At 56.3% G+C, this 54,623-nt stretch carries 65 protein-coding genes (2 of these 65 only partly in view); 9 read left to right on the top strand and 56 right to left on the bottom strand.

The genetic code is table 11. The features are described 5' to 3' along the window. The 4 genes from EV586_RS16610 to EV586_RS16600 form a co-directional block, all read right to left on the bottom strand. A protein-coding gene (locus EV586_RS16610; RefSeq protein WP_165898669.1) for an alpha/beta fold hydrolase crosses the window boundary here: on the bottom strand, positions 1–724 show its 5' portion. 56 nt of this gene lie to the left of the window's left edge; 724 of the gene's 780 nt are visible here — the first part of the coding sequence; it begins with the start codon at positions 722–724; its stop codon lies beyond the left edge, outside the window. An 83-nt stretch (positions 725–807) separates the two neighbouring features. After that, positions 808–2,868, bottom strand: coding sequence for a sensor domain-containing diguanylate cyclase (locus EV586_RS16605; RefSeq protein ID WP_132946233.1), 2,061 nt, complete (start codon positions 2,866–2,868; stop codon positions 808–810). Positions 2,869–3,116: 248 nt separating this feature from the next. Next, positions 3,117–3,293: a hypothetical protein gene (locus EV586_RS21230; RefSeq protein ID WP_165898668.1), complete on the bottom strand. Its 177-nt coding sequence runs from the start codon at positions 3,291–3,293 to the stop codon at positions 3,117–3,119. Positions 3,294–3,383: 90 nt separating this feature from the next. Further along, on the bottom strand, positions 3,384–5,030 hold the full coding sequence (locus EV586_RS16600) for a peptide ABC transporter substrate-binding protein (RefSeq protein ID WP_165898667.1): 1,647 nt from the start codon (positions 5,028–5,030) through the stop codon (positions 3,384–3,386). Positions 5,031–5,314: 284 nt separating this feature from the next. On the opposite strand from EV586_RS16600, the gene EV586_RS16595 reads away from it, so the two are divergent. Next, positions 5,315–5,524: a hypothetical protein gene (locus EV586_RS16595; RefSeq protein ID WP_132946231.1), complete on the top strand. Its 210-nt coding sequence runs from the start codon at positions 5,315–5,317 to the stop codon at positions 5,522–5,524. 49 nt (positions 5,525–5,573) lie between these two features. Here the strand turns inward: EV586_RS16595 and EV586_RS16590 are convergent, their stop codons facing one another. The 5 genes from EV586_RS16590 to EV586_RS16570 form a co-directional block, all read right to left on the bottom strand. After that, a complete protein-coding gene (locus EV586_RS16590; protein ID WP_132946230.1) occupies positions 5,574–7,214 on the bottom strand; it encodes a peptide ABC transporter substrate-binding protein in 1,641 nt (546 codons plus the stop codon). Positions 7,215–7,391: 177 nt separating this feature from the next. Then, entirely contained in the window at positions 7,392–9,521 is a 2,130-nt protein-coding gene (pcrA, locus tag EV586_RS16585; protein WP_132946229.1) for a DNA helicase PcrA, read from the bottom strand. 131 nt (positions 9,522–9,652) lie between these two features. Beyond that, positions 9,653–9,856, bottom strand: a complete 204-nt coding sequence (locus EV586_RS16580; RefSeq protein ID WP_132946228.1) for an alpha/beta-type small acid-soluble spore protein — start codon at positions 9,854–9,856, stop codon at positions 9,653–9,655. 101 nt (positions 9,857–9,957) lie between these two features. Next, a complete protein-coding gene (locus EV586_RS16575) occupies positions 9,958–10,158 on the bottom strand; it encodes an alpha/beta-type small acid-soluble spore protein (protein WP_087457607.1) in 201 nt (66 codons plus the stop codon). Between the two features lie 156 nt (positions 10,159–10,314). Further along, complete coding sequence (locus EV586_RS16570; RefSeq protein ID WP_087457606.1) at positions 10,315–10,515, bottom strand: alpha/beta-type small acid-soluble spore protein; 201 nt, start codon at positions 10,513–10,515, stop codon at positions 10,315–10,317. A 168-nt stretch (positions 10,516–10,683) separates the two neighbouring features. Here EV586_RS16570 and EV586_RS16565 point away from each other — a divergent pair, with 168 nt between their 5' ends. From EV586_RS16565 to EV586_RS16555, 3 genes are all read left to right on the top strand, one after another. Beyond that, entirely contained in the window at positions 10,684–11,541 is an 858-nt protein-coding gene (locus EV586_RS16565) for a phosphotransferase (RefSeq protein WP_165898666.1), read from the top strand. Between the two features lie 416 nt (positions 11,542–11,957). Continuing rightward, a complete protein-coding gene (locus tag EV586_RS16560) occupies positions 11,958–12,473 on the top strand; it encodes an RNA polymerase sigma factor (protein WP_132946226.1) in 516 nt (171 codons plus the stop codon). Further along, positions 12,457–13,167: a YjgB family protein gene (locus EV586_RS16555; RefSeq protein WP_132946225.1), complete on the top strand. Its 711-nt coding sequence runs from the start codon at positions 12,457–12,459 to the stop codon at positions 13,165–13,167. Before EV586_RS16560 ends, EV586_RS16555 begins: the two co-directional genes overlap by 17 nt. Positions 13,168–13,208: 41 nt before the next feature. Here EV586_RS16555 and EV586_RS16550 read toward each other — a convergent pair whose 3' ends face one another. After that, a complete protein-coding gene (locus EV586_RS16550; protein WP_165898665.1) occupies positions 13,209–13,604 on the bottom strand; it encodes a hypothetical protein in 396 nt (131 codons plus the stop codon). A 335-nt stretch (positions 13,605–13,939) separates the two neighbouring features. Continuing rightward, positions 13,940–14,392 carry a tetratricopeptide repeat protein gene (locus EV586_RS16545; RefSeq protein WP_132946223.1) on the bottom strand — a complete coding sequence of 151 codons (453 nt, stop codon included), beginning with the start codon at positions 14,390–14,392 and terminating at the stop codon, positions 13,940–13,942. 463 nt (positions 14,393–14,855) lie between these two features. Between EV586_RS16545 and EV586_RS16540 the strand changes: the two genes are divergently transcribed. After that, a complete protein-coding gene (locus tag EV586_RS16540) occupies positions 14,856–15,143 on the top strand; it encodes a hypothetical protein (protein WP_132946222.1) in 288 nt (95 codons plus the stop codon). A gap of 455 nt (positions 15,144–15,598) precedes the next feature. On the opposite strand, the gene EV586_RS16535 is transcribed toward EV586_RS16540, so the two are convergent. Beyond that, a complete protein-coding gene (locus EV586_RS16535) occupies positions 15,599–15,961 on the bottom strand; it encodes a hypothetical protein (RefSeq protein WP_132946221.1) in 363 nt (120 codons plus the stop codon). Positions 15,962–16,236: 275 nt separating this feature from the next. Beyond that, positions 16,237–16,713: a M23 family metallopeptidase gene (locus EV586_RS16530; RefSeq protein ID WP_165898664.1), complete on the bottom strand. Its 477-nt coding sequence runs from the start codon at positions 16,711–16,713 to the stop codon at positions 16,237–16,239. A 619-nt stretch (positions 16,714–17,332) separates the two neighbouring features. Between EV586_RS16530 and EV586_RS16525 the strand changes: the two genes are divergently transcribed. After that, positions 17,333–18,001: a vWA domain-containing protein gene (locus EV586_RS16525; protein WP_132946219.1), complete on the top strand. Its 669-nt coding sequence runs from the start codon at positions 17,333–17,335 to the stop codon at positions 17,999–18,001. A 170-nt stretch (positions 18,002–18,171) separates the two neighbouring features. Here the strand turns inward: EV586_RS16525 and spo0A are convergent, their stop codons facing one another. Then, entirely contained in the window at positions 18,172–18,936 is a 765-nt protein-coding gene (spo0A, locus tag EV586_RS16520; RefSeq protein WP_132946218.1) for a sporulation transcription factor Spo0A, read from the bottom strand. A 294-nt stretch (positions 18,937–19,230) separates the two neighbouring features. Between spo0A and EV586_RS21225 the strand changes: the two genes are divergently transcribed. Further along, positions 19,231–19,392, top strand: a complete 162-nt coding sequence (locus EV586_RS21225) for a hypothetical protein (RefSeq protein WP_165898663.1) — start codon at positions 19,231–19,233, stop codon at positions 19,390–19,392. A 51-nt stretch (positions 19,393–19,443) separates the two neighbouring features. Here EV586_RS21225 and spoIVB read toward each other — a convergent pair whose 3' ends face one another. From spoIVB to EV586_RS16325, 39 genes are all read right to left on the bottom strand, one after another. Next, positions 19,444–20,757 carry a SpoIVB peptidase gene (gene spoIVB / locus EV586_RS16515; RefSeq protein ID WP_132946217.1) on the bottom strand — a complete coding sequence of 438 codons (1,314 nt, stop codon included), beginning with the start codon at positions 20,755–20,757 and terminating at the stop codon, positions 19,444–19,446. A 151-nt stretch (positions 20,758–20,908) separates the two neighbouring features. Beyond that, positions 20,909–22,636, bottom strand: coding sequence for a DNA repair protein RecN (gene recN, locus EV586_RS16510; protein WP_132946216.1), 1,728 nt, complete (start codon positions 22,634–22,636; stop codon positions 20,909–20,911). Positions 22,637–22,647: 11 nt separating this feature from the next. After that, positions 22,648–23,094, bottom strand: a complete 447-nt coding sequence (ahrC, locus tag EV586_RS16505) for a transcriptional regulator AhrC/ArgR (RefSeq protein WP_132946215.1) — start codon at positions 23,092–23,094, stop codon at positions 22,648–22,650. Positions 23,095–23,118: 24 nt separating this feature from the next. Next, complete coding sequence (locus EV586_RS16500; protein WP_132946214.1) at positions 23,119–23,976, bottom strand: NAD(+)/NADH kinase; 858 nt, start codon at positions 23,974–23,976, stop codon at positions 23,119–23,121. A 117-nt stretch (positions 23,977–24,093) separates the two neighbouring features. Next, positions 24,094–24,927 carry a TlyA family RNA methyltransferase gene (locus EV586_RS16495; protein WP_132946213.1) on the bottom strand — a complete coding sequence of 278 codons (834 nt, stop codon included), beginning with the start codon at positions 24,925–24,927 and terminating at the stop codon, positions 24,094–24,096. Positions 24,928–25,031: 104 nt separating this feature from the next. Continuing rightward, complete coding sequence (gene dxs, locus EV586_RS16490) at positions 25,032–26,927, bottom strand: 1-deoxy-D-xylulose-5-phosphate synthase (protein ID WP_132946212.1); 1,896 nt, start codon at positions 26,925–26,927, stop codon at positions 25,032–25,034. Between the two features lie 82 nt (positions 26,928–27,009). Continuing rightward, entirely contained in the window at positions 27,010–27,801 is a 792-nt protein-coding gene (locus EV586_RS16485) for a DUF421 domain-containing protein (RefSeq protein ID WP_132946211.1), read from the bottom strand. A gap of 100 nt (positions 27,802–27,901) precedes the next feature. Further along, positions 27,902–28,795 carry a polyprenyl synthetase family protein gene (locus EV586_RS16480; protein WP_207893927.1) on the bottom strand — a complete coding sequence of 298 codons (894 nt, stop codon included), beginning with the start codon at positions 28,793–28,795 and terminating at the stop codon, positions 27,902–27,904. A gap of 8 nt (positions 28,796–28,803) precedes the next feature. Continuing rightward, a complete protein-coding gene (xseB, locus tag EV586_RS16475; RefSeq protein WP_132946209.1) occupies positions 28,804–29,049 on the bottom strand; it encodes an exodeoxyribonuclease VII small subunit in 246 nt (81 codons plus the stop codon). Further along, positions 29,042–30,406 (bottom strand): exodeoxyribonuclease VII large subunit, encoded by a 1,365-nt coding sequence (xseA, locus tag EV586_RS16470; protein WP_132946208.1) that lies wholly within the window; start codon positions 30,404–30,406, stop codon positions 29,042–29,044. The genes xseB and xseA overlap by 8 nt, the downstream gene beginning before the upstream one ends. 90 nt (positions 30,407–30,496) lie before the next feature. After that, positions 30,497–31,507, bottom strand: a complete 1,011-nt coding sequence (locus EV586_RS16465; protein ID WP_132946207.1) for an NAD(P)/FAD-dependent oxidoreductase — start codon at positions 31,505–31,507, stop codon at positions 30,497–30,499. Positions 31,508–31,606: 99 nt separating this feature from the next. Then, positions 31,607–32,548 carry a Kae1-like domain-containing protein gene (locus EV586_RS16460; protein ID WP_132946206.1) on the bottom strand — a complete coding sequence of 314 codons (942 nt, stop codon included), beginning with the start codon at positions 32,546–32,548 and terminating at the stop codon, positions 31,607–31,609. Positions 32,549–32,551: 3 nt separating this feature from the next. Beyond that, a complete protein-coding gene (gene nusB, locus EV586_RS16455; protein WP_132946205.1) occupies positions 32,552–32,983 on the bottom strand; it encodes a transcription antitermination factor NusB in 432 nt (143 codons plus the stop codon). A gap of 76 nt (positions 32,984–33,059) precedes the next feature. After that, positions 33,060–33,287 (bottom strand): DUF2273 domain-containing protein, encoded by a 228-nt coding sequence (locus EV586_RS16450; protein WP_132946204.1) that lies wholly within the window; start codon positions 33,285–33,287, stop codon positions 33,060–33,062. Between the two features lie 3 nt (positions 33,288–33,290). Then, a complete protein-coding gene (amaP, locus tag EV586_RS16445; RefSeq protein WP_165898662.1) occupies positions 33,291–33,824 on the bottom strand; it encodes an alkaline shock response membrane anchor protein AmaP in 534 nt (177 codons plus the stop codon). A 65-nt stretch (positions 33,825–33,889) separates the two neighbouring features. After that, positions 33,890–34,312: an Asp23/Gls24 family envelope stress response protein gene (locus EV586_RS16440; RefSeq protein ID WP_132946202.1), complete on the bottom strand. Its 423-nt coding sequence runs from the start codon at positions 34,310–34,312 to the stop codon at positions 33,890–33,892. Positions 34,313–34,372: 60 nt separating this feature from the next. Further along, positions 34,373–35,716 carry an acetyl-CoA carboxylase biotin carboxylase subunit gene (accC, locus tag EV586_RS16435; RefSeq protein WP_132946201.1) on the bottom strand — a complete coding sequence of 448 codons (1,344 nt, stop codon included), beginning with the start codon at positions 35,714–35,716 and terminating at the stop codon, positions 34,373–34,375. Positions 35,717–35,730: 14 nt separating this feature from the next. Next, on the bottom strand, positions 35,731–36,240 hold the full coding sequence (accB, locus tag EV586_RS16430; RefSeq protein WP_132946200.1) for an acetyl-CoA carboxylase biotin carboxyl carrier protein: 510 nt from the start codon (positions 36,238–36,240) through the stop codon (positions 35,731–35,733). 149 nt (positions 36,241–36,389) lie between these two features. Next, on the bottom strand, positions 36,390–36,905 hold the full coding sequence (locus EV586_RS16425) for a SpoIIIAH-like family protein (RefSeq protein WP_132946199.1): 516 nt from the start codon (positions 36,903–36,905) through the stop codon (positions 36,390–36,392). Between the two features lie 44 nt (positions 36,906–36,949). Next, the gene (spoIIIAG, locus tag EV586_RS16420) at positions 36,950–37,546 is read right to left on the bottom strand and encodes a stage III sporulation protein AG (protein ID WP_132946198.1); all 597 of its coding nucleotides are present in this window, start codon (positions 37,544–37,546) and stop codon (positions 36,950–36,952) included. 4 nt (positions 37,547–37,550) lie between these two features. Beyond that, a complete protein-coding gene (gene spoIIIAF / locus EV586_RS16415; RefSeq protein WP_132946197.1) occupies positions 37,551–38,207 on the bottom strand; it encodes a stage III sporulation protein AF in 657 nt (218 codons plus the stop codon). Between the two features lie 7 nt (positions 38,208–38,214). Continuing rightward, the gene (gene spoIIIAE / locus EV586_RS16410; RefSeq protein WP_132946196.1) at positions 38,215–39,468 is read right to left on the bottom strand and encodes a stage III sporulation protein AE; all 1,254 of its coding nucleotides are present in this window, start codon (positions 39,466–39,468) and stop codon (positions 38,215–38,217) included. Positions 39,469–39,486: 18 nt separating this feature from the next. Then, the gene (gene spoIIIAD / locus EV586_RS16405; RefSeq protein WP_132946195.1) at positions 39,487–39,876 is read right to left on the bottom strand and encodes a stage III sporulation protein AD; all 390 of its coding nucleotides are present in this window, start codon (positions 39,874–39,876) and stop codon (positions 39,487–39,489) included. Between the two features lie 31 nt (positions 39,877–39,907). Further along, complete coding sequence (spoIIIAC, locus tag EV586_RS16400; RefSeq protein WP_087457573.1) at positions 39,908–40,111, bottom strand: stage III sporulation protein AC; 204 nt, start codon at positions 40,109–40,111, stop codon at positions 39,908–39,910. A gap of 12 nt (positions 40,112–40,123) precedes the next feature. Then, a complete protein-coding gene (gene spoIIIAB / locus EV586_RS16395) occupies positions 40,124–40,642 on the bottom strand; it encodes a stage III sporulation protein SpoIIIAB (RefSeq protein WP_132946194.1) in 519 nt (172 codons plus the stop codon). Next, the gene (gene spoIIIAA, locus EV586_RS16390; RefSeq protein WP_132946193.1) at positions 40,639–41,658 is read right to left on the bottom strand and encodes a stage III sporulation protein AA; all 1,020 of its coding nucleotides are present in this window, start codon (positions 41,656–41,658) and stop codon (positions 40,639–40,641) included. The genes spoIIIAB and spoIIIAA overlap by 4 nt, the downstream gene beginning before the upstream one ends. Positions 41,659–41,837: 179 nt before the next feature. After that, complete coding sequence (locus tag EV586_RS16385; RefSeq protein WP_165898661.1) at positions 41,838–42,296, bottom strand: YaiI/YqxD family protein; 459 nt, start codon at positions 42,294–42,296, stop codon at positions 41,838–41,840. Further along, the gene (locus EV586_RS16380; protein WP_165898660.1) at positions 42,293–43,060 is read right to left on the bottom strand and encodes an HAD family hydrolase; all 768 of its coding nucleotides are present in this window, start codon (positions 43,058–43,060) and stop codon (positions 42,293–42,295) included. The genes EV586_RS16385 and EV586_RS16380 overlap by 4 nt, the downstream gene beginning before the upstream one ends. Before the next feature lie 106 nt (positions 43,061–43,166). Continuing rightward, the gene (locus EV586_RS16375) at positions 43,167–43,427 is read right to left on the bottom strand and encodes a hypothetical protein (RefSeq protein WP_132946190.1); all 261 of its coding nucleotides are present in this window, start codon (positions 43,425–43,427) and stop codon (positions 43,167–43,169) included. Positions 43,428–43,464: 37 nt separating this feature from the next. Further along, positions 43,465–44,640 (bottom strand): Ger(x)C family spore germination protein, encoded by a 1,176-nt coding sequence (locus tag EV586_RS16370; RefSeq protein ID WP_165898659.1) that lies wholly within the window; start codon positions 44,638–44,640, stop codon positions 43,465–43,467. Next, complete coding sequence (locus EV586_RS16365) at positions 44,627–45,835, bottom strand: GerAB/ArcD/ProY family transporter (RefSeq protein ID WP_165898658.1); 1,209 nt, start codon at positions 45,833–45,835, stop codon at positions 44,627–44,629. The genes EV586_RS16370 and EV586_RS16365 overlap by 14 nt, the downstream gene beginning before the upstream one ends. Beyond that, positions 45,789–47,429 carry a spore germination protein gene (locus EV586_RS16360; protein ID WP_243653067.1) on the bottom strand — a complete coding sequence of 547 codons (1,641 nt, stop codon included), beginning with the start codon at positions 47,427–47,429 and terminating at the stop codon, positions 45,789–45,791. Before EV586_RS16360 ends, EV586_RS16365 begins: the two co-directional genes overlap by 47 nt. A gap of 82 nt (positions 47,430–47,511) precedes the next feature. Continuing rightward, positions 47,512–48,264, bottom strand: coding sequence for an iron-containing redox enzyme family protein (locus tag EV586_RS16355; RefSeq protein ID WP_243653066.1), 753 nt, complete (start codon positions 48,262–48,264; stop codon positions 47,512–47,514). A gap of 41 nt (positions 48,265–48,305) precedes the next feature. Further along, positions 48,306–49,055 (bottom strand): class I SAM-dependent methyltransferase, encoded by a 750-nt coding sequence (locus tag EV586_RS16350; RefSeq protein ID WP_132946186.1) that lies wholly within the window; start codon positions 49,053–49,055, stop codon positions 48,306–48,308. 70 nt (positions 49,056–49,125) lie between these two features. Then, positions 49,126–50,016 carry a permease prefix domain 1-containing protein gene (locus EV586_RS16345; RefSeq protein WP_132946185.1) on the bottom strand — a complete coding sequence of 297 codons (891 nt, stop codon included), beginning with the start codon at positions 50,014–50,016 and terminating at the stop codon, positions 49,126–49,128. 2 nt (positions 50,017–50,018) lie between these two features. Next, entirely contained in the window at positions 50,019–50,354 is a 336-nt protein-coding gene (locus EV586_RS16340) for a PadR family transcriptional regulator (RefSeq protein WP_132946184.1), read from the bottom strand. Between the two features lie 89 nt (positions 50,355–50,443). Continuing rightward, on the bottom strand, positions 50,444–50,938 hold the full coding sequence (locus tag EV586_RS16335) for a methylated-DNA--[protein]-cysteine S-methyltransferase (protein ID WP_132946183.1): 495 nt from the start codon (positions 50,936–50,938) through the stop codon (positions 50,444–50,446). A gap of 7 nt (positions 50,939–50,945) precedes the next feature. Beyond that, on the bottom strand, positions 50,946–51,188 hold the full coding sequence (locus EV586_RS16330; RefSeq protein WP_132946182.1) for a hypothetical protein: 243 nt from the start codon (positions 51,186–51,188) through the stop codon (positions 50,946–50,948). Positions 51,189–51,193: 5 nt separating this feature from the next. Then, a complete protein-coding gene (locus tag EV586_RS16325) occupies positions 51,194–51,565 on the bottom strand; it encodes a helix-turn-helix domain-containing protein (RefSeq protein ID WP_132946181.1) in 372 nt (123 codons plus the stop codon). 215 nt (positions 51,566–51,780) lie between these two features. Between EV586_RS16325 and EV586_RS16320 the strand changes: the two genes are divergently transcribed. Next, complete coding sequence (locus EV586_RS16320) at positions 51,781–52,083, top strand: hypothetical protein (RefSeq protein WP_132946180.1); 303 nt, start codon at positions 51,781–51,783, stop codon at positions 52,081–52,083. Here the strand turns inward: EV586_RS16320 and EV586_RS16315 are convergent. Both EV586_RS16315 and EV586_RS16310 read right to left on the bottom strand, forming a co-directional pair. Continuing rightward, entirely contained in the window at positions 52,080–52,469 is a 390-nt protein-coding gene (locus EV586_RS16315) for a (deoxy)nucleoside triphosphate pyrophosphohydrolase (RefSeq protein ID WP_132946179.1), read from the bottom strand. The genes EV586_RS16320 and EV586_RS16315 overlap by 4 nt on opposite strands. Then, complete coding sequence (locus EV586_RS16310; RefSeq protein ID WP_132946178.1) at positions 52,466–52,855, bottom strand: hypothetical protein; 390 nt, start codon at positions 52,853–52,855, stop codon at positions 52,466–52,468. Before EV586_RS16310 ends, EV586_RS16315 begins: the two co-directional genes overlap by 4 nt. 171 nt (positions 52,856–53,026) lie before the next feature. Here EV586_RS16310 and EV586_RS21665 point away from each other — a divergent pair, with 171 nt between their 5' ends. Further along, complete coding sequence (locus EV586_RS21665) at positions 53,027–53,224, top strand: Rdx family protein (RefSeq protein ID WP_132946177.1); 198 nt, start codon at positions 53,027–53,029, stop codon at positions 53,222–53,224. A gap of 51 nt (positions 53,225–53,275) precedes the next feature. On the opposite strand, the gene EV586_RS16300 is transcribed toward EV586_RS21665, so the two are convergent. Further along, positions 53,276–54,623 carry the 3' portion of a PASTA domain-containing protein gene (locus EV586_RS16300; RefSeq protein WP_132946176.1) on the bottom strand. It continues 146 nt past the right edge of the window, so 1,348 of the gene's 1,494 nt are visible here — the last part of the coding sequence; its start codon lies beyond the right edge, outside the window — the gene reads right to left on this strand; its stop codon occupies positions 53,276–53,278.

The raw sequence follows: 54,623 nt of genomic DNA, 5'->3' as shown, positions 1-54,623 counted from the left end.
GCTCCGGCTGCTCTATCTGCGGCACGTGCGCCGCATGGTCGAGCACCAGCAGCTCCGCAGCGGTCAGCCCGGCGGCCAGCGCTTCGCCGATCGGCAGGGGGATCACGCCGTCGTGCCGCCCCCAGATGACCAGAGCCGGTACTTGCACTTCTCCGAGCCGGGTCCGCAGATCCATCACAGCAGTTGCTGCGGCCAATCGGTCATACAACCGCCTTGCCGCTTGTGCTGCCGCCCGGCTTTGCTCCGTCTGCAGGGCATGGAACAGCTCCGGTTGCCAAAACAGCCGGCGCTCCAGTTCCTCCGGCCGCAGCGCATGCAACTGCGGCATCTCGACGCCCGGCAGCCGAATGCCGGCGCTGCCGGCCAGCACCAGCCCGCGCACCCGCTGCGGAGCGCCAAGCGCCGCTTCTAGCGCGATCCGTCCGCCCAGCGAGTTGCCGACCCAGATCGCGTCTGCCACCCCCAGCACATCCAGCACGCGCAGCACAAACGGCGCCAAATCGCTCAGCTCCCCGACCGTCTCCGGAAGTTCGCCGACGCCGGAGAAACCCGGCACCTCCACCGCGATCATCCGCCCGCTCGCTTTCAATCCCCGCATCTGGTAGGCCCACGCTTTACCCGTGCTGCCCACGCCATGCAAAAACACCATCGTGAGGCCCGCTGCGCCCGGCTGCTCATAGATTCGCACCTCGCGCCCGTCGACCCTGACCCCGTACCGCTTCATCCGCTTCCACATCCCATCCGAAAAACTCGTACCCTCATTGTACCTCTTGGCACACAAAAAGACCCGGGGTTTCCCTCCGGGTCTCAACTCGATTGCTCATAATGCTCCCGTGAGCCGTCAATGCGCTCGAAGATGTGCGCCTCCTCTTCTGGCGATTGCATCTGGATCACCGTGATGTCGCAGGCGACAGTCAGCCCGATCGCCGGATAGGTGTGGGCGGCGAACGCTTCGATAATGCGCGTCTCGACCAGCTCGATTTCGCACAGGCTGAGCCCTTTGACGACGACGAGAAACTCATCATCGAGACAGCGGCAGATCATGTCATCGGTGCGCATCGTCCGCTTCAGCACATACGAAGCATCGACCAGCACCTGATTGCCGATCTCAAATCCATAGCGCTCATTGATCCGCCGCATCCCGCGGATGTCGACCAGCAGGAAGGAGATCGGAAAATGGCTCTCCTGCTCACAAAGCGTGCGCAGTTTGCGGCGCAGATAATGCGTCGTGTGCAGTCCGGTCAAGCTGTCCACAAACAGCCGCTGATCGTATTCGCCTTGATAGGCGGCAATCCGGTTGCGCCCCATCTCTTTCGCTCCCCAATACAGCGCCTGATCCGCTTTTTCCAGCAAGTCGCTGGGCGAGATCGCATCATGCTCGCTGAGGTGGGCGATGCCGCCGGAGATGGTGATATTTTTCACCGTATGACCTTGATAGACAAACTGATGCTGCTCGATCTTCTGACGCACCGCTTCGCCCAGCACTTGCGCTTCCGCCGTGCCCATCCGGCCGATCGCCACAAATTCCTCCCCGCCGTAGCGGGCCAAGAGCAGATCATGCGGCTCGACGACCGTTTGGATCTCACGGGCGACTTGGCGCAGCACTTCATCGCCGACCGTATGGCCGTAGATGTCGTTGTATTTCTTAAAATGATCGATGTCAAAGATCAGCAGACACAGATCGATTCCCCGCTCCTGTGCCGTTTGAAAACGGTGGTTGAGCTGATCGTAGAAATAACGATAATTGTACAGCCCGGTCAGCTTGTTCGTCACCGCCGCTCGCTCCAACTCCTCATACACGTGGTTGCGGTCCAAGATGATCGATACCTGGCTGGCCAGAAAGCGCAGCTGCTCTTGGTGCGCCTTGCGAAAGCCGTGCGAGCTGAGTTTCCACAAGCAGATGATCCCAAAGACGTTCGACTGCCCGACCAGCGGGATCAGCATCATCGACCGCGCTTCCACCCCTGGCAACTGCAAGCCGCTCTTGTGGGCGTTATGAAGAATCTGCACCTGATTGGCGGCAGCTGTCATCTGCAACAGCGGATGGGTCAACTGTGCGACGACCCGACCTGCACCATCAGTCCCGCGGAAACTGCCGTCCGGCTGGAGTTCCAGCAGCAGCCCGCTCGGCGAATCGGTAAACTCTTGGGCCAACTGAAACGTCCGCTTATAGATTACGCGCAGTTCCTTCGAAGAAGCCAGTTCCAAACAGGTCTGATTGATGCGGTTCGCCCATTGCAAGCGGTTAAACGAGCGGATCATATTCGTCAGAATCGCGACCGGCACCATCAGTATCGCCAGCGTGGCAATGCCCGCATACGGCTCCATCACATAGCCCAGAAACGAAAGCGGCAGAACGATCAGATAGACGAGCGATTCCCAGCGCAGCGCTTCCAAACACGTCTGGAGCTTAAAATGCGACGTCTGTACAAAGAGCATCAAATTGATGATCAAATGATTGAAGAAAAAGAACACTGCCGCCACCGTGATCAGTTGGGTCGCCGTGTATCCGGCCGAGAGCTGCCCGCCAAACACCCGCTCGGCGACCAGCGCAAACACCGCATACCCGGCGGCCAGACACAGTACTTTCAGCGCCGGATTGAGCAGCACCGCCATCTTGCGCGTCCCGCGGAGCAGCAACAGGCAGGCGCTCAACTCTCCGATAAAATTAACCCACAGTGTCGTGGCCACATCAAAACTGAGCACCAGATAAAACGTAAACACGAGTTCCAGACTGACCAGCATTGACGGGAGTGTGACGGGAAACAGCACGGTCAACGCGATCAGAGGCACTGCAAGTGCAAGCACCAGCCAGAAATCGGCCGTTGCTGCAATCGAATGTTGGAACAGGATGTACAGGGCCGTCACAACCAACGCCCCTTCACATAACCTGCCTGTCAGCCGCCACCATCTCCTGCTCTTTGCCACAGGTTTCCTCCTCCGTCTCCCAAAACGTGTTTTCCCTTGCCTGTACCACCATGTATATGAAAGATTGCTAGAAGTTTTGCCATATTTGATGTAATTTTTGATATTACTTTTGTTTGATGTCGATCCCAGCCAAAAAAAGACACTCCACAGAGTGTCTTTTGTCGTATTGAAGTCAGCTTATGTCGAGGCTATGCCTGTTGTTTTGCTTCCCATTGTTCAGCCAGTTCCCAACCGACGACCGCGTCCTGCACGCCAGGGCGCATCGTTTTCATAAATTCGATCGCTTCCTCGACAGACGTTGCATCGGTTACGCGGGCTTTTTGGCAGGAACCGTCTTTCATCACCAAGGTCAGTTTGACATGCATTCTCTATCCCTCCCTGTTCCTTTGTAGTATAGCAAAAAAAGAACCCCCCGCATATTGCGGAGGGTTCTTGTGTCATCGCAGGATAAAAGATTACTCTTTGCCTTCGATGTAGGTGTACTTGAGATCGTAGTCCGGACCGAAGTTGCGCGGAGTCCAGTCCTTGATGTACGGACGGGATACACGAGCAACTGCACGGTGAACGATCGGGCCGATCGGCATATCTTCCATGAGGATCTTCTCTGCATCGTAGAGGTAGCCCATACGCTTCTTCGCATCCGGCTCAGCTTGAGCCTTCTTGATGAGGTCGTCATACTTCGGGTTGGAGTAGCCAGCCTCGTTGAAGTCGCCATCGGTGATCCACATGTCGAGGAAGGTCATCGGGTCGTTGTAGTCAGCGCCCCAGAAGGAGAATACGATGTCGAAGTCGCCTTGGTTGGAACGTTGCAGACGCAGTTTGAACGGAACGTTCTCGATCTCTACGTCAACGCCCAGAGCGGTTCTCCATTGTTCCTTGATGAACTCACCGGATTTTTTGGAGGTGTCGCCGTCGTCCATCAGGATTTTGATGGTCGGCATCTTGTCGAGGCCAACTTCTTTCAGGCCTTCAGCAAGCAGTTCTTTTGCTTTTGCAGCAGTTTCTTTACGGTTGATCAGGTCGCCGTTGTCCTTGCGGAACTCGCCGCCATCACCGTTGGAAGTTCCCGGCGGTACGAGACCGGTCGCGCCGATGGAACCGTTGTGATAGATGATGTCAGACCATGCATCGCCGTCGATGGAAGCGGTCAGTGCACGACGGATCTTCGAGTTGGTCAGAGCTTTTACTTTCTTCTCGTTGAACTGCAGGTAACCAACAGTCAGTTCAGCCTGAGTGGAGTATTCAGCAGTATCTTTATAGCGATCCACTTGGTCACGTACCAGGGAGAAGCGGTCGATTTGACCAGCCAGGTACAGGTTTTCCAGAGCGGAGGAGTCTTTTACGATTTGATAGTTAACGGTATCGAGCTTAACGTTAGCTGCATCCCAGTAGGTTTCGTTCTTCTTAAAGACTGCGGATTGCTCATGCACCCACTCAGTCAGTTTGAACGGACCGTTGAACAGAGCTTTGTCAACATCAGCGCCGAACTTGTCGCCTTGTTGTTCAACGAAAGCTTGCTTTTGCGGGAAGAACAGCGGGAACGCCATTTGCTCCAGGAAGAACGGAATCGGGTTCACGAGTTTAACTTCGAGCGTCTTGTCGTCGATAGCTTTCACTGCTACATCGTCAGCAGTGCCTTTGCCGCCGTTATATTCAGCGCCGCCTTTGATCCAGGTCATCATGAACGCGTACTGCGAAGCAGTTTCCGGGTTCAGGGTGCGCTTCCATCCGAATTCAAAGTCTTTCGCGGATACGTTGGAACCGTCAGACCATTTCGCGTTGTCACGGATATTGAAGGTGTAGGTCAGGCCATCCGGAGAAACATCCCATTTCTCAGCTACGCCGCCGGTTACCTTGCCGTCTTTGTCCAGACGGATCAGACCTTCGTTGGTTTGACCGAGAACGGTGAAACCGATGGTGTCAGTTGCCAGAGACGGGTCGAGGGACGGAATCTCAGAAGTCAGGTACAGGTTCAGTTCCTGCGCTTCTTTGCTGCCGGACTTTTCGCCGCCAGATTCTTTTTCATCGCCGCAGCCAACAAGAGCTACAGAGGACAGCATGGTGACTGCCAGGCCAAGACCAACCCACTTTTTCGTGTTCATCTCGTAAAACCCCCATTTCGTAATCTTCCCAGTCATAACAAATCGCTGGGTAATTTTTGTCTAAATACATAGACAATTTTGTTTTCTGTATTTGTTGATAATATAGCATGTTTCGACATGCAAAGCAATAGCTTAAACAATTCTTTAGAGCAGTTAAAATTTGATAGTAAACTTAATCCTCGGGCTGTCTACTTCCCTATAAAATATGTTGCCATCTCGTAAAAAATACCGAATGAAACACCCGTCCCTTAGCAGATGCTATAAGAGAAAGGAGTGTTGCGAACATGGATTGGATCGAGCAACTGCAAGAGCACCTGCAGGCGTCCGCTACGGTACAGCTGAGCATCGACGGCCAGATCTGGACGGTGGAACAGCAGAACGGCAGCTATCGGTTCACCAACCGTCTTGGGCGGCAGGAACACTTCCGTTCGGAAGAGGAGCTGATCAGCGCCCTCCAGTCGTGGTACGAGAATCCGGTTACCGTCGTCTTGTAAGTAAAAGAGTCGCCCTGATTCAGGGCGACTCTTTGAGTGAAGACAGAGCTTACTTTTTGCCTTCTACATAGGTGTCGATGAGATCGTAGTCCGGGCCGTAGGACAGGATGCGGAAGTCCTTCACGTACGGCTTCATGATGAACGCGCGGCCGCGGAAGGTCAGCGGACCGATCGGCATTTCTTTCATCAGGAGCTTTTCTGCATCGTACAGGTAGTTCATGCGCTTCTTCGCGTCGGTTTCCAGCTGAGCTTTCTTGATGAGCTCATCGTATTCCTTGTTCGACCATTTCGGATCGTTGAAGTCACCGTCGGTTACGAACATGTCGAGGAAGGTCATCGGATCGTTGTAGTCTGCGCCCCACAGGGAGATAACCATATCGAAATCGTGGCCGTGGGATTTTTCCAGACGCAGTTTGTACGGAACGTTCTCAACTTCAACATCGACGCCGAGGTTTTGGCGGATCTGCTCTTTTACGAACTCTGCAGCTTTCTTACCGACGTCGCCGTCGTCAGCCAGCAGCTTGACTTTCGGGAACTCGGTCAGGCCGACTTCTTTCAGGCCTTCCTGCAGGGTAGCTTTCGCTTTGGATACGTTCTCTTTGCGCTTGATCAGATCGCCGACATCTTTCGTGAAGTCGCCGCCTTGACCGTTGGAGATGCCCTTCGGAGCGTAGCCGGTCGCGCCGACGGAACCGTTGTGGTAGATAACGTCTGCGTATGCATCGCCGTCAACAGCCCAAGTCAGAGCTTGGCGAACTTTTGTAGAGGTGAACGCTTTAACGCGTTGGTTGTACTGCAAGTATGCGGTGGTCAACTCCGGAACTGCTGCGAATTCAGCGGAGCTCTTGTAGTTGTCAACTTGGTCGCGCACGAGACCGGTGCGGTCGATCATGCCGGATTCATAGAGGTTGACAGCCGCGTTGCTGTCTTTAACTACTTGATAGTTGATTTTATCGAGTTTCACGCGCTTTGCGTTCCAGTAGGTTTCGTTCTTTTCGAGGACAGTAGATTGCTCATGCTCCCATGCGGTCATCTTGAACGGACCGTTGTACAGAGCGGTGTTTGCATCCGAACCGTATTTGTCGCCTTGAGCTTCGACGAACTTTTGGTTTTGCGGATAGAAGGTCGGGAACGCCATTTGCTCGACGAAGAACGGGATCGGGTGATCCAAGGTCACTTCGAGCGTCTTGTCGTCTTTCGCTTTAACTGCTACATCATCAGCAGAGCCTTTGCCTGCGTTGTAAGCAGTGCCGCCTTTGATCCATGCCACCATGAAGGAGTACTGAGCGCCGGTTTCCGGGTTCAGGGTGCGCTTGAAGGAGTATTCGAAGTCCTTCGCGGTTACCTTGTCGCCGTTCGACCACATTGCGTTATCGCGCAGGTGGAAGGTGTAGGTCAGGCCGTCCGGAGAAACTTCCCACTTCTCAGCAACGCCCGCTTCCGGCTTGCCGTCTTTGCCGGTGCGCACGAGACCTTCGTTAACTTGTGCGAACGTGGTGAAGGAGAGCGTGTTGGTCGCCTTCGACAGGTCCATGGTCGGGATTTCATCGGTGAGTACCAGGTTCAGTTCTTGCGGTTCTTTCGAGTTGTTTTCTTTTTCACCGCTGTTGTTATCTTCGCTGCCGCAGCCAACCGCCAGGGTTGCCGCCATGGAAGCAGCGAGACCAATCGTGAGCCATTTCTTTGCCATCGTTCATTTACCCCCTATGTGATCTTCATGTAACACACATGTAATTTCTCTGTAATCTTTCTGACAAATATCTTGCTGAAAACAATATAGCAAGCAAATCAGATTTGCGCAAGTCCTTTTTTTGAAAATTATATAAGAGTCGAGCAAAATAAAAAATGGCTCCCCGCATGGGAAGCCTTAGCCGATTTTCTCCAATCTGGTGAAACGGGGCAATACTTTCTTTTCGCCGATCGACGGGTGGAACATCACCGTCAGCTCCAGCGTCTCCTCTTCCCCGCGCTTGTCGAGAACCATGCCCTGTCCCCACTGCGGGTGCTTCAGCATGTCGCCCGACTTCCAGACGATATCCGATTCGATGTAGCCGACGGTGCGGTCTACGAACTCCTCCGGGATCTCGTCAAGAAAGCGCGACGGGTCGTTGCGCTGCGTATTACCGAACAAGGTGCGCTCGGCGCAGTGCAAAAGGTGCAGCTTCTGCTTGGCGCGCGTGATGCCGACATACGCCAGGTTGCGCTCCTCCTCGATGCCTTTGATGTCGTCCATCGAGCGCATGTGCGGGAAGATCGTCTCTTCGCAGCCGATGATGAAGACAGTGGGAAACTCCAGGCCTTTCGAAGCGTGCATCGTCATCATCAGCACCGCCTCGCCTTCTTCCCCTTTCTCCTTGTCATTGTCGGAGAGCAGGGACACTTCGGCCAGAAAGTCGCCGACCGATCCGCCGCGTCGGCGGTCGAACGACTTGGTGATCGAGAACATCTCTTCGATGTTTTCCAGCCGCATCACGTCTTCCTCTTTCGACGAATGCGCATACATCTGCCGATATCCCGTCTTCTCCAGCACCTCGGCCAGATACTCGGACACCGACAGCCCTTCCTGACAGACGTGCAGGTACTTCATCATGTCGTGGAATTCTTTGCAGCTCTGCGCCGACTTCACCGGCAGCCCGTTCTCCTCCGGGAAGCCCATCGCTTCGAGCAGCGTCAAGTCGCGATCATGCGCGTAATCGAGCAGTTTCTGAATCGTGCCGGGTCCGATCGAGCGCTTCGGGGCGTTGATGATCCGCAGCAGAGAGATCTCATCCTGCGGGTTGGCCAGCGTCTTCAAGTAGGCCATCACGTCTTTGATCTCGCGGCGGTCGTAGAACGTCATGCCGCCCAAGATCTTATACGGGATCGCCGCCTGCAGGAACGCTTCCTCGACGATCCGCGACATCGCGTTCGCCCGGTAGAGCACAGTGCAGTCGCCAAAGGAACCGCCGTTGTCCTTATGGTTCTTGACCTGCTGCACGATATAATGCGCTTCATCCTCTTGGTCGATGGCGGTGTAGATCGAGATCTGCTCGCCCCGCCCTTTCTGCGACCACAAGGCTTTGTCTTTGCGGGACTTGTTGTGACGGATGACGGCGTTGGCCGCATCGAGGATCGTCGACGTGGAGCGGTAGTTCTGCTCCAGCTTGATCACGGTCGCTTCCGGGTAGTCTTTTTCGAAGTTGAGGATGTTCGAGATGTCCGCCCCGCGCCAGGCATAGATCGCCTGATCCCCGTCGCCGACGACGCACAGGTTGCGGTACTTTTCGGCGAGCAGTTTGACCATTTTATACTGCGCGCGGTTGGTGTCCTGATATTCGTCGACATGGACGTAGCGGAACTTGTTCTGGTACTGTTCCAGAACGTCGGGCTGCGTTTCGAACAGCTCGACCGTCTTCATGATCAGATCGTCAAAATCCATCGCGTTAAAATCCTGCAGTTTGCGCTGATAGACCCGGTAGACTTGGCTCGCCGCGATATCCTGCAGTTTCTTGCCTGCCGTTTTGGCAAAATCGTCCGGGGTCAACAGCTCGTTTTTCGCAGCCGAAATGCGCCACTGAATCGAGTTGGGATCGAATTTCTTAATGTCTAAGTTCAAGTCGAGCATCGACTGCTTGACTGCCGCCATCTGATCGTCCGAATCGAGGATCGTAAAATTGTTCTGGTAGCCGATCTTTTCCGCTTCGCGGCGCAAAATGCGCACGCACATCGAGTGGAAGGTACTCATCCAAAGATCTTCCGCCGCGTCGCCGACGAGCTTTTTCACGCGCTCGTTCATTTCCTTGGCAGCTTTGTTGGTAAACGTGATCGCCAGGATGTTAAACGGCGACACCCCGCGCACGCCCAGCAGATACGCGATCCGGCGGGTCAGAACGCTCGTCTTGCCCGATCCGGCGCCGGCCAGGATCAAGAGCGGGCCATCTGTCGCCTCGACCGCCGCTTTTTGCTCGGGGTTGAGACCTTTGACTATTTGAGCCGGCTGTATGGTTTGTGTCGTCATTCCTTGGCAACCTCCCTGTTCAGACTTCTATTTTCTCAACGGGGCGGGCCGACTGTCAAGGAACGAAAAGAGCCTCCTCAAGTGAGGAGGCTCTGCTATCAGCTATTTAGTTTTGCGGGTAAGGTGTCTGCTTAGCGTTGTTGGCCGCTCAGCGCTTGCTCTGCGAAAGCTACCAGACGCTTGGTGATTTCGCCGCCGACCGAACCGTTCAGACGGGACGGAGTTTCACCGCCGAGGTTAACACCGAACTCGGAAGCGATTTCGTACTTCATTTGATCCAGAGCGCGAGCCGCGCCGTTCACCAGGATTTGATTCGAGTTGTTGTTGTTTGCCATTGAAAGGCACCTCCTGTATTTGATGTGCGTTTATTTTGTCCTGTTCCACAAAGCTTATACCATCAAACTCTTACCAGTTTGCCACTTGACCAACCGTGTGATTATTGACGGCCGGACATGGCTTGTTCTGCAAATGCTACGAGGCGTTTCGTGATCTCGCCGCCTACCGACCCGTTCAGACGGGACGGGGTTTCACCACCCAGGTTGACACCAAACTCAGAAGCAATTTCGTACTTCATTTGATCCAGAGCGCGTTCTGCACCTTGTACCAGCTTTTGGTTACGATTGTTGTTGTTTGCCACTGTAGGTCACCTCCTTGATGGGATTGGTCTTATTATGGTTGGTTCGCCCCTGCTCCATACAATCGTTTTTCTGGAATTTCAGAGGAGATGTGGAGAGGAAAGGAGACCCCCCATTCGGGAGGTCTCCTTTCTCATACAGGGAATATTCAGTTGGCATTACTGACGGCCAGCCATCGCCTGTTCTGCAAAAGCAACCAGACGCTTGGTGATCTCGCCGCCGACGGAACCATTCAGACGGGAAGGAGTTTCACCGCCCAGGTTTACGCCGAACTCAGAAGCGATCTCGTACTTCATTTGGTCCAGGGCGCGAGCAGCACCGTTGACCAGGATTTGGTTCGAGTTGTTGTTGTTCGCCATGTGTGTCTCACCTCCTCGTTGAGTGTGTCTATAGAATGCCACCTGCGGCGAATTGAATACGCAGATCGGGTTGGAAATCTTATCCGCCTCATGTTACAAATGACCCAAGAACTAGGATGTGCAAGCCGGCCGATTTTATGCAAAATGGAGAGCAGAGGAGGGCACGATATGATCGAACACATTTTTCACAAGCATCCGGAGCTGCGCCACGAAGGAGCACGGGCGATTTCACACGGCTGGGCCAATCAGGTCTGGATCGTCGGCGAACGGCTGGTATTTCGATTTCCGCGCACCCCATTGGGCCAGCGGGAGCTGTGGCAGGAAGCGCAGGTTCTTCCGGAGTTGGCCGGCCGATTGCCGGTGCAGGTGCCGGAATTTTTGTATCGCTCGGCGCCGGAGGACGAGATCGTCTATGCAGGCTACCGGCAGATCAACGGCACGCCGCTGACAGCCGAACTTTTTTCCCGCCTGACGTCTGCAGAAAAAATGAATCTGGCTGTAACGATCGGGTCCTTTTTGACGACTTTACATATGCATACTCCTAATATCGAACTGCCTACGGTTAAAAAAGCGGACTGGGAAGTGTTTTTCCGGGAGATCGAAACGAAAGCATTCCCGCTGTTGAACCGGGAGGAACAGGTGTGGACGCAGGAGATTTTCGATAAGTTTTTGGAGGACCCGGCGAATTTTACCTATCGCCCGCGGCTGCTGCACGGCGACCTCAGTGCCGAGCACCTGCTGGTTCAGGACGGGAAATTGACGGGCGTCATCGATTTCGGCGATTTGCGAATCGGTGATCCGGCCTATGATTTTGTCGGGCTTTATGTCGAATACGGTGCAGACTTTACGCGGGAAGTGCTGGCTCATTACGAGCTTCCACACGATGGAACCTTTTGGCAGCGGGTGAGCGGGTTTTATGCCGGACGACTTCCTTTTCACAGCATCTTGTACGGAGTGGACACGGGCAGCGAATCGCACGTGCAAGCCGGACTTCACAATTTGCGGAAAGGGGTTGGCTTTCCATAACTGTCGTCATCTTGATCGCCATCTTATAGCTGTTTATCTATTTGGATATCAAAGCCACTGTACTGTGGTGAAACGGCGCATCATGCGCAACGACTAAACAGTATAGGAAAGAAAGTATATTTATTGTAGGAACTCAACAGCCCGCCTGAATCAAGGCGGGCTGTTGGTGTTGGTTTGCTCAGGTAATGGTATATTATTAAGGAAGAATTTTTAGCAAACCGGATGCGGCTTTCGTTTGATATACGCACGCACCGCATACGTGTAGCCGAGTTTCTGCTCAAAAAACGGCTCGCTTCCGGCCTGTGCCCCGAGGAAGACGGTGGTCGGAGATGCTTCGTAAAGCATTCTGTTTGTAACAAGGGGGGCGCGAAACCGTCTACTTGTAGAGGAGACCAATTTGTCTAAAAGGAGCCCGCATGAGCGAACCATCGAAACGAGAAGCGATTGAAGGGCTGTTTGCCTTGTATGCTGACGAGATCTATCGCTATGCCCGGTATACGCTGCAAGACCACACAGAAGCAAAAGATGTGGTGCAGGAAGTGTTTTTCCGGGCCTTTCAGCGATGGGACAGCTTTCGTCATGACTCCAGTTATAAAACGTGGCTGCTCACCATCGCCCGCAATTATATGTACGACCTGCTCCGCAAAAAGAAAACCCGGCTGCGCATCCTGACGCAGTGGTTTCGGAAGCAAGAAGAAGTGTACACGCTCTCCGGCGTGGAAGACCGAATGGTGCTCGAAGAGAGCTTGGCGCTGCTGAAGGAATCATACCGGCAAGTGATCATTCTCCGGCAGGTGCAGCAGCTTTCGGTGGCGGAGACGGCGGAAGTGCTGGGCTGGACGGAAGGAAAAGTCCGCACCACACTGCATCGGGCGCTGCACCGGCTGCGCGAACTGACAGAAGGAGTTGATCACGATGAAACCGGACCATGAGCCGAACTGGACTGAGCTGTCCCGCCGCGAGCTGAGCCGCGCAGACCGCCAGGAGATCTGGGAGGGATTGAACAAACGCATCGTCAGTTGGGAGCACGAACAGCCCAAACGCCGCCAGAGGCGAATCGGTCGCGCAGCCGTGCTGTCTTTTGCAGCGACGGCAACTGCTGCGACTCTGCTGTTCGTTCTGCTCCCCCTGCGCGACACCCCGCAGCAAGCTCCGTCGCCGACCGCACAGCAGCCGTACCAGCAGGAAGCCGATCCCCGCGCATTGCTCGAGCAGCTTCTCGCCTCCGCGCAGCTTGGTATGGTGCCGGACTGTACCTTCATAGCCGGAGCAGCGAAGATCGGTGATGTCGAGCGTGTCTATGGTCCGGCCGACCTTGTGGATACAGCCGGAGACGGCCGCTATGCAACCTATGAGGCGGAGAAGTTGGCGTTTGGATTTACTGAAACAGATCTGGTGTATGATGTCCGCTCCTATCGCCCCGAACTGCGGAACATCCGCTATCAAGACGTGAAAACAGTGTTGGGCCAGCCTGAAAAGGTCACTTCGTATGAAGATTCGCAAACCACGCAGGACATTCTGCACTACCGCACCGGAGCCCGGTACGATCTGCTCCTGATCTTCCCCCGCCCGACCTCGCAGCAGCCGAATCCCAGGCTGCATCATATTTCTGTGTTGCAGCCATAAGCACAAAACAAGCTGTGCAGAAAGTTCTGCACAGCTTTTGTTCATTGTTTCTCTACCTCGGCAATCTTCCAACTTCGCCAACCGATCTTCTGTAATGTAAAGATCAAGCTTTCCGTATGTGCTTTTTTCACTTGATTATTTTCGCCGTATTCCAGCATTTCATAAAAGGCAACAACTTGGACTTGTTCCTCTGTACGCGCAGTTTCCTGGAGTGATACTTTCGGAACAGACAATTGATTGGTTTCAGCAAACTGGTAGATCGAACGAATTTTATCCAAATGCTCGGTAGGCAATTCAAGTTCAGCAGTATGACCAGCTTTTACTTGTTCGATCGTGTTCGCCACGACATCCTGAGCCGAAGTCGGACACAAGAACAGGACCAGTACCACAATCGTGGCGAGTACGAGCAATCCGACGTACAGAAGCTTTTTTATCATCGCGAAGTTCCTTTGCTACTTAATTAATATGCGACCGTACCGATCAAGTCCGTGAGGTTAACAGTGCCACAGCAGCAATCAGTAAACTTTACGAATTTTTCACGTGTACGCCTTCAATAATGGTATTCTTTTACGAGTTTCTAGCCAATCTAGAATACAAAGTATATTTGATGAATTGGTTCAGTTTCGAAAACGTTAACAGAGAACCACCAAATTGTCAATTGTATTACGAATCATCTAGCAACGGAAACGACATTCTGGGGAATAGCAAATTGCTATTCCCCAGAATTCGATTAGAATGCATTTTTTGTTCAACTCTGCTCCTTGTTTAACAGTCATGCTTCCACATTCTCTGAGCCGAGTTCCAATGCTTTAGAAAAATCGCTTGCCGCTTCTTCCCATCGTCCCAAACATTGCTTGGCAAAGCCACGGTTGAAATACAGCAGATCAGCGCCGGGATGATGTTTCACCGCCAGATCGAGCGCCTCGATCGCGCCTTCTATGTTGCCAATCTCAAACAAGAGGACAGACAGGTTCACGTGCGCTTCAAGCAGCGCCGGGTCGCTCACACGCGCCGCCAACAGCGCCTGCTGTGCTTCATTTGGGCGCGCTTCCGCCATCTCGATCAGCCCGAGGGTGCAAAGCAATGGTGCATGACGAGCATCGAGCGCCAGCCCCGCCTGCACATCCTCCCGAGCTCGCATCATGTCGCCCGCCGCCAGCATCAAGGTGGCGCGGTTCAAAATTTCCATCAATGAATCGTTGTCGGCCAAAGCCTTCACCACCACCTCATGCGGTCATCCCCGATTGAATGTCCGATTGCCGTACTCAGCCATGTATCCCCTCTACCCTTTTCACGCTTATCTTATCGAACTTGTGCTCATATCAGAACTCGAGCTTGAACATGTTTTTGATACAGCCCCCGATATGGATTCATGAAGCTCAGGCAACAACTGCTGAAGATCGGCGCCAGATGTTTTTACAGGTATTTTTATCTCTCTTTAGGGTGCCCTGTAGTTGATTGTCCGTTACAAGACGTTCCTGATTTACATAATGTACTGTATACCTTTTTCATAGGGAGGATCGCTCAATTAGGAAAGATGCCGCCTGTGGTCTATCCCCGCTCGATCCGTATCAGGACAGGTAAATACCTACGTACGGTGAAAGCCAGGTGGCAAGCTGTTGTAGGTTTCTTCTCACGCTTCAAAAATGCAGTGTCCAAAAACATTTTGAAAGAGGGTAGTAGAACGAATGAATCTGAGACAACATGCTCAAAGATTTGTTGGCCAGCCGATCGTCGCGCATCACATGAATGGAACTGTTCATCACGGTGTCTTGCATTCCGTTACCAATGAAGGGATGTACATTCGCTATCCGGGAGCAGGATTGGCTGCGGCCGATTCGAAGGAACTCGCCTTCAAAGACGCTCTGCTTCAAAACACCGAGGATCAGCCCGACGTTGAGCCCGTGTTTTTTGGGCTCGGCTTTCTCCCTTGGTTAGCTCTCGCAGGTTTCTGGGGCGGAGGGCTCTGGTGGTAATCTGAATCGAGGAGAACACTGTGAGAGGGGGTGACGACATGTACGGTACTTTTGGAGCGTACACTCGCTGGGCAGTCGTATTTCTGATCATCTTCGTGTTGTTCTTCCTGCTCGTTCCGGGCTACGGTGCTGTAGGTCATTGCTAAACTTGTTTTCGATGTACGTACTGCCGCTCTACCATCTCGGTATAGCGGCTAGTTTGTTTTTGTAGGGAAGATTGAAGGCATGGGACGCTTTGATGCTTCTTCCGTGTTACAACCGATGCAAAATCGCACATATTACCGATTTGCTCGAACAGTTGTACCAAAGTCGTCCCCAAAACTAACATTTCCTCTCTCTACGAATAGAACGGTTCGTGATTGGCTGCCTCGCTCCCTCAGCCATTTTTTCTATCGGATGACCGGCAGCAGTCCTATTCAGTTACATAAACTTCAAACGCCCCAACATAGTTTCGACTATTTCAGTTCGAAGGCGTGACGTGTGTCGTTTGAGGAAACAAAGATTGTTGTGATCCCACTTGTCGTTTGCCCTTTGATCACGTAGTAAATAGGGGTAAGTTGCTTGGCATCCATAGGTACGTACGAGAACTCGACAGAAGTCAAAGTACGAAGTTCCACGTTTTCAACTTTTGTCACTTGAAACCTGCTTGTTGCCACTAATTTGGCTTCATCTTCCGTGACTTTTGGACCTTTGACTTCATGATTCTTTATAGGTTCTTGCTCGGTTTCCACCACTGCGCCACACCCGGTGAAGAGCGTGACTGCGAACACAATACCAAAGAACATGAAGGAACGTAATAGCCTATGTGATAAACCCACGAATAATCCCCCTTCTAAATGAAATTATACAAATTATGGACGAAACGTAATGACAGTGTATCCGCTGAATACGCTGCCCCGACCGTCTAATGATCGACCTCCTTTCTGATATCTTATAATGATATGAGATATTGTGAAGACATGGAATATATCTGTCGACTCTCACCGAAATTAAAGGAAAGTTCATCCTCTTCATCTTTTTAGTGTATATTCACAAAAAGACACCCATCAGCAATTTGCCGATAGGTGCCGCTCTGAACCTCAATGAAAAGCGATTAGATCGTGCCGTTCCCCGATGTGTAGGAGTAGCCTGCCGTCGGGTTACCGATATCGGTAAAGCGGGACGGCTGAGAGTAGCCATTGCCATCGATGATTTGGAAATGCAAATGCGGGCCGGACGAGTTGCCAGAAGAACCGGAATACGAGACCACGGAGCCGCGTGCGACCCATTGACCTACGTTGTAGATCCCAAACGAGCTGTTATGCGCGTATTGGGAGTACGAACCGTCCGGGTGCCGGATGACCACCTTGTTGCCATAGCCGGTTGTGTCCCACCCCTTAAATGTGATGGTGCCGCTGGAAACGGCCCGTACCGGTGTGCCGCTCGGTAGTGCAAAATCCCATGCATACTGGTTCCATACATCATAATGACTGTAGGAACCAAAGTTGCCCTGGGTACATTGGTACGTTTTCCCACCTGTCCACGGAGCGAGCATGTCGTTCGGTGCGGCAAGCGTAGCACCTCCCGTCAACGCACTAAATATCACTGCTGCGCTCAAAGTTGCAAGCATTTTCTTCATTAGATAGACCTACTATTTATTTTTGAGTATTACATATTAATTATATAATGTATTTTCATAATTTCAAATACAACAAAAGTATAGGTTTTTAGTGAATAGCAAATTTTGCTGGAGTTTTTGTCCTCTGCTTGCCTTGGCACCCGAAAAATCGATTTGATATATCGTGAGATGGTAGAAGTTTATAGGCTTCAAAACATGTTGTTGGCGTTTCACAATTATTGGAAGGATGATGGCGAGTTGCCCTGCTTCCGCTTGCAGACAAAGCAGACATCGAACCCGCATTTTTTGGCGGCCTGTGCTTCCTGCCTTGGTTAGGCCACGCAGGCTTCTGGGGCGGAGGGCTCTGGTGATAGGAAAGAGTTGACTGGAACAGTCCAGTTCTGGAGCATTCGGCAACTATACTATTTGGGGATTGTATTTCGAATCATCTTTGTTCTGACCGCTATGTCGGCAATGGCATAGCGGTTTCTTTCAATTGTCCGACTCGATATGTTCATCAAACATATCTTTTGATAAACTAAAAATGTATAAATTGGTTATATTTTCTCTCAATAAAGAAGGAGGACAAGCAATGAACTCGGTTTCTCTCTTGAAGAAAAGTGTAACGGTGGCGCTTGAGAAAAAGCAATTGCTCGACGTTGTTGCGAAAGTAGGATTGGTTTTGGATATCAGTGGGTCGATGCGAAGTCTCTATAAGAATGGAACCGTTCAACAAGTTGTAGAACGCATTTTAGCAGTGGCCAGTCAATTCGATGATGACGGGTCTTTGGATGTTTGGGTCTATGACAATGAATTTACCCGTTTGCCGGCGGTGACGGAAAAAGATTTTGCCGGATACGTAAACAATTATATCCTGAACGACGAATCGATCCATAAATTTGGCCGTAACGACGAGCCAAAAGTGATGGCAGACGTGCTGCAGAAGTACTTACATGAAGAGCCTGGCAATATCCCTGTTTTCTTGGTTTTCATCAATGATGGCGGTTGCAAGCCGGGGATCAAGAAATTCATCGTCGAGTCTTCGAGCCAACCAATCTTCTGGCAATTTGTAGGGATTGGAGATTCTAACTTTGATGTCTTGCGAAAGTTAGACACGATGGAAGGCCGCGTTGTGGACAACGCAAACTTTTTCCACTTTGACAACATTGCCGCCGTTTCCGATGAGCAACTCTATGACCAGTTGCTGGATGAGTTTCCGATGTGGTTGAAAGAAGCCAAGGCGCATCTAATTTTGAAATGATTGTACTTTGCCTTGTTCCAAACGCTTACTTCAAGCACAAACACCCGATAAATCACGAGGATTTATCGGGTGTGATGGTAGTAAGTTATAGATCGATAACAAGTTCGTTGGCTGTCACAGCTACAAATAAATGAGTGCGGTATGCCCGTATCCCTTGCTCTGGTATGTGCTTACGAAATCTTCGCCTCAATGCGCAGCTTATCCGCGACCATGGCGATGAACTCCGAGTTGGTCGGTTTCGCCTTGCCCACGTTGACGGTGTTGCCGAAGAGGTTGCGGATCGAGTCGACGTTGCCGCGGCCCCAGGCCACTTCGATGGCGTGGCGGATGGCACGTTCGACGCGGGACGGGGTGGTGTTGTACTTTTCTGCGATCTTCGGGTACAGCACTTTGGTGATCGAGCCGAGGATCTCGACGTCTTTGTAAACCATGCCGATCGCTTCCCGCAGGTAGTGGTACCCTTTGATGTGTGCCGGCACGCCGATCTCGTGGATGATGTTGGTGATCGATGCATCGACGTTTTTGCCGCGCGTCATCTGCTGTTTCGGGGCAGTTCCCGGCACGCGCACCACTTGGCGGATGCGGTTGGCCAGCACGTCCATGTCGAACGGTTTTAAGATATAGTAGGCAGCGCCGAATTCAACGGCACGCTTCGTGATGTTTTCTTGACCGAAAGCTGTCAACATGATGACTTTCGGGTCGTACGCAAGTTGCATGCCTTGGATCTTCTCCAACACGCCGATGCCATCGAGAACCGGCATGATGATGTCGAGGATGATCACATCCGGCTGCTGGCTGTCGAGCAGTTCCAGCACTTCGTTGCCGTTGTAGGCAACGCCGACGACTTCCATGTCGCTTTGATCGGTGACAAATTCTTTCAGAAGCTCCGCAAATTCGCGGTTATCATCTGCGATCAGAACTTTGATATTCTTCACTGAGTAAGAACCCCCTTGTGTACGCTCACCTGACTGAAAAGATATTTCGACAAGACAGTTTTTATTCCTCTATTACCCTTCCATAAACATTTAGACTGATTTCAACAATTTCTGCGTATTTTAATCAGTATTCTTACTTCTTCTGATCAAAACACTCCGTTTCGCAACGTACTTTTGTCGAAAAATATCACAGCGCTGTTTGCAAAATAGTTCAAAAGCCCTATGCGAATATTGTAACAAATGAAACAATCCTTCTGCTGGCTGCGTCTAACGAAGGAGAAGGGGAGAAGACTTTTGACAACGAGAACGCGAATCATCCTGCTTGTTGTGGCTGTGGTTCTGATCATTTCCGGAAGTTTGCTCTATCAGCAGCAAGCCAAAACGCCATCTGACTACAAGTCGAAGCCTGTGGACGGCCCGGAGATTGACACCACGCCGCCCCAACCGTTGAAATAAGCTGAAGCAAACAAAAAACGCCCATCAACTGGGCGTTTTTTGTTTGCCTGTTTAGGACGCGGCCGACGTTTTGGTTTTGACACCCGCTTCGTTGAGCATCCATTCGATGAAGACGCCGTAGCCTTGCGTCGGGTCGTTGACGAAGACGTGAGTGACGGCGCCGACGACTTTGCCGTCCTGCAGGATCGGGCTGCCGCTCATGCCTTGGATGATCCCGCCTGTCTTTGAGAGCAGGCGCGGGTCGGTGACTTTGATCACCATGCTTTTCGTGGCCGGATATTTTTGACGCATCACGTTGACGATCTGAATGTCGAACTCCTCGACCTTCTGCCCTTCGACGACGGTGAGGATCGACGCTTTGCCTTCGTGCACCTGTTCAGCCAGGGCGACGGGCATCGCTTGTCTGACTTTGGCGTTATCCGGCAAGGACTCCATCTTGCCGAAGATCCCAAAGTCGCTGTTGCGGGTGATCGAGCCCAGCACTTGATCTTCATCGATGAAGATCCCCCGCTTCTCACCGGGTGTGCCGCTCTCCCCTTTATCGATCGAAGTTACTCGGGAATGCACAACTTGTCCTTCGCCGACACCGATCGGCTGGCCGGTATCAACGTCGGTGATCACATGGCCGAGCGCCCCGAAGACGCCATAATCCGGCTGGTAGAACGTCAAGGTGCCGACACCGGCTGCCGAATCGCGAATGTACAGCCCGATCCGGTAGGTTTCCCCGTCTTTGTCGAAGATCGGCTTGACCTTCAGCTTCATGATCTGCTTCGCACGCTTGACGGTGAACTCCAGCGGACGCTCCGCTTTGCCCGCCTTGTTGATCCACTCGGCCGCTTCTTCGACCGATTTGACCTTGCGTCCGTCGATGGCGGTGATGATGTCACCGACTTTGACTTGTGCCTGCTCTGCGGGCGAGATCGAATCGTTGCCCGATTTGACAAGGTTGTAGCCAACGACCATGATACCGGAAGATTTGAGTTTGACGCCGATCGACTGACCGCCCGGAATGACTTTCAAGTCGGGCACGACATTGACGTGTACCGATTTGACCGGAATCATTCCGAAAAGTTTGACTTGCAGGTCGGCCGAGCCGGTTTTGCCTGAATCGATCTTGAGAGGTTGTTTGAGGCGGGATGCAACTTTCGCCTCCGGAGACCCGGCAACCGAGACGACAGCCGGTTCGGACGTGGTCACCGTGGCAAACGAGTGCAGTCCGATATCGAGCGCCGTGCTGGTGCCTTGCAAAATCCGTAGTTCTTGGGGAATGCTTGCGAGCTGATGAATAGGTGTGAACCAACACAAAGCGACAAACATTGTTGCGACGAAAAGTCCTAAGAGTTTTCTGCGAGTGTGTTTTGTCAAACCATCTCACGCTCCCCTTCCTTCCCTGTCTGCACCTCCGTATACCTCTGCCGAGTGACAGTGTCGTCTTGGAGTGATAGCTATAGAATGCCTCCCTCGCCGACCTGCTATCCTGCCAAACATCTGCCATGCATACGCGCTTTTGGCAGCGTTACGCTTTGATCTGGCAGGCGCGCTCGAGCATTTCGGCAGCATGCTTCAAGGTGGTCTCGGTCAGTTCCGCACCGGACAGCATCCGGGCGATCTCTTCGATTCGCTCCGCTTCATTTAATTGGATCACTTCGGTGCGCGTGCGCGCTGCGTCCTGATGCTTTTGGATCAGGTAGTGCGCATCGGCCATCGAGGCGACCTGCGGCAGATGCGTCACGCAGATCACCTGGCGCTTCATGCCGATCAGCCCCAGCTTTTCTGCCACCGCCTGCGCCGCCCGTCCGGAGATGCCGGTGTCGACTTCGTCGAAGATCAAGGTGCCGACATTGTCCACATCGGCGAGGATCGTCTTGATCGCCAGCATCGTCCGCGACAGTTCGCCGCCTGAGGCGATCTTCGCGAACGGGCGCAAAGGCTCGCCCACGTTCGGGGAGAACAGAAATTCCACCCGGTCGATGCCCCACTCGCTGACATGCACTTTCCGCGAGCCGATCGGCAGCCCGTCCGCATCTTGAATCTGGGTAAAGGTGATCGCAAACTGCGTCTTCGGCATCATCAGTTCGGCCAGTTCGTCCATCACCAGCTGCGACAGCTCTTCCGCCGCATGACGGCGCGCTTTGGACAAGGCCACGGCGCGTTTGGCGAGGACGAGGCCGGTGCTTTCCACGTCTTGAGTCAGCTTCTCCAGGCTTTCCTCATGATGCTCCAGCGTGTGCAGCTCCTCTTCGATGCGGGCGGCAAACGCGAGGATGTCCTCGACAGAATCTCCGTACTTTTTCTTCAGCCGATGGATCAGGTTCAAGCGCTCTTCCAGCTTGGAGAGACGCACCGGATTGAACTCGATGCTGTCCCGGTAGTCGCGCAGAGAATGCGCCGCTTCTTCCAGCTGGTACAAGGACGACTTGACCAGATCGAGCACCGGAAACAGGGTCTCATCATAGCGCACGACGCTCTCCAGTTCACGGATCACGCGGTTGACGCCGTCCAGCGTGGACAAGTTGCCCCGCTCGCCGCTGTACAGCACCTCATAGGAGGAGTTGGCGGCGTCGAACAGCTTCTCGGAGAACGAGAGCTTTTTGTGCTCTTCCTCCAGCCGCTCATCTTCTCCGGCGCGCAAGGCGACTTCCTTGATCTCCTGCAGTTGAAAGCGCAGGATGTCGAGGCGCTGGATGCGCTCCTGCTCGCCAAAAGTCGCTTCGCGCAGCCGGTTTTTCGCATCGCGGTAGGCAAAATAGGCGGCTTCCACCTCGGCGCGCAGCGCCAGCAGCTCATCCCCGCCAAAGCCATCGATCAACGCGAGCTGTTCGCGCACATCGTGCAGGGTCTGGTGCTCATGCTGTCCATGCATGTTGATTAAGTATTGCCCAAAATTCTTGAGCATCTGCACGGTGACCATTCTTCCGTTTATTCTGCAAACATTTTTCCCGGCGGCGGAGATCTCGCGGACGATCACGATGTGGCCGTCCTCGGCCTCCAGCCCGTATTCGTCTAGCAGTTCATCAAGTTCCTCCGACGATTCTACGGCAAAAAGAGCCTCAATCGTGGCTTTGTCTTTGCCCTGCCGGACAAATTCCGACGAGGCACGACCGCCTAAGATGAGACTCACAGCGTCCAGGAGGATCGATTTGCCTGCCCCGGTCTCCCCGGTCAGGATGCAAAGACCCGCCTCAAATGACAGGCGCACTTCTTCGATCAGCGCAAAATTCTTAACTGACAGTTCGAGCAACATGGGCAGACCCCCTAGACGTAGGAGAGAAAGCGGCCCACAACCTCAGGTGCCACTTCTTTGGTGCGCACGATGATCAAGATAGTGTCATCGCCGCAGATGGTGCCGAGCACTTCCGACCAGTCCAGCGCGTCGATGATCGCGCCGACCGCATGAGCGTTGCCGGGCAGCGTTTTCATCACGACGAGGTTCTCGGCGCGGTCGATCGAAACGAACGAGTCGAGCAGCATGCGGCGCAGCTTTTGCTCCGGGTTGTAGCTCGGCTCGGCCGGCAGCGAATATTTATAGGTGCCGCTTTGCGTCGGCGTTTTCACGAGGTGCAGTTCTTTGATGTCGCGGGAGACGGTCGCTTGCGTCACCTGAAACCCGGCTTGGCGCAATTTATCGACCAGTTCCTCTTGCGTTTCTATATCTTGCGTCGAGATGATCTCTCGTATTTTCAGCAGGCGTTGGCCCTTCATGTTCCGATCAAACTCCTTCACCGTTTACGGCGCGTTGTGCAGCTTGCGGCGCAGCACTTCATAAAATTCGCGATCGCGCCATTTAATCAGCTTCGTCTTGTAAGCTGCTTGCTTCACGCGGATGATATCATGGTTCTCCAAAGTGCGAAAATCCTGCCCGTCGACGAGCAGCACCATCTCTTCGTGCGTGCCGGTCACTTCGACCCGCACTTCTTGACCGGCCGCGATCACCAGCGGCCGCGAGTGCAGTGTATGCGGGCAAATCGGCGTGATCAGCATCACGTCGATGTGCGGCGAGACGATCGGACCGCCGCAGGACAGCGAGTAGGCGGTCGATCCGGTCGGCGTGGAGACGAGCAGACCGTCGCCCGTGTACTGGTCGACATACATATCATCCACAAACAATCGGTTGGTCACCATCGTGCCGAACCGGTCTTTGACAATCCCGATCTCGTTGAGCGCGATCAGGTCCTGATAGATCACCTGGCCGCCGCGCTCGACCTGCGCTTCCAGCATCAGGCGGTTCTCCAAACAATAATTGCCGTCCAGAACGCGCTTGACCGAATCTTCGAGGTCTTGCGGTTCCGCTTCCGACAGAAAGCCGAGATGACCGATGTTGATCCCGAGCAAGGGCAGTCCGGTCTTGGCAAATTTGCGCGCGAAGCCGAGAATCGTGCCGTCACCGCCAAGCACGAACAGCAGATCGACATGATCGGCAAACTCGGTCTGCGGCAGGCAGATGTCGTCGCGGCCGACCGTTTCCGCCGTCTTCTCGTCGATCCGTGCGGCAGCGCCGTGCTTCTCGATGATCTCGATCAGGCGGCGCGCCACATCTTGCGCCATCGGCTTGGTGTGATTGACCAACAGCCCTATCACCTTCATCTTCGGCTCCTCCTTCTCGATGCGGTATAAAAATTCCTCTATGATCAGGAAAAATCATTTTTTATATAGGGTTTCCCATCTCTCAAATCAATTCGAGAACGAGAGTTAATATCCTTTTTATTTTTCCAGTGTCTTGTGCGATTCGGAGATGATCCCGTCGATCGCCGTCTGCAGAGCTTCCGGAGCCAGCCCCTCGCCCTGCTTGGTCAGGTGCGCCAAAAATTCAATGTTGCCATCTCCGCCGGTGATCGGTGAGAAGGTCACCTTTTGCACCTGCCAGCCGTGCGCCACTGCCGTGCCCAGCACATGCTGCAGCACATCGCGGTGCACCTCCGGGTCGCGGACGATCCCATTTTTCCCGACGCGCTCGCGGCCCGCTTCAAACTGCGGTTTGATCAAGGTGAGCAACTGACCGTCCTCCGTCAAAATCGACTGGATCACCGGCAAGAGCAGGCGGATCGAGATGAACGACACGTCCATCACGGCGATCTGCGGCGTCTCGCCTTTGAGGTCTTCCGGCTTCAGATGGCGGAAGTTGGTGCGCTCCATCACGACGACGCGCGGGTCGTTGCGCAGCGTCCAGGCCAGCTGGCCGTAGCCGACATCGACCGAGTAGACCTGCTTCGCACCGTTTTGCAAGGCGCAGTCGGTAAAGCCGCCTGTCGATGCGCCGATGTCGACGACGACCTTGCCATCGAGCGCCACGTCGAACTCCTTGAGCGCCTTCTCCAGCTTCAGCCCGCCGCGCGAGACATAGGGGTGCAGGTCGCCTTTGACGGTGATCGCCGCTTCGACTTTGACTTTCGTGCCGGCCTTGTCCACCCGATCGTTGTCGACCAGCACCAGCCCGGCCATAATCGCCGCTTTCGCTTTTTCCCGCGAATCAAAATGCCCGAGTTCTACGAGCAGGACATCGAGGCGCTCCTTAGCGCCCGGTTTTGGAGTGGTCATCACAGCGTTCCCTCGTTCTTCTGTAGGATGCGTTAGTAGTTACCGTTCACTAAAAACGGGAGGGACATGCGTCCCACCCGCAAGAATGAACTCTTTGGATCTGATCAGGCACGCTTCTGTTTCAAAGGCACCATCGTTTTGATCGAGCTGACCAGCGATTCGGCGTTCAGGCCGACCGAATCAAGCAACAGCTGCGGCGAGCCGTGTTCAACGAACATGTCGGGCAGCCCCATCGGGTACAGCTCCACGCCGGTGATACGCCGCTGCGCATAAAATTCGAGGATCGCAGAGCCGAGGCCCCCGGCGATCGCCGCTTCTTCGATCGTGACGATCGGCGTGCCGCGCTCAGCCAGTTCGAGCAGCAGTTCCTCATCGAGCGGCTTGGCGAAGCGCATGTTGACCACGCGCGCCTCCACGCCTTCTGCCGCCAGCAGTTCTGCCGCATGTTCTGCGACGTGCACCATCGGGCCCAGCGCCAGAATCGCCGCGTCTTTGCCTTCGCGCACCGTTTCCGACTTGCCGATCTCGATCTGCTTGAACGCTTCCTCCATCTTCACGCCGTAGCCGTTCCCGCGCGGGTATCTGACTGCCACCGGGCCGTCCTGATGCGCAGTCGCCGTGTACAGCATGTGCTGCAGCTCATTTTCGTCCTTCGGCATCATAATCGTGATGTTCGGGATGCAGCGCAGGAAGGAGACGTCGAACGCCCCTTGGTGCGTCTCCCCGTCTTCGCCGACCAGCCCTGCGCGGTCGATGGCGATCGTGACCGGCAGATTCTGAATGCAGATGTCGTGAATGACTTGGTCGTAAGCGCGCTGCAAGAACGTCGAGTAGATCGCCAACACCGGACGTTTGCCCGTGCAGGCCAGACCGGCTGCAAACGTGCCGGCGTGCTGCTCGGCGATGCCGACGTCGAAAAAGCGGTCCGGGAATTCTTCGGCGTATTTGACCATGCCGGAGCCGATCGGCATCGCCGGGGTGATCCCGACGATGTCCGGGTTCTGGCGGGCCAGTTTGATCAGCGTGTCGCCAAACACCTTGGTGTAGGTCGGCGCGGCCGGTTTGACCACTTTCGGCGCATGGCCCGGCTTGGCGTTGAACCCGACGGAGACGGAGTGCATCTTGTCAGGCGCATCGGCTGCCACCGCGTAGCCCTTCCCTTTTTGGGTGACGACGTGCAGCAGCACCGGCCCCTTGGTGTTTTTCGCCTGTTCGAGATATTTTTTTAAGGTCGCGAGGTCATGCCCGTCAATCGGCCCCATATAGGTGAAGCCGAACTCTTCGAACAGCATGCCCGGCACGAGCAGCGTCTTGAAGGAGTCGCGCACGCGTTTCAAGTACTTCTCCGTCTTGTCACCGACGTTGCCGATCTTGTGCAGCAAGTTGGCGAGGTCTTTCTTGAACGACGAGTAGTGCGGGTCGACGCGGAGCTTGGTCAGGTAGTTGGTGATCGCGCCGACGTTGGTCGCGATCGACATCTCGTTGTCGTTGAGCACGACGACCATGTCCGACTTGACGTGCCCGGCATGATTGAGCGCCTCAAACGCCATCCCGCCTGTCATCGCGCCATCGCCGATCACGGCGACGACCTTGCTGTTTTCTTTTTTCAGATCCCGTCCGATCGCATAGCCGAGCGCCGCAGAGATCGAGGTGCTGGAGTGTCCGACATCGAACATGTCATGCTCCGACTCGCCCCGCTTGGGGAAGCCGGACATGCCCTTATACTTGCGCAGCGTCGGGAACAGGTGCTTGCGTCCGGTGAGAATCTTGTGCACATAGGCTTGATGACCGACGTCCCAAATGATCTTGTCAACCGGCGAGTTGTACACTTGATGTAAGGCCAGCGTCAATTCGACCACGCCGAGGTTGGAACCGAAATGGCCGCCCGTGGTGGCCAGGTTCTCGATCAGGAAATGGCGAATCTCTTCAGCCAGAATGCCCAGTTGTTCAACCGATAAATGCTTTATATCAGAGGGGCAGTTTACTTTGTCGAGCAACATGCAGTTACCGCCTCGCTTCTTTTGTAGAGTAGATGCACGCGAGCCTTGGATGAAAACGACAATATTATATCACACCTGCCAACTACTTACCTGCCTTATTTTTCTCCGTCGCCTGCCGGGCCTCCGGGGCGAGCACAGCAGTTAACGCCTGCTGGGGACTGGCATACTGTTGGGGGGCCTTTTGTCCGTCCACAGACGCGTCTTGCGCGTCATACCACACCGTCCCCTGTTCGTCGAGCGTGACGAGGGTCAGCTCTTTGATCTTGGCTGCGAGCACGCCTTGGGCCTGCAGCTTCATGATCACTTCATTTTTGTTCGACCCGAGCGCCAGCAGGTTGTCTTCGATCCAGTCGCCGTCGATGATCACCGGCACCGGCCGCGGCGTCGGCTGGACGTGAAGCTGCAAGTCCCCCGGTTGCAACGGCCTGGCTGACGCTTTGGGAATCACCGAGATCTCGCCAGCCTCCTCCATGATCGCAAACTCGACATCGGTCAGGGAAGGGTAGCCTTTGAGCCGCAGGTGCCCGAGCAGTTCTGGTATTGTGATACGCGCGTCGCGCATCCCGGTTTCGCTGATGTGGCCTTTATGCACCAAAACGGAAGGTTTGTTGACCATCATAACCCGCATGTTTTTGTTCAGCATCAGATACGACCACCCGAGATAGGTCAGCACCAGCATCAGCACCCCGAGCAGCGTCAGGCTCAAACTGCCCGGCACGGTGATCGATCCGCCCAGTGCAGCCCCCATCGCGGCGACCACGAACAGATCAAAGCTGGACATGTTGGCCACCGCCCGCTTTCCTGCAAGGCGCAGCAGGAAAAAGCCGGCGACAAAGATCACGACCGGAGCCCATAGAAAGCGATATTCTTCCACAAACAAGCCTCCCTTGGAAAATCCTTGTAAGGCTAGTGTGCGTACTTTCGCTCTGCTCTATGAAAAAAAGCACGGGACGAATGTCCGCGTGCTTGTGATCTTATACGTCTCGATTGACCAGCCAGTCGGCGATTTCCTGCAGACGGTTGGTGCAGAGCGAGATGCTTTGCAGCGCCTGATGAGCTTCAGCAGTCAGGCGGCGCACCATCTCGCGGGACTCTTCGAGCCCGTAGAGCACCGGGTAGGTCGATTTGCCGTGTGCGGCATCGGCGCCTACCGCCTTGCCGAGCTTCTCCGCTTCGCCGACCACGTCGAGGATGTCATCGACGATCTGGAAGGCGAGGCCGATTTTTTGCGCATAGCTGGTCAGAGCTTGCAATTGGTCTGCGTCCGCTTCCGCAAAAATCGCCCCGATGCGCACCGACGCGGTCAACAGCGCGCCCGTCTTGTGCGCGTGGATGAAAGCGAGGCGCTCTTCGTCCGCCTTCATCCCTTCGTTCTCCATGTCGGCCATCTGGCCTGCGACCATGCCGATCGACCCGGCTGCCGTCGCCAGTTCGCCGACGATGCGCAGGAGCACCGCTTCGCGGCCTTTGGCTTCGATCGTGCCCAACACTTGGAACGCCTGGGTCAGCAGCGCGTCTCCGGCGAGGATCGCCGTCGCTTCGCCGTAGACTTTGTGGTTGGTCGGCTTGCCGCGGCGGAAATCGTCATCGTCCATCGCCGGAAGGTCATCGTGCACCAGCGAGTAGGTGTGGATCATCTCCAGCGTCACCGCGACCGGCAGAGCTGCTTCCACGTCGCCGCCGAGCGCTTCGACCGTCGCCAAAGTCAGCACCGGGCGCAGGCGTTTGCCTCCGGCGAACAGCGAGTAGCGCATCGCATGATACAGCGCTTCCGGGTATTGCGCTTTCGGCGGCACGAGCAGGTCCATCGCCTGCTCGATCCGCTCGCTCATCGTGTGAAGGTACAGTTTGAGATCCTGTTGGCTCATCGTCTCTGTCATTCCTCTGTTTGAAAAGATTTTTTGGTCAGCCCGCCCGCTTCTGCGACCAGCATCTCGATCTTCTGTTCCGCCTGATCGAGCTTCTCGCGGCAGACGCGCGCCAACTGCATGCCTTCCTGAAACTCGGAAATCGCCTTCTCCAGCGGCAGATCTCCCGCTTCCATCGCGCGCACGATCGCTTCCAGGCGCTCCAGCGCCGCTTCAAATGTCTGTTCCTGCGCTTGTTCTTTGCTGTCAGCCATTCGTTTTCTCCTCCTCCAGTCCCCATACTGAACAGTCGACCCAGCCGTCTTGGACGCGCACTTGCACTTTGTCGCCCAACTGCACGTCGTCGATGCTTTTGATCAGCCGCTTTCTGTCCCCGGTGTACGTCAGGGAATAGCCCCGCTTCATCACCGACAACGGGCTCAACGCGTCAAGTTTGTCGAGCAGCCGTTCGAACTTGCCTTGTTCTTTGCCGACCCGGTCGGCAACGGCGCGCTGCAGGCGCTCGACCGTATAGTGCAGCGTCTGATCCATGCGTTTCGCCCGCTCGATCGGGCTTGTCCGCAGCAGTCGTCCTTCGAGCTGAGAGAGGCGCCGCTCGCTTTGGCCGGACAGCTTGGTAAGCGCCAACTGCAGCCGGTCTTCCGCGTTGTCGACCACCTGCTGCCACTGGTGCAGCTGATGGGTCGGGCGGGTGAAGACGGTCGAAGTCTCGATGCGGTGCAGGCGCTGTTTCGCGTCGCGCATCTTGCCGTCCAACGCCCGTTGCAGGCGGTGGGTCAGCTGGTCGACATGCTGCTTCAGGTCGTAGAGATTCGGCACGGCGATCTCTGCCGCGGCGGTCGGCGTCGCAGCGCGGATGTCGGCCACAAAATCGGAGAGGGTCGTATCGGTCTCATGCCCCACCGCCGAGATGACCGGGATCTGCGAGGCATGGATCGCGCGCACGACCGGCTCTTCGTTAAACGCCCAGAGCTCTTCGAGCGATCCCCCGCCGCGCCCGACGATCAGCACGTCCACTTCTTGCAATGCGTTCATCGCTGCGATCGCATCGGCGACCGACGCGGCCGCTGTCGGCCCCTGCACGATGACCGGATGAAGCAGTATGTGCGCCACCGGATAGCGGCGGCGAATGGTGGTGATGATGTCGCGCACCGCCGCGCCCGTCGGCGAGGTGACGACGCCGACCACGCGCGGATACTTCGGGATCGGCTTCTTGTTCATCTGATCGAACAGCCCTTCGCGCTCCAACTGCTCTTTCAGCTGCTGAAAGGCGAGAAACAAGGAGCCCAGCCCGTCCGGCTGCAGGTCATCGACGTAAAACTGATAAGCGCCGTCGCGGTCAAACACCGAGACATAGCCGTGCGCGATCACCTTCATGCCCTCTTTCGGGACGAACTTCAAATAGCGGTTGTTCCCCGCAAACATCACGCTTTTGATCCGGCTCTGCGAATCTTTCAGCGTAAAATACATATGTCCTTTGCTATGGTGGGTGAAGTTGGAAATCTCCCCCCTCACAAAACAGTCTTGCAACTGCGGGTCCGATTCAAACATCCCTTTGATCTTCGCGGTCAGTTCGGAAACGGTCGGAATGTGCTCTCTCGTTTGCAGCATGGTATCAACTCGCTTTTTCGACAAAAATTACAGGCTTATCATACCATAAAAAAGTTCACGCCTGTGCGGCGTGAACTTGGATAGCCGAAACTATTCTTTGCGGTTCGAGGAGTGGCCCGGGTGCAGCTTTGCATTCGGGTCGAAGAACTGCTTGGCGTTGTTGACCGCAGTCGGCGCTTCGCCAAAGCCGGTCGCGATCAGCTTGACCTTGCCCGGGTAGGTGACGATGTCGCCGGCCGCGTAGATGCCCGGAATGTTCGTCTCCATCTTGGTGTTGACGACGATCATGTTGTCTTCCACTTCCAGCCCCCATTCGAGGATCGGGCCGAGCGACGCGGAGAAGCCAAGTGCGCCGATGATCAGGTTGACGTCGATCTCTTCGGTGGACTTGTCCTTGTTGTTGACGAGCACCGCCTTCTCCAGCGCGCCGTCGCCGTGTACCGCCTTCAGCTCGTTGAAGACTTTGACTTCCACTTTCGAATCGTACAGCTTTTTGACCGACTCTTCATGCGCGCGGAACTGGTCGCGGCGATGGATCAAGGTCACTTTGTCGCAGACTTCTTCGAGCATCAACGCATAGTCGACCGCCGAGTCGCCGCCGCCAACCACCAGCGCCTGCTTGCCCTGGTGGCTTTGCAGGTTGTCGATGAAGTAATGGATGCCTTTGCCTTCGAAATCCTTGGTGTTCTCAGCCGGCAGGGAGCGCGGGGTGAAAGCGCCGATACCTGCGGTGATGATCACCGTCTTCGAGCGGTGCACGGTGGTGTTAGTGGTAAGTTCGAACGTGCCGTCTTCCAGCTTCTTGAGGCCGATGACGCGCTCGTTCAGGCAGACGGTCGGGTTGTATTGGAACGCCTGCTCCTTCAAGTTGTTGACGAGGTCGCGCGCCAATACTTTCGGGAAGCCCGCCACATCGTAGATATATTTCTCCGGATACAGCTCCGCCAATTGGCCGCCGAGCTGCGGAAGCGAATCGATGATCTTGGTCTTCGCATCGCGAATCCCGGCATAGAACGCGGTGAACAAGCCGCACGGGCCGCCGCCTACGATCGTAATATCGAACAACTCTGCATCATGTTTCAGATCTTGTACGTCTGCCATGCTAACTTCCTCCATGATCATTCTCTATTTTTTTCGACAAGTTTTTCGGGTAAGGCAAAATCTATTATACAATAATTTTACGTTTTAACCAAGCGAGAGTTACGGAAGAAGTTGTAAGCCGAGCCTGGCCACACCAAACGCGTTGTCGGTCGAATATTTCGGCAGGGCAAAGTAAAGCTTGGCGCCGACCGCGCGGTGCTCCAGCCGGTAGACGAGCCGCTCGCGGATGTACAGGTTGGCTGCCACACCGCCGACGATCAGCAGCGACTTGACGCCTTTTTCCTGCACCGCTTTGCGCAGCACTTTCTCCAAACCTTTGGCGATGCAGCGCTCCACCGCCCGCGCCACATCGGCCGGGTTCGTGCCCGCCTCGATCAGACGCATCGCCGCCGTCTCCGGACCGGCCAGCGACAGGTTGTAGCCATCGACAGGAGACGGCAAGGTCACCTCGTCGTCGGAAGCTTGCCGGGCCAACGTTTCCAGATGCGGGCCGGCCGGGAAGGGGAGCCCGAGCGCGACGCCGACGCGGTCGACAAACTGGCCGGCGTGCAGGTCGGTCGAAGTGCCGAGCTCGGCGATGTTATAGCCGTCGGCGAGCCGCCGCACTTCCAGCAGGTCGGTCGTGCCGCCGGACAGATGCACGGCGAGAAAATGGTCGGCCGGCACCACGCCGGCGCTGCCTTCACCCGCCGCGATGTGGCCTTCCTGGTGCGTCGTTTCCAAAAACGGCACTCCGTGCGTCGCCGCCAGCGCCCGCCCCATGCCGCTGCCGGTCGTGAATACGGGCATGTAGGAGCCTTCAAGGCGGCGCGGACGGGTGGAAGCGATCACCGCGCGCAGCTTGCCGGTCAGATCACCGAGGCGTTCGATCAGCACAGGCAGGTTCTGGACATGCTGGAAGAGGGCCGCCGATTGCTGCAGCCCTCTTTCCCCTTGCTCCACCGCGAGCAACTGACGCTGCTCTTGAACGATCTGCCCGGCTTCGTCGATCAGGCAGACCGAGGTGGTATAGTTGCTGGTGTCGATACCGAGCACATACATCGATTACTCCTGCGCTGCTGCAAACTCGCCGCGCAGCCCGTCCATCTCCGGCACGATCTTCGCCAGCACGCCGTTGACGAATTTGCCCGAGTCGGGCGTCGAGAACGCTTTCGCCATGTCGATCGCTTCGTCGAGCACGACCGATGTCGGCGTCTCTTCATGGAACAGCATCTCATAGACCGCCATGCGCAGCACGTTGCGGTCGACGTTCGCCATCCGCTTCAGGTCCCAGCCGATGGTGTGCTTGCTCAGCACCGCATCAATTTTATCAACATGCTTGGTCGTCCCGTTCACCAGGTCGCGCACAAACACCGGGTCGATCTCCGCGCCTTCCTGTTCAAGCACGTGCTCAATCGCCTCGCGCACATCCGCCTTGGCGACATCAATTTGGAACAATCCTTGCAATGCAAATTCACGAGAAGTTCTACGGCTCATCTCTCGCACTCCTTCTATCGTCTTGTTTCTGTTAGTATTCCCGGAGGACAAAAAGGAAACCACCAAGTTCTGGTGGTTAGTCCCGGTACTTATCCGGTACGATCTTGTCGATCACATCGCGCCAGTCTTCACGTTCTTCGATCATCTTGCCGACGTAAAAGCCGCCGATTACGAAAAAGCCAAAGATGATCGTCTTCAGCAGTCCGAAGATCAGGAAAAACAGTCCGAGCAGCACACCGATGACAGTCCCGAGCAGCCTCTTGTTGCCGGAGAGCGTTTCTAACAGCTTCAGCCACTTGTCCATGGTCTATTCCACCCGCTTCTTGACGACAGCTTGCTGCGGCTGGGACAGTTCCAGCACGTAGACCGTCACTTGTTCAACCGGAATCCCGGTCGTCTGTTCCACAAAGTGTTTGACCGCGTCTTGCAGTTCGGCTGTCGTCTTCGGAATGTCCAGACCTGCTTCGATGGCAAATTTCATGGCGATGCGCATCGTGCCGCCTTCATTAATGTGCACGCGCGCTTTCAGATCGGATATGCCGCGGATGCGGGATGCTGCTTTCAGCGACAGTTGCTCCAAGGTGTCATAGGAGATCTTGAGATCCCCGTTGTCCAGCTTGTGCGTGATCGTCTGCGGTTCGTGCTCGCCGCGCTTGGAGCGGTAGAGCAAAAAGAAGATCGAGAGCAACAGGAAGATCACCGCTGCCGCTGCGCCGTCATCGTAGATTTCAAAATTGCGGCCAAGCACTTCAGTGCCTGCATATTGCAGCAGGATGACGACACAAGCTGCCGCGACCCCGAGTGCGTACAGCCACAGGATGATGCGTGGAAACAGTTTCAAAAGCTTGTCCTCCTCTCCTAGCCATAAAACCCCCCTGCAGATCAGGGGGGTTCACGGATCAATCTTTACAGCACGCGGCTCGGCGGTTGTTGCGGCGCTCGTTCCTCATCCTTGCTGCCGTTTTCCTCGTCCTTGCCCTTGAAGGTGACACCAAGCACGTGAACATTGACTTCGACGACTTGCAGTCCGGTCATGCTCTCGATCGCACGCTTGATGTTATCTTGGATCTCGCCTGCAACTTCCGGGATCCGCACACCGTACTCTGCGACGATCGACACATCCACCGCGCATTGCTTTTGACCAACTTCTACCTTGACGCCTTTGGCGAGGTTCTTGCGGCCGAGCAGTTCGGCGATGCCGCCCGCTACGCCGCCCGACATCCCCGCAACGCCGCGGACTTCGGTCGCGGCGAGGCCGGCGATGATCTCGATCACTTCGTTCGCAATGCGAATGTTGCCCATATCGGTCGTATCATACTCCATATTCATGGCTGATTCGCTCCTTCCTCATCTTGTCCCTGTTTCTATTAGTATAAACTTCCTGTCCTTTTATGACAAAGGATACATTTCCAGAAACTTGGTGGTGACGTCACCTTCGATGAACTTCTCGTGACGGAGCACCTTTTGGTGGAAAGGAATCGTCGTTTTGATGCCGTCGATGGTGAACTCGCTCAAAGCGCGCTCCATGCGCAGGATCGCTTCTTCGCGGGTCGGCGCCCAAACGATCAGCTTGGCGATCATCGAATCGTAGAACGGAGTGACCGTGTAGCCTGGGAACGCAGCCGAATCGACGCGAACGCCAAAGCCGCCCGGCGGCAGATACGAGACGATCTTGCCCGGATTCGGCATGAAGTTCTTGTCCGGGTCTTCCGCATTGATGCGGCATTCGATCGCCCAGCCGTCAAAGACCACTTCTTCCTGAGTCAGGGTGAGCGGGAGACCTGCTGCGACACGGATCTGTTCTTTGATCAGGTCGATGCCGGTGATCATCTCGGTCACCGGATGCTCGACCTGAATGCGGGTGTTCATCTCCATGAAGTAGAAGTTGCCGCCTTCATCGTAGATGAACTCGATCGTGCCGGCACCGCAGTAGGAAACTGCCTTCGCCGCCGCTACCGCAGCCGCGCCCATCTCAGCGCGCTTCTCCGGCGTCAGCGCCGGAGACGGCGCTTCTTCGATCAGCTTCTGCATGCGGCGCTGGATGGAGCAGTCGCGCTCGCCGAAGTGGATCGCGTTGCCGTGCGAGTCGCCCATCACCTGGATCTCGACATGGCGCATCGAGGTGATGAACTTCTCCAGATAGACGCCGGCGTTGCCAAACGCTGTCTGCGCTTCCGTCTGCGCCATCTGGATCAGGCGGGCCAGCTCGTCCTTGGAGTTGGCGATGCGGATGCCTTTCCCGCCGCCGCCTGCCGTTGCTTTGATGATGATCGGGTAGCCGATCTCGTCGGCGATCTTCAAGGCTTCGTCAAGGTCTTCCACGAGGCCGTCAGTGCCCGGAACGATCGGCACGCCCGCCTTTTTCATCGTATCTTTGGCGACCGCTTTGTCGCCCATCTTCTCGATCGCTTCCACGCTCGGTCCGATGAACGTGATGCCACATGCTTTGCAGAATTCGGCAAAGTCGGAGTTCTCAGCCAGGAAGCCGTATCCCGGATGGATCGCGTCAACGCCGATCGAAGTGGCAAGCGACAAGATATTCTTGATGTTCAGGTAGGAATCTCTGGATAAGGTCGGTCCCACACAGTATGCTTCATCCGCCATTTTCACATGCAGGGCTTCACGGTCCGCCTCCGAGTAGATCGCGACGGTCGGAATGCCCAGCTCTTTGCAGGCGCGAATGACGCGCACCGCAATCTCACCACGGTTAGCAATCAGCACTTTATGAAACATCGTAGTCCCCCGTTCTAGTCAACCTTTACCAGGAAGAGCGGTTGACCGTATTCAACCAGCTGACCGTTTTCTACCAGCACTTCGACGATCTCGCCGCGCACGTCCGCTTCGATCTCGTTCATCAGCTTCATCGCTTCCACGATGCAGACGATCGTCTTCTCTTCGACGCGCGCGCCTGCCTTCACGTACGGAGCAGCGTCCGGAGCCGGCGAGCTGTAGAAGGTGCCGACCATCGGCGAGACCACTTTATGTAAGGACGGGTCATCCGCTTTCGGCGCTGCTGCCGGCGCCGGAACTTCAGCCGGAGCGGCCGGTGCTGCTGCCGGAGCCGGAGCGGCTGCCACAGGCGCTGCTACCGGAGCCGGTGCTGCCGGAGCGGCTTGTACGACCGGAGCCAGCACTTGCACGCCTTCTGCCGTCTTCTTGATCGACAGCTTGGCGCCTTCTATTTCGTAGTTGAATTCGGCGATGCTCGTCTCATCGAGCAGACGCACCAATTCGCGAATTTCATTGAGTTTGAACATGTTGTATGTCACACTCCTCGTGCATTTATGTAATTTCTTCGACACAACATCCACAATAGTATATCATAACCCAAGTTTTTCTTTCTACTTTTCGGTCAGTTAAAAAATCCCCCTCGCAGCGGATCGCCGCCAGGGGGACTTCTTTTGGATTAATTGTGCTTTTCTACGCTGACTTTAGAAGAGGAGACGCCCATCTCCTTCGAAACGATGCCGATGATCTTAACCGCTTTCAGTTTGTCGAGTTCCTGCGCCTGCACCGTGACGTGGAATTTGTTGTTGTCTTTCGCTTCGATGAACGCATCCGGGTAGCCTTCCCCGGTGATCAGGTCGATCGTGCTTTCGATCTTCTGGTCGAGGTTGTTCATCGTCTCCAGCTCTTTTTTCGCTTTTTCCACTTCGGTCGCATCTTTGCCGGATGCGATCAGGTTGTTCAGCTCTTCGACGCGGGCGGAGAATTTCTCTTGGGCATCGAGGTGCATTTTGATGAAGAAGTCGCTGCCTTCCGCTACCACCGGCTGCTCTTCGCCGCCTTTGTCCTGCTGGCTTGCCGTTTTCGCCGGGTCGGTGTTGACCGGCTCGACGTTGTTGTTGACCGTGTAGAAACCGATCAGCATGAGGGACAGCACCATCATCGTGGACAACCAGATCGTTTGACGCTTAGCCATTGTAAAATTCCTCCTTCAAGTTCACCGCATGAATTTTGAGCAGCTTATTTCTTCGGCAAAACTGAGATTTTATGTGGAGGCACCTCCAGCGCGCGCTGGACGGCTTCCTTGATCAACGCTACGGTCTTGATCTCTTCGGCGCCTTTGGCGACGACGACCACGCCGCGCACGCGGGGTTTGATCGTCTTCACCACCACCGGCTGTTCGACGCCGCTTTCGCGGGTCATCACCAGCTGGCCGTTCTTGTCGTATTGGGTGATGCCGCGGGTGCCGCCTTTGGTGTCGTTTTCATTGGTGGTCTGGCGGTTCTCCTGCAGATTCTCCGCGTAGATCACCTCTTCGCTGGAGTCGATCGTCACCATCACCGAAGCATCGGTGACACCGGTCACCATGTTCAGGATCTCGGTCAGCTCCGATTCGATCACCTGTTCATACCTCCCCATGTCACCGGGGTTGGAGTTGTTGACGACCTGGCCCGCTTCCGTCCCCTGCCCGGTCTGCAGCTTGGCGGTGTTCGGCGCGCTTTGGAACCAGGCCAAGGGGTTGAGCAGCAGGAGGACGCCCAGTCCGCCTAAGAGGATCAGCATCTTTTTGTTTTTCATCAGGTTTTGCATTTTCGTCTGCACGCTGTCTTTTTCCATCTCCTCACCTCCCCTGCGCTTCCTGCCAGATCACGCTGACGTTCGACTTCGGCAGCTGAAACTCGGTGGCCAGTTGCTGCAAGATCGCGCTCGTCGTCTCGTTGTCCACTTTCGGCGGCGGCTTCTGCCATTCGGTAGAATTGCCGCCGCCGATGATCACCGGTTCGACCTCTTCGACCGGCTTGGCCTCGCCTGTTCCCTGTTCCCGCTTCGGCATGACGATCACGGCGAGGTATTCGATGGCGGTCGGCCGGCCCTCCGCGTCTTGTGCGACCCGCAGTTCCACCGAGTCGACCGTCACCCCGTAGGCGTGTTCGACCGTCTGCTTCACATTGTCGGACACCATCGCTTTCCACTGCTCGACGGTGGTGCCGGCCTGCTGCTCCTGCAACCGCTGGCCTTGGGCGGTGATCTCGTCGATGCTTTTCATGCTGCCGACGCCTGCTTTGGAAAGGAACTTGTCGAGGGCAAAATCGAGCTCGTAGACCGAGGTGCCGTACAGTTTGAGCACGGGGCTTAGCATCAGCAGGATGATCAAAAGCCCCATCACCAGCTTCACATAGCGCTGCATGGCATTGTTCGGCAGGATCATGTCGAGCACGACCGCCAGGAAGATGACGAGGATCAGGCCCCGCATCCATTCGCTGAGAAACTCCATCATCTGCGCATCACCTCACCATCACCGACAGATTGCTCGCGGCGATGATCACGGTGATGGCGAGGAAGAACATGAAGCCGACCGTGGCGAGCGCGCCGAAGACGAGAATCAGACTCTTGCCGATCGTCGAGAGGCAGCGGATGATCGGCGAGTCGCCCAGCGGTTGCATCAGCGCTGCTGAGACGTTGTAGATCAAGGCGAGCGAGAGTACTTTCAGCGCCGGGAACGCACAGATCAACAGCACGATCCCGGCACCGGTGACGCCGAGGGCGTTTTTCAGGATCAGCGAGGCGCCAACCACCGTGTCGGCCGCGTCGGAGAACAGCTTGCCGACCACCGGCACAAAATTCGAGGAGACGTATTTCGCCGCCTTGATCGACACGCCGTCCGCCACAGCGCCGGCCGCGCCTTGCACCGACACGACGCCAAGGAAGATCGTGAAGAACACGCCGAGCACCCAGACGGCGGTGCCGCGCAGCAGGTTGGCAAGCTGCGTCACCTGATAGCGGCTGGAGATCTGACTGACCAGGGTGAGGATGGCGGAGAAGAAGATCAGCGGGAAGACCACGTACATGATCAGGTCGCCGATCACGTTGATCAAGAACACGATCAGCGGGTGGATCATCGCCGCCGACGCCAGGCCGCCTGTGGCGGCGAGCAAGGCGAGGTACATCGGGATCGAGGCGATCATAAAATCGACCATCGTTTGAATCGCTTCTTTCGCATACGTCGTGGCAGCGGCGAAAGATTGCACTGCGAGGATCATCAGGACCAGGAAACAGATCGCATGGGCGATCTTGGAGACGTTGTTCGCTTCAAACGCCGACTGCATCGATTCGAGCAGGGCGGCGAACACGGCGAGCACCAGGATCGTCCCGAGCAGCCTGGAGTTGAGGAACAGCTCGTGGAACAGGAACTTGAGCAGTCCCATCAGCACGCCTTTGAACACGACGCCAAGCTCCCCTTGCAGGATCAGCTCCAGCAAATGTCCTTTGATCTCCGGCGGCAGATACTCGCGGTACTCGGCGGTCAACTCCTCTAAAAATTGGTCAAATTCGTGCAGATCGAGCTCTTTGATCTGCTGTTCGACCAGCGGATCGGTGATCTGGCTGCCCGGCGCGCCGGGGGTTCCTCCGCCCGTCTGCACCTGCGGGATGCCGGTGCCAGGCGGCGAGGTGCCCTCCGCATGCGCGGTGAGGGAGCCGAAACTTGCCGCGATCAGCAGCGCCAGCAGAAACATCAGATGGTAAAACCGTTTGGGCATCGCCTCACCTCCCTTTCGTCAACTGGGCAAGAGCCCCATCACCAGCTCGATGATGCGCTGGATGATCGGCAATGCGAGCACGAGAATCAGGATTTTCCCTGCCAGCTCGATCTTCGATGCGATCGCGCCTTCGCCGGAGTCTTTGGCGATCTGTGCGCCAAATTCGGCGATGTAGGCGATTCCGATTATTTTTAAGATCGTCTGCAAAAAGATCATCTCCACGCCGGCCGCAACGGACAAGCGCTCCAGCAGGTGGATGACCAGGCTGATTTTGTCGAGCAAGAAGATGAAGATGAATACCCCGGTGACAAGCGAGATCAGAAAAGCGGTTTGAGGCGATTGCCCTCTGAGCACGACGATCAAAATGGTGGCGGCCAGTCCAAGCCCAACGATTTGGATGATTTCCATGTCTGTCGTACCCTTTCTGCAGCCGCCTGCGTTAATTCATCAAAAACACGTTGCGCACCTTATCGAACAGATCGCTGATGTACGTGATCACGGTGAGCATGATGACGATAAAACCGGTCAGCGTCGCCCAATGGGCGAACTCCTCTTTGCCGGACTGCTTGAGCACGGTGTGGATGACTGCAGTCAAGATTCCGATCCCGGCGATAAAGAAGATGGTGTTCACGTCTGAGTTCATGGCCGTCCCTCCTCAATACAAGAGAATCACGAGTGTCAGCCCCATCAGCGCCCCCAGATACCGCCACATCTTTTCATTTTTGGACTGCTCTTCGCGCGCGCCCTGCTCTTCGGTGCCAAGGTGCGCGATGGCGAGCTGTATGTGTTTGATCTGGTCCTGGCGGTCGGAGATGCCGAGCGTCTGGCCGAAGCTGTGCAGCACGCCGCGATCGCCCGCTTTTAAGCGCAGAGTCGCCTTGTGCCGCTCCAGCGTGTCGCGCCAGATCTCCCCGGCGGTAACACCCTGTCCTTCACGAAGCTTATGTCCAAGCTCGGCGAAAAATGTCCCGACCGGACCGGGGACCCGCTCTCCGATTTTGGCGGCCGCATCAGACAGCGGCGTCGCCGCGTACAAGATCTCCGTCTCCAGCAGCTTCAATGCGGTGATGAACAGTCGCAGCTGTTTGGAGCGCTCCGCATAGCGACTGGCCATCCGAAAGCCGAACAGGGTGGCGACGAGCAGGATGATGATGCTTCCCAGCAGCTTGATCATCCCACATCGCCCCTCGTCTGAATCTGGTCGCCCGTCCGGTCGTACACCCCTTCGATCGTGCACGGCCCGCGGCGGCGGGAGAGGACGATGTAGCGGGAGAAGGCACCGAGTTCGAACAGCTGCCGGAGCAACGGGCGGGTGCGGACCTCATGCATCCCAAAACCGTGCGCGGTGGTGATCACGGTGACGCCGGCGTGGATCGCTTCGAGCAGCGCCTGTCCGTCTTCAGCCCGTCCGATCTCGTCGGTGACCAGCACCTGTGGTGACATCGAGCGGATCATCATCGCCATGCCTTCCGCTTTTGGGCAGGCATCGAGCACATCGGTGCGCGGTCCGACGTCATGCTGCGGCGACCCGTGCCAGGAAGCGGCGATCTCAGAGCGCTCGTCGACGATGCCAACCTTTTGCCCGGCGATCTTCGGATGCAGCGCGCCTTGCGAAATCTTGCGGGCGAGGTCGCGCAGCAGCGTCGTTTTGCCGCATTGCGGCGGAGAGATCAGGAGCGTGTTGTGCAGGCGATAGGCGGCAGAGTCGATGAGCAGGTGCGCCACGCCTTCGCCTGCATGTTTTACGTCGCGGGCGATGCGGATGTTAAACGCGGCGATCTCTTTCATCCCCCGCACCTTGCCCGCTCCGTCGAGCAGCGTCCGCCCGGCGATGCCGACGCGGTGTCCGCCTTGGATCGTGAGATAGCCGCGCCGCAGCTCCTCTTCCAGCGCGTACAGCGAGGAACCGCTCATCAGGTTCAACGCTTGCGTCAAGTCTTCTTCGGTCAGCAGGCAACCTGCGTCTGGCGCTGCCGTCACTTTGCCTTGCAAGGACAGGAATCCGTCCTTGCCGCCGTATAAAATTTGCAGCGGCCGCCAAAGCCGCAGTCTGATCTCTTCCAATTGGCTCAGCACATCGGCGGGCATGCTCAGCACCGCCTGCCGGATGCGCGCCGGCAGCACGGGGGCGATCTGTTCGCGAATGACGCTCAAGATATCGCCCGTGCCCGGCGTGGTTCGTAAGATCATCTTTCTCTCACCCCTGTCCTATCGCGTTGATACTTCATTCCTATGAGCCATGTCCTACCGATAGACCAACAAGCCATGCAAATCTCCCAAAACTTTTTCATAGAGTCTGACCGCGAGTCTGCAAAGCGTGCAGGCAAAATAAAAAAAAACCCCGGCCTGCCTCTGCCAGAGTTTTTCGTTTATCCGTTTTCAGTTGTTGCCTCGAGGCGATCGAGCAGTTCCCGCAGCCTGTGCAAAAAGCGCTCATCATCCTGCACGGTCCGCTTTTTCGGTCCTTTGGTGCGCCCGCCGCCGCGGCGGTGTTTGGCGGCCGCTTCGCGCAGTTCGAGGATCAGCCCCATGTCATCGCTTGTGTATTCCTGACCGGTCACCGACAAGGCATAGCCCTGCCGGCTGAGCACCAGTGCCGACAAGCCGATGTCCTGGGTGATCACCACGTCGCCTTTTTGCATCCGGTTGGCGATGGCGAGGTCGACCGCTTGGGCGCTGCCGTCGACGACGAGGCGGTGCTCCGCTTGCGTCTCATGGTGGATGTTCGTCACCAGCACCACTTTGATCCCGCGTCGCTCGCCTTCCTGAAGCGTCGAGCGGACGGCTCCTTTCGGGCAGCCGTCGCCGTCGATCCAGATCGTCCTCACCGGCCCCGGCCTGTTCCGGACTTCTCTTTGACCTCGTCGACGAAGCTTTTGATCACCTGTGGCACATGCTGAATCGTGTCCAGCGTGTGGAACTTGCCGATCACCGGCACGTTCAGGTCGGCCTGGTCGAACGCCCAGCCCCCTTTGTCGGGCAGATGGATCGCGTGGATGCCTTCCTCCAGCGCCGGTCGGATGTCGTTGCGCGCCGAGTTGCCGATCATCCACGTGTGTTCGCGGCGCATGCTGTTCGTCGCAAGGATGTTTTGCAAGACATTCCGGTTCTTGTGCTCCGAGATAAAGCGGCGCTCCGCCGGGAAGATGTCTTCGAGGCCTGCCCGCTGCACTTTCGAGGTCTGGATCTCTTGATCGCCGCCCGTGTAGAGGTAGAGCTCATGCCCTTCTTTTTTCAAGTTCAACAGCGTCTCGTGCGCGTGCGGGTACAGCTCGACCGGTTTGACGTACACGCCGTAACCGATCGACAAGAGTTCTTTTTCATCCCGTTCGCTCGGCTGTTTGCCATGCTTGTCACACATCAGGCGGTAGGTCGCCACCAGCGACTCCGGGAAGCGGTCTTTGCCCAATCCGTGCTGCACGATGCCGGACAGGTCGATGTTGTGCTGCGTCTCATCGACCATGCGGATGTCGAGCGGGTAGTCTCGAAAGAAATCGGCCATGGCAGCGAAGAACTCGTCGCGAGCTTCATTAAAAAAACGATTGCAGTGAATCAAGGTATCATCGAGGTCAAACAACAGGTGCTGCTCCATGCTGCGTCCCCTCCTTTCGATAGGTTCTACCATTATAATGAAAAATGAAAAAACCGACAACCAAATGGTCGCCGGAGGATCAGACCGCGAGTCCCCGCTCCCCGTTTTACGCGGGGAACGGGTTGATGATCAGATACGCGATCCATAGCGCCGCCGCCACCGCCGCACCAACCAGCGCCCACAGCAGCATGCCGCGTCCGTAGCGCGAGAACAGGCCGGTCAAAAAGCCCATCGTCCACGGAGCCGGGGTGTTCGGATAGGCCGCATGATATTCTTCTTCGATATCGGTATACTGCTTGTGCAATTTTTCTTCAAATTTATCATCGAACTTCTTGCGTTCCTGCAGCTTTTGATCTTCGTGGTTCATGTGACCATTCCCCTCCTTTTGTCATAGCGTTTGTTCCTTATCTCATTTTCATTCCCACGCGGCGAACCTCAACTTCATAGTCGATGTTGATCTGCGTCTTCGGAAACTCGTCAGACCAGTTCTTGCTTTCAAATTCGCGCGGGTATTTCGCCCGCACTTTGTTGCCCATGCCGAACACGTCGACGCGGTACTCCTTTTGGCAAAGCGCGACGAGCTTGCGAGCCCGCTTGTTCAACTCTTCGGAGATCGCACTTTCGATTAATTTGACCACTTCTTTTTTCCGATAGTCGAGGTCGCACATCGATTCGACCACATCGAGTTCGAGCATGATGCTGACGTTCATGCGGAACGTGTCCTGCACCGGCTCGATCTTGTTTTTGACATGGACTTTTTTGGGATGGACGGTTATGTATTTCCGCTCGCTGCCATCTGCTCCATTTTGCGCGTAGGGGCAGGGAATGGTGATGTCGCCGCCGATCGCCTTGTCCTTGATGTTCAGAAGCACCCAAGATTCTTCATCATTCAGCTTGCCGACCATCTGGTCATCATGAAACAAAGCAAGCCCCCGCCATTTGATGTCCTGTTTGTTCGACTGGACGATGTTGGCGGTCGGCTGGATCCCGCTCGAGGAGCGGTCGATGAACCAGCGCCCCAGTGTGATGTCGGGAATGCGGCCACGCTTCGCTCCGTTTTCAATCAGGTCCATCACAAAGACGATCGGGATCTGCTCCAGCTTGGGATCGGCCTGCAGCAGTTCGACCGCCTGCCCGGGGGTGATCAGCACCCACAACAGACGCCGCATCTGCGGGCTGCGGCGCAGCGAGTCGACAATGCCAGACATGTCGATGCCGGCCACCCGCTCGGAGACAGCGATGACGCGCGTGTGCCCGTAAAAGAGCTCCTGATTCAAACGCTGCTGCAAGTTGCGCATCGCATCGGCCATCGACAGGCCGGTCGCGCTCATCACTTTGACCGCGCTTTTTCCCCCTTCGCCGCCCCCGCCGCCGGAACCGGCGATTTTGATCGGAATCGGGATCTGCACCGACAGCTTGATCTTCGGCCGCTCCCCTGCTTTCATTTCAGCCAGATCGATCGCCATCGCCACCACCGATGTGCGCTGTTCCAGCTCCTTGCGGTCCCAACAGCCGGTCAATAGCACCGCGGCGAGGCACACGATCAGCATGAGCGGCAAGATCCGTTTAGGACGCTTCATGCACCGACGCCTCCTTTTCGCCCGATTCCGCTTTTCGGCCATCCATCTTGCGCACCATCGACAAGAGCAGCAGGCAGAGCGGCAGCACTCCTGCGACCACGATGCCGATATAGCCGATCATCTCGAGGTAATAAAACAGCTCTTGGATGTTCTGCGCCACTTTCATGGCGATGAAATAGCTGGCCACATAACAGAACAATGACGACCAGAGCGGCTTTTTGATGCCGAACAGCTTTTTGATCGACCAGTTGGCGCAGTAGAACCAGTTGCCGGCCGACGTGAACACCGCCGCCACCCAGACCCCGAGAAAAACGGCTTCCAGCCGCTCGAGGATCAGCCCCGGCACATTGACCGACTTGATCAATTCCAAAGTCGGCCACGACTGCCGGGAGAGTTCTTCATAGCCGAAGCTCATCGTGCCGGCGATGACGATCAGCAGATAGACGATGCCCGGCAGCAGCACTCCGTAGACCTGATAGCGCAACAGCTTCTTGTCATACTTGATATTGCTGTTAAACATCAGCATGATCTCCATACCTAGAAACGTATCGAGAGCGGGCAAAATGGCCATCGCGATGCCCATCAGATGCATCGTCGGGAACAGCGGCATGATGTATTCGAACTTGGCGTTTTGATAAGCCGACACCGAGATGAACAGCACGGGAACGACGACGATCACCAGCAGCACTTCGTTGACCCGCGCCACCACTTCGCTGTCATAAAAAGAAAAGTAAAAGCACAAAAAGAGCATCGTGCCGACGATCACTTCCAGCGGCGTATTGACGAGCACCGCCGTGACGACCACTTCGCCAAATGTGCGCGCCACCAGACCTGTCACGATCAGCCAGAAAGCTGTATAGAGCAGGATGATGGGAAAGGAAAGCACGTTGCCGACCCACGGGTGTTTCTTGCTGCCGAGCAGTTCGCGGCACAGCTCGACCAGCGTTTTCCCCGGAAAGCGGGCGCACAGCTTGCCGATGAGCAGCACCGCTGCGATCGAGATGAGCAGCGCGATCAGTACCGCCACCCAGCCGTACTGATGGGCGTCGGCAGTACTCGAGCGCGGCAGTGTCAGCACGCCGACGCCGATGATCGTCGACGCGATCACCGACATGCTTTGCGAATAGGTGAAAATATAGTACGGTTTCTTACGGTTCCTGCGGCCGTTCGGCCGGCCCTTCGCTTGCTGAGTCATGTTCGACATCCTCCGCCGATGAAGAGTTGATGCGTTTGCGTTCTTGGTCTTTTGCGAACACGTCAGGACGTTTGGTCATCTTGTAAAGCGGGATGCGGATCATCGAATCGCCAAGGGCGCGAAACGTCCCTTGCGTAAACGGCGAGAGATAGGGAACGCCAAACGATTTCAGCGAACACAGATGGACTACGATGATGATCAAAAACAGCATCACGCCGTAGAGTCCGAACATCGCGGCGAGCAGCATGATCGGGAAGCGCAGCATGCGCAAGGCGATCGCCGCGTTGTAGGACGGGGCGGCAAAGGAGCCGATCGTCGTCAGCGCCACAACGATGACCATGATCGGCGAGACGATCCCCGCCTGCACTGCCGCTTCGCCGACGATCAAGGCGCCGACGATGCCGATGGTCGGACCGATCGGTCCGGGCAGCCGTACGCTCGCTTCCCGCAGGATCTCGATCGAAACTTCCATCGCAAACGCTTCGACGACCGACGGAAACGGCACTGTCGCCCGCCCTGCCGCCATGGCGATGACCAGTTTGGACGGGATCATCTCCGGGTGAAAGGAGGAAAACGAGATATACAACGACGGCAAGAGCAGTGCCATCGTCATCGACAGGGCCCGGATAAAGCGCAACAGCGTCGAGATCAGGAAGCGCTCATAATAGTCCTCCGGGCTGTGGTAAAACTGGGTCAGGACGCTGGGGGCGATCAAGGCGTATGGCGAGCCGTCGACGAGGATCACCGCTTTGCCTTCCAGCAGGTTGGCGGCCGCTTTGTCGGGTCGCTCGGTGTTTTGAATCTGCGGAAACGGCGACCAGTGGTTGTCCTCGATAAACTGTTCGATGTAGCCGCCTTCAAACACGCCGTCCAGTTCGATCTCCGTGATCCTTCGCTCGATCTCGTCGATGATCCCCTGCTGCGCCACACCTTCGATATACACGACCGCCACATCGGTGTTGCTGCGCGCTCCGACGGTGAAATTTTTAATCCGCAGGTCGGGGTCTTTGATCCGGCGGCGGAGCAGGGCGGTGTTGATCCGAAGCGTCTCCCCAAACGCGTCGCGGGGGCCGCGCACGACCGATTCGCTCTTCGGCTCGTCGACGCTGCGCTTGGCCCAGCCTTTGGCGGAGATGACGAGCGCCTCCTGACAGCCGTCCAGCAAGAGCGCTGTGTCGCCGGTGAGCACCACTTTGATCACGTCGCGCAATCGTACGACCGCACGCAGTTCCCCGACCGGCAAGGTGTTTTTCATCAGGTATTGCGCCGCTTCGGACGGTGCAAACGCTGGGTCCTGAGCATCGCCCGGCGCGGTCAGCATCATCGAGCGCAGCACGTCTTCATGGATGCGATTCGAATTGGTCAGGCCGTCGATCATCAGAATCGCCGCACGCAACCGGGGATCCCCGCCATAGCAAAACTCGCGGACCACCACATCGTCGCTGTGGCCCAAATGCTTTTTCAGCCAGGCGATATTTTGATCGAGCGCGGCAGACAGTGCATCACCGTCCAGCGCCTCAACCTTCTTTGCGAAGCGCTGCTCATCGATCTGTTGCCTGCGCTGCTCGTTGCCGTTGCGTCTGATGCGGACCACATCCTGTTCCTCCTTCCCGGTCAGAAACATGCAAAAAGGCCATCCTATGTCTCGTTAGGATGACCTTTCCAAGCTAGATTATTTATTTCTCCATCATTTCCACGTAAAGCTCGTCGTAAAAGCGGGCTTCCGACAGCGCGATCGTCACGCCGGCCCGATAGATCGTCTGCAGGTGCTCCGGCGAAGAGAAGTCGAGCAGCACGTCTTTGCAGAGCTGATAGTGGCGCGGCTCGTGCGTATCGGCGTGCGCCATCCAGAAGCCGACGTTGACCCGAGTCTCCTCGTTGTAGTTCGGGTGGCGAAGTCCCTGCCCGATCTCGCCCATCACCAGCCCGGCAAACAGCTCCGAGCCGAGCCCGACAGCCGCCATCGCCTCCAGCGTCGTCGCGTTTTTCAAAAACGAGAGGAACGACTCGACCGCTTTCTTGGTGGCGCCGCCGACCGGATAGTCCGGCACGTGCTCGTCGCTGATCGCGACATCTGGCGCTACGCTTTCCAAAAACGTGCGGTACATCTTCGAGTGGTAGCCTTTCGGATTGCCACGCCCCGCTTCGTCCCACATGTTGTCGACGAGCGGCACCCACCAGCGGTCGAGCGGTTCGACCGCCGCCACGGCGGCACCCAGCACACGCGGGAAGTTGCGGCTGTAATAGCTGTATTGCAGCGCAAATTCGCGCAGCTGTGCCGCTGTAAAACCACCGCTGTGCAAGGTTGTCAAAAAGCGGCCGCCGAGGATCGTCTTTTCCACTTCGGCAAGCACGGCCTGTTCCACCTCTCTGTAGGTTTGAAACGCCGGCAATTCTTGTACCATCCAGTCGTTCATCGTTTGTGACATCTGAAGCCCTTCTTTCGTTCAAATCGAGTAATCAAAGCGAGTTACGTTGATGATTGCTTTCCTTTTTTCGCCCGGTAGACGCGATAGCCCAAGCGGTGCTTGAAGCTGTCGGTCACCCGCTGATGCTGCTCCCAGATCTGATAGACCTTGGGGTCGATCTCGTCCGACAGGTTGAATTCCGGCAAGACGTTTGCACCCGACTTTTCGTCCGGCAGCGCGGAGGCGACTGTGCCGCCTTTGACGGTGCGCACCTCGCGCAGCCCGGCTTTTTGCAGCCGGCCGATCCATTCCGCTTCGGTCGGCACCACTTTTGTGCCGTAGACGCCGTGCAGCTCCTGCAGTTCCTGCGCCGACAAGGGGCGCTCCGCCGTCATCTCCAAATCGAGCAGCACCCCGCCCGGGCGCAGCACCCGCGCGTATTCTGGAAGCGATCTGGCCAGATCGGTGAACACCGTCACCGATTCGATGAGCACCAGATCGAAGCGGCCGCTTGGAAACGGCAGCTTGTTGGCGTCGCCTTTCAGCAGTTTGACGGGCAGCTTTTCCTTGGCAAAGCGTTCCTGTGCCTTCTTTCGCATCAGCGGATGCAGATCGACCGCCGTCACTTGGCACCCGTACGTGCGCGCCAGATAAGCGGCCGTCTGCCCCGTCCCGCAGCCGACGTCGAGCACCCGCGTCGTCCGCTGCAATCGCTCCCCGGCCAGCACTTCCTCGGTCAGCGCAATCCCGCCCGGATGGGCACCGCCGATCCCGAATAATGCCAGCAGGTCCTGATAGCTCATTTCCCCCATGCTCCCACGCTCCTTCTAGGAGCATTGTATGTACGGAAGTGATGCCTTCTGTGTTTATGATAAGAAAAAATCAGGATTTGGCAAGCGCCGGACGAAAGATTGAAAGTTGCCGCAGTTTCAGATAGGCGTAATACCCAAGCGCGTTAAATAAAATGATCATCAGCGCCCAAAACACCGTGATCGGCCGCCGCGAGTAGACGTTGAGGATGCCCCAAGCGCCAAACAGCACCCAGTACGCGAACAGGAACACAGCACCAAGCATAAAATATCCACTGCTGAACAGCCATTGCTGCAACGTCACGGAGAGCGCTTTTCCCTGATCTCCGACCGGGATCATGGCACCCGTGTAGAGCGTATAGAATAAGAGTCCATCCACACGCTGCACGTTGCCGCTTGCATCGATCGGCAACTGGGCGGGGTAGGTGAACGTATACGGCACCCATTCCTTCATATCCCGGATCACAGCAGATGCGCTGCGCAAGGACAGATGATCGTCCACAGCCGCCTGCAAGCTCGCTTGAAGCTCCGGCGTGATCTCCGCGCCAATCTTGCCGGCTGCCGCGTCTGCGAACAATTCGTGGTTCAACCGTTTCACCACGATGTTATGCAGCCCTTCATTCCAGGCGAAAAAACTTCCAATCACCAGCATCCCCAGCAGCCCGAAGACCAGCGCCGTCTTGAACAGCCACCGCGCATAGGTCTTGCGAATCCGATACAGGCTCTCCAGTTCCTCCGTCACCCGCTGCGGTTCGCCAAATCGCTCCAGCGCCTTTGCCAATGCATCCTCTTCCGGCAGCCCGGCCCCCAGCAGGTCTTCCACGCTCATGATCAGATGTCCGGTCATCTCTTCGCGAAATTCGGAGATCACCGCTTCCGGCTCGTCCAACTGCCGGCACATCGCCTCTACCTGGCGTCCGATGCGCTGCAGCGCATTGGGGCTCAGCCTCTGCTCTTGCAACATCACTACTCCACCTCCTGCAGAAATCGGTCGATCATTCCCTTGAGGTACTCCCACTCCTGTTTCTTGCCGCGCACGCGCGCCAAGCCGTCTTCCGTCAAGCGATAATATTTGCGCCGCCCGCCGCCGCTGGCCGCATCGTCCCAAAACGAGGTGGCATATCCCTGCTTCTCCAACCTCTTCAAAGCGATGTACAGGGTTGCCTCTTTCATCTCAAAGTCTCCACCGCTCGTTTCCCGGGCCTGCTTGGCAAGCTCGAACCCATATTTGGGGCGGTCGGCCAGCATGCTGAGCAGAATCGTATCGATGTAGCCTTTGAGAACTTCTTTGTCAAAGTTCACCAATTCCACCTCCCATCACCATCATATAACGAACTACCTCACTATACAAGGTAGTTTGACAAAAAAAAGCCCGGGTCAGTTCCCAGGCCTTATCGTGCCGGCAAAACGCCTTCCAGCTCCAAGAGCACGCTTTTCAGGTCGGTGCGCGGGCCGGCATAGCCGACGAGACTGCCGTTTTTGCCGATCACGCGGTGACAGGGGATCAGGATCGGCAGCGGGTTGTGGCGGTTGGCCTGGCCGATGGCGCGCGGCCCTTTCGGTTTGCCGATCCGCTCGGCGATCTGTACGTAGCTGCGCACTTCACCGTACGGAATCTCGCAGAGGGCAGCCCAGACCTGCTGGCGGAACGGCGTGCCGTGCACCGACAGCGGCAGGTCGAACTCGCGGCGCTCCCCTTGAAAATACTCCCGCAGCTGCCACACCGCCTCGCTGCACCGCACAGTGTCACGGGGCACCCCGCCCCGCTCCGCCGCATACGCTTCCCACTCGGCAGCACTGAGCGCCACCTTGCACACACCCGCCTCGTCGACCGCCACATAGAGCTCGCCAAGCGGTGTGTCGACCGTGTCATAGCTGATCTTCATCGTTCGCTCACCCTTTCTTCCTGCGCAGCGCGCCGATCAGAAAATAGACGGTAAACGGCAGCGCCAAGCCGATCAGCACCATGCCGCCCGAGTAGGCGAGCCACTCCTGATGCAATTCGGCATAGCGGTACGCCTGCTGACCCTGCACGAGGAAAATCCGCCATTCCACATCTTTGTACTGACCGTACAGAATGACGAGCAGCACAACTTCCACCACCAGAGCAACACTCCAGAACAATCGCTTCTTCACAGCACTCACCCTTCCGACCGGTTCTTCATCTCCCGCAGATATTCGACGAGCGCCTCCATCATCTCCGCATCGCCGATCTCCTGCAGGTCGCGCTCTGCGGCGCCGTACCGCCCGACGATCGACTCCCGCACGTAGCCGTTCAGATCTTCCGGTATGTAATCGCGAAGCCGCTTCTCCTCCACGCCGAAAAAGTAATCGACCGGACAGCCCAGCACTTCTGCCAGACCGGCGATCACCTGCATCGACGGGTTCTTCTTGACCCCGCGCTCCAGTTCGCTGATATAGTTAGCCGACACGCCGATGCATCCGGCCAGCTGCGCCCCGGTGATATTCCGCTTCTGGCGCGCCCGGCGAATGCGCTCGCCCAGCTCTGACATGTTCCCGCACCTCCGAACACACGTTCTCACGCTAAAACGAACCTGACAGGCAAAAAGAGCGCCTGAGTGAGCTAATCGCCCCTCTCCGCTCCCCTTCGCCCCTCAACCTTTCGACTCACACTATAGTTTCAACCTATAATCAAAACTACCAAAAACACCCTCTGCGGCACCCATTATACCAAGAGCACCCCATTCCTGCTAGGGAGGTATCGAGCATGCAATCTCTGATCCTGATCCGCTGGCCAAACGAAGAGACGGGCGGTCATTTCCGCATCCCCGGCTGCCTGGTCGCCCCGAACACCGCGCTGGCCCTTTTTGACGGGCACGTTGAAGTCCACCTCGTGGAAGCGACCGGCTCCCCCGGCGAATACGACCTGCGCTATGCGTCCAATCCCCTGTTTTACGTCGGCGACGACCTGCCGGAGATCTTCTACGACCTGCGCCACCTCACGCTGGCCGAGCTCGCCGGCAAATACACGCACAGCGACTTCTACTCGCCCCGCCACCCGCAGCTCTAACTCTTGCCGAGCAACCGATGCACGATCGGCCAGTCGGCCGGCGCCATGTCGAGCGTCAGGAGCTCCTCCGGCTGCACATAGCGCACATCGTGCACATCCAACCGGCGCAGTTCCCCCCGCAGGTAGCGGCAGCGGTAGCCGATCAGCACGATGTGGCGGTCCTGATACGCATGGGACACCACTTCCAGCACGTCCTCCGCCGCGATCTCGATGCCGAGCTCCTCAGCGATCTCCCGCGCCAAACCAGCCCGCGGATCTTCACCCCACTCAAGCTTGCCGCCGGGAAATTCCCATTTCAGTCCCATATGCGCGTCCGGTTTGCGCTGGGCGACCAGCACCTTCCCGTTTTTTTCGATCACAGCCGCCGTGACGACGAGCTGTTTCATGCCGGGTCCTTGGGCAGACGAGTCAGCGTCAGCGTGAAGGAGCCGCTCTCCAGCGTCACTTTCTGCTCGTGCAGATCGACTTCCGTATCTTGCGGATCGATCGGCATCGTAACCGCACTCGGCTCCTCTGCCTCCTCCGGCCCGCTCATCTCCTGAAACAGAAATTCCAGCGCCACTTCCTCTTCCAATTCGGACATCACGATATCGCACAGGTCGAGCCTGCCGTTAAACTGGGCCAGCACGAGTTCGGTCACCGACTCCCCGCGCTCCACTTGCATCTCCAAACGCACACTCACCCGGTCATCTGCAAATAAGGTCTCGAGGATCTGCACCAGATCTTCCAGCCCGCTTACCGGTTCAAACATTTCCAGCGATTCCATCGTCAATTCGATTCCTCCGTTCTTTCTCTAAATTTTATCACTTGTATCCGCAGTTTGTCGAAAGCGAGTCTCATCTATGCTAAAATAACACATAAGCATCATTATCAACCTTCCAAGGGGGAATTGCACATGGAAAAACCGGTGATCACACTGGCCTACTGCAACATGTGAAACTACTTGCCCAAAGCCGTCAGGTTGACGGACGAACTGCTTGGACATTTTATGACGAAAATCGGTGAATTCACACTGGTCCCGGCGAGCGGTGGCGTTTTTGAAGTCACGTTCAACGGAGAGCTGATCTTCTCCAAAAAGGAACTCGGCCGCTTCCCGGAAGACGGCGAAGTCCTCGAACTTCTCAAACCGCGAATTCTCTAACATACCAAAAGGCAGTCTGCACATCGCAGACTGCCTTTCTTATTGCACCTTTTATTGCGAAACGTAAAACGTCACATCGGCGCCTTTTGACGCTTTTGTGCCGGCTGCCGGAGACTGGCTGTACACCGTGCCGGACGGTGTGTCGCCTTTGTTGATGTAAAACGAGTAGTGGTACCCGTGCTTGAGCATCAACTGCTCCGCTTCCTGCTGGCTCAAGCCGCGCAGGTCGGGAATCTCACCTTCTGCGACCGGCTTTTGGGTCCCCCCGCCGGCCGGGTTGCCCGCAGATTCGCCCGGATTCCCGCCCGGTGAGGACGTGCCGTTGACCGTCAGGATGATCAGCTTTTCCTGACCCTGCACGCTCTCGCCCGGGTCAACCGACTGGCGATAGATCTTGCCTTTGGTCTCGCCGTCATCCGTCACGCTGTATACCCACTGGATCTTCGCTTTCGGATAGCCGTTATCGGCGAGGGCCTGCACCGCTTCCTGTTCCGTCTTGCCGAGCAGATTCGGCATCGCAAACTGCCGCGCGCCCTGCTGGCGCTCATCGGTCGACGCCGTGGAAGTCTCATCCCCGAGCGACCACCACAAGCCGCCGATGACCAGCACGACCACGAGCAGCACCCCGATGTACGGCAGCAGGGAAAAACGCTTCGGCGCACTCTCTTCCGCGACTTTCTTCGCAAATTCCATGTGGCGCAGCTTGGCGACCTTCTCGATCCCTTCCTGAGCGGCTTCCAGCACCGAATCTTTCATCCGCTCGATGTAAGTGCCACCTGCCGCTTCCGACTCGGCCGGGCGGTCGACCTGCTGGCCAAGCGCATGGTGCACCGCTTTCACGTCGCGATGCAGATCATGGATGCCGCCATAGCTGCCTTGGGAAGCGAATCCGAGCGCCCTAAGCACGATGCGTTCCAGACGTTCCGGCAGCCAGCTGTGCACGCCGCCCGCCCCCTGCAGGCTCAGATGCAGTTCCTGCACCACCTGCGGCACCGGCGCCAGGTGCGAAAACGGCTTGCCGGTCAACATCTCGCACAGCAGCACGCCGATCGTCTTGATCAGGTCCTGCTCCGTCTGCGCCCGCCCGGACAAGAGCGGTCCATAGCCGATCACTTTCAAAAAGCCGTCCTGATTGATCAGCACCGTGCCCGGCTCGATCGAGATCTGCAAGATCCCGTGCTTCTCCGCCTGCACGACCGCGCTGGCCAGTTGGCGGGCGATGTCGATCGCCGTCTCCGCCGTGACTGCGCCTTGTACGCGCAGCCAGCGGGACAGCGTATCCCCTTCCAGATCTTCCGTAATCAAATATATGCCTTCCGCTTCGACGACCACATCATAGACTCCAAGCAGATGCGGATGATGCAGTCCGGCCGCTTTGGCGATTTCCTGTTCCCAATGT

It is taken from the genome of Tumebacillus sp. BK434 (assembly GCF_004340785.1).
Lineage (GTDB): Bacteria > Bacillota > Bacilli > Tumebacillales > Tumebacillaceae > Tumebacillus_A.
The sequence above is the reverse complement of the archived record's forward strand: the minus strand, read 5'-3'. Positions and strand labels throughout refer to the sequence as shown.

Bases quoted from the DNA above. Each gene is read 5' to 3' on its own strand.
- EV586_RS16380 (WP_165898660.1), bottom strand. From the start codon at position 43,060: ATGGAGCAGCACCTGTTGTTTGACCTCGATGATACCTTGATTCACTGC.
- EV586_RS21230 (WP_165898668.1), bottom strand. From the start codon at position 3,293: ATGCATGTCAAACTGACCTTGGTGATGAAAGACGGTTCCTGCCAAAAA.
- spoIIIAG (WP_132946198.1), bottom strand. From the start codon at position 37,546: ATGGAAAAAGACAGCGTGCAGACGAAAATGCAAAACCTGATGAAAAAC.
- EV586_RS16600 (WP_165898667.1), bottom strand. From the start codon at position 5,030: ATGAACACGAAAAAGTGGGTTGGTCTTGGCCTGGCAGTCACCATGCTG.
- EV586_RS16315 (WP_132946179.1), bottom strand. From the start codon at position 52,469: ATGAAACAGCTCGTCGTCACGGCGGCTGTGATCGAAAAAAACGGGAAG.
- accC (WP_132946201.1), bottom strand. From the start codon at position 35,716: ATGTTTCATAAAGTGCTGATTGCTAACCGTGGTGAGATTGCGGTGCGC.
- xseA (WP_132946208.1), bottom strand. From the start codon at position 30,406: ATGCTGCAAACGAGAGAGCACATTCCGACCGTTTCCGAACTGACCGCG.
- EV586_RS16565 (WP_165898666.1), top strand. From the start codon at position 10,684: ATGATCGAACACATTTTTCACAAGCATCCGGAGCTGCGCCACGAAGGA.
- EV586_RS16555 (WP_132946225.1), top strand. From the start codon at position 12,457: ATGAAACCGGACCATGAGCCGAACTGGACTGAGCTGTCCCGCCGCGAG.
- recN (WP_132946216.1), bottom strand. From the start codon at position 22,636: ATGTTGCTCGAACTGTCAGTTAAGAATTTTGCGCTGATCGAAGAAGTG.
- EV586_RS16355 (WP_243653066.1), bottom strand. From the start codon at position 48,264: ATGTCACAAACGATGAACGACTGGATGGTACAAGAATTGCCGGCGTTT.
- spoIIIAA (WP_132946193.1), bottom strand. From the start codon at position 41,658: ATGATCTTACGAACCACGCCGGGCACGGGCGATATCTTGAGCGTCATT.
- EV586_RS16450 (WP_132946204.1), bottom strand. From the start codon at position 33,287: ATGGACAAGTGGCTGAAGCTGTTAGAAACGCTCTCCGGCAACAAGAGG.
- EV586_RS16595 (WP_132946231.1), top strand. From the start codon at position 5,315: ATGGATTGGATCGAGCAACTGCAAGAGCACCTGCAGGCGTCCGCTACG.
- spoIIIAE (WP_132946196.1), bottom strand. From the start codon at position 39,468: ATGCCCAAACGGTTTTACCATCTGATGTTTCTGCTGGCGCTGCTGATC.
- EV586_RS16590 (WP_132946230.1), bottom strand. From the start codon at position 7,214: ATGGCAAAGAAATGGCTCACGATTGGTCTCGCTGCTTCCATGGCGGCA.
- EV586_RS16325 (WP_132946181.1), bottom strand. From the start codon at position 51,565: ATGTCAGAGCTGGGCGAGCGCATTCGCCGGGCGCGCCAGAAGCGGAAT.
- spoIIIAC (WP_087457573.1), bottom strand. From the start codon at position 40,111: ATGAACTCAGACGTGAACACCATCTTCTTTATCGCCGGGATCGGAATC.
- EV586_RS16425 (WP_132946199.1), bottom strand. From the start codon at position 36,905: ATGGCTAAGCGTCAAACGATCTGGTTGTCCACGATGATGGTGCTGTCC.
- dxs (WP_132946212.1), bottom strand. From the start codon at position 26,927: ATGTTGCTCGACAAAGTAAACTGCCCCTCTGATATAAAGCATTTATCG.
- EV586_RS16345 (WP_132946185.1), bottom strand. From the start codon at position 50,016: ATGTTGCAAGAGCAGAGGCTGAGCCCCAATGCGCTGCAGCGCATCGGA.
- EV586_RS16335 (WP_132946183.1), bottom strand. From the start codon at position 50,938: ATGAAGATCAGCTATGACACGGTCGACACACCGCTTGGCGAGCTCTAT.
- EV586_RS16480 (WP_207893927.1), bottom strand. From the start codon at position 28,795: ATGAGCCAACAGGATCTCAAACTGTACCTTCACACGATGAGCGAGCGG.
- spoIIIAD (WP_132946195.1), bottom strand. From the start codon at position 39,876: ATGGAAATCATCCAAATCGTTGGGCTTGGACTGGCCGCCACCATTTTG.
- EV586_RS16570 (WP_087457606.1), bottom strand. From the start codon at position 10,515: ATGGCGAACAACAACAACTCGAACCAAATCCTGGTCAACGGTGCTGCT.
- EV586_RS16550 (WP_165898665.1), bottom strand. From the start codon at position 13,604: ATGATAAAAAAGCTTCTGTACGTCGGATTGCTCGTACTCGCCACGATT.
- EV586_RS16375 (WP_132946190.1), bottom strand. From the start codon at position 43,427: ATGAACCACGAAGATCAAAAGCTGCAGGAACGCAAGAAGTTCGATGAT.
- EV586_RS16365 (WP_165898658.1), bottom strand. From the start codon at position 45,835: ATGACTCAGCAAGCGAAGGGCCGGCCGAACGGCCGCAGGAACCGTAAG.
- EV586_RS16370 (WP_165898659.1), bottom strand. From the start codon at position 44,640: ATGAAGCGTCCTAAACGGATCTTGCCGCTCATGCTGATCGTGTGCCTC.
- EV586_RS16320 (WP_132946180.1), top strand. From the start codon at position 51,781: ATGCAATCTCTGATCCTGATCCGCTGGCCAAACGAAGAGACGGGCGGT.
- spoIIIAF (WP_132946197.1), bottom strand. From the start codon at position 38,207: ATGATGGAGTTTCTCAGCGAATGGATGCGGGGCCTGATCCTCGTCATC.
- xseB (WP_132946209.1), bottom strand. From the start codon at position 29,049: ATGGCTGACAGCAAAGAACAAGCGCAGGAACAGACATTTGAAGCGGCG.
- ahrC (WP_132946215.1), bottom strand. From the start codon at position 23,094: ATGAAGGGCCAACGCCTGCTGAAAATACGAGAGATCATCTCGACGCAA.
- EV586_RS16465 (WP_132946207.1), bottom strand. From the start codon at position 31,507: ATGGCAGACGTACAAGATCTGAAACATGATGCAGAGTTGTTCGATATT.
- EV586_RS16350 (WP_132946186.1), bottom strand. From the start codon at position 49,055: ATGGGGGAAATGAGCTATCAGGACCTGCTGGCATTATTCGGGATCGGC.
- accB (WP_132946200.1), bottom strand. From the start codon at position 36,240: ATGTTCAAACTCAATGAAATTCGCGAATTGGTGCGTCTGCTCGATGAG.
- EV586_RS16495 (WP_132946213.1), bottom strand. From the start codon at position 24,927: ATGACCACTCCAAAACCGGGCGCTAAGGAGCGCCTCGATGTCCTGCTC.
- EV586_RS16500 (WP_132946214.1), bottom strand. From the start codon at position 23,976: ATGAAGGTGATAGGGCTGTTGGTCAATCACACCAAGCCGATGGCGCAA.
- EV586_RS16560 (WP_132946226.1), top strand. From the start codon at position 11,958: ATGAGCGAACCATCGAAACGAGAAGCGATTGAAGGGCTGTTTGCCTTG.
- EV586_RS16540 (WP_132946222.1), top strand. From the start codon at position 14,856: ATGAATCTGAGACAACATGCTCAAAGATTTGTTGGCCAGCCGATCGTC.
- EV586_RS16580 (WP_132946228.1), bottom strand. From the start codon at position 9,856: ATGGCAAACAACAACAACTCGAATCAAATCCTGGTGAACGGCGCGGCT.
- nusB (WP_132946205.1), bottom strand. From the start codon at position 32,983: ATGAGCCGTAGAACTTCTCGTGAATTTGCATTGCAAGGATTGTTCCAA.
- EV586_RS16440 (WP_132946202.1), bottom strand. From the start codon at position 34,312: ATGAATATGGAGTATGATACGACCGATATGGGCAACATTCGCATTGCG.
- EV586_RS16525 (WP_132946219.1), top strand. From the start codon at position 17,333: ATGAACTCGGTTTCTCTCTTGAAGAAAAGTGTAACGGTGGCGCTTGAG.
- pcrA (WP_132946229.1), bottom strand. From the start codon at position 9,521: ATGACGACACAAACCATACAGCCGGCTCAAATAGTCAAAGGTCTCAAC.
- spoIIIAB (WP_132946194.1), bottom strand. From the start codon at position 40,642: ATGATCAAGCTGCTGGGAAGCATCATCATCCTGCTCGTCGCCACCCTG.
- EV586_RS16460 (WP_132946206.1), bottom strand. From the start codon at position 32,548: ATGTATGTGCTCGGTATCGACACCAGCAACTATACCACCTCGGTCTGC.